This window comes from Teredinibacter franksiae (genome assembly GCF_014218805.1).
Taxonomy (GTDB): domain Bacteria; phylum Pseudomonadota; class Gammaproteobacteria; order Pseudomonadales; family Cellvibrionaceae; genus Teredinibacter; species Teredinibacter franksiae.
This window is the reverse complement of sequence record NZ_JACJUV010000001.1, coordinates 1,562,501-1,620,171: the sequence shown is the minus strand read 5'-3', so window position 1 is coordinate 1,620,171 and position 57,671 is coordinate 1,562,501. Positions and strand designations below refer to the sequence as shown.

46 protein-coding genes (1 of these 46 cut by a window edge) are annotated in these 57,671 nt (G+C 49.2%); 31 read left to right on the top strand and 15 right to left on the bottom strand.

What is annotated here, in order from left to right:
- Window positions 1-649, bottom strand: partial view of a hypothetical protein gene (locus H5336_RS06535; protein ID WP_185232545.1) — the 5' portion only. 29 nt of this gene lie to the left of the window's left edge; the window shows 649 of its 678 coding nt (coding positions 1-649); the start codon lies at window positions 647-649; its stop codon lies off the left edge, out of view.
- A gap of 527 nt (window positions 650-1,176) precedes the next feature.
- Here H5336_RS06535 and rpsF point away from each other — a divergent pair.
- From rpsF to H5336_RS06475, 12 genes are all read left to right on the top strand, one after another.
- A complete protein-coding gene (gene rpsF, locus H5336_RS06530) occupies window positions 1,177-1,662 on the top strand; it encodes a 30S ribosomal protein S6 (protein ID WP_185232543.1) in 486 nt (161 codons plus the stop codon).
- A gap of 2 nt (window positions 1,663-1,664) precedes the next feature.
- On the top strand, window positions 1,665-1,892 hold the full coding sequence (gene rpsR / locus H5336_RS06525) for a 30S ribosomal protein S18 (RefSeq protein WP_160968094.1): 228 nt from the start codon (window positions 1,665-1,667) through the stop codon (window positions 1,890-1,892).
- 29 nt (window positions 1,893-1,921) lie between these two features.
- Window positions 1,922-2,794, top strand: coding sequence for a hypothetical protein (locus H5336_RS06520; RefSeq protein WP_185232541.1), 873 nt, complete (start codon window positions 1,922-1,924; stop codon window positions 2,792-2,794).
- Window positions 2,795-2,826: 32 nt separating this feature from the next.
- Entirely contained in the window at window positions 2,827-3,276 is a 450-nt protein-coding gene (gene rplI / locus H5336_RS06515; protein WP_185232539.1) for a 50S ribosomal protein L9, read from the top strand.
- Between the two features lie 210 nt (window positions 3,277-3,486).
- Window positions 3,487-4,815, top strand: coding sequence for a replicative DNA helicase (gene dnaB / locus H5336_RS06510; RefSeq protein WP_376766539.1), 1,329 nt, complete (start codon window positions 3,487-3,489; stop codon window positions 4,813-4,815).
- 78 nt (window positions 4,816-4,893) lie between these two features.
- Window positions 4,894-5,757, top strand: coding sequence for a pantoate--beta-alanine ligase (gene panC / locus H5336_RS06505; RefSeq protein ID WP_185235662.1), 864 nt, complete (start codon window positions 4,894-4,896; stop codon window positions 5,755-5,757).
- Between the two features lie 10 nt (window positions 5,758-5,767).
- Window positions 5,768-6,148: an aspartate 1-decarboxylase gene (gene panD, locus H5336_RS06500; RefSeq protein ID WP_185232535.1), complete on the top strand. Its 381-nt coding sequence runs from the start codon at window positions 5,768-5,770 to the stop codon at window positions 6,146-6,148.
- A 473-nt stretch (window positions 6,149-6,621) separates the two neighbouring features.
- Window positions 6,622-8,553 carry an acetate--CoA ligase gene (gene acs / locus H5336_RS06495; protein ID WP_185232533.1) on the top strand — a complete coding sequence of 644 codons (1,932 nt, stop codon included), beginning with the start codon at window positions 6,622-6,624 and terminating at the stop codon, window positions 8,551-8,553.
- A 148-nt stretch (window positions 8,554-8,701) separates the two neighbouring features.
- Window positions 8,702-9,166, top strand: a complete 465-nt coding sequence (locus tag H5336_RS06490) for an FKBP-type peptidyl-prolyl cis-trans isomerase (RefSeq protein WP_185232531.1) — start codon at window positions 8,702-8,704, stop codon at window positions 9,164-9,166.
- Between the two features lie 38 nt (window positions 9,167-9,204).
- Window positions 9,205-10,572, top strand: a complete 1,368-nt coding sequence (gene ppnN / locus H5336_RS06485; protein WP_185232529.1) for a nucleotide 5'-monophosphate nucleosidase PpnN — start codon at window positions 9,205-9,207, stop codon at window positions 10,570-10,572.
- Window positions 10,573-10,580: 8 nt separating this feature from the next.
- Entirely contained in the window at window positions 10,581-11,156 is a 576-nt protein-coding gene (gene smrA / locus H5336_RS06480; RefSeq protein ID WP_185232527.1) for a DNA endonuclease SmrA, read from the top strand.
- An 8-nt stretch (window positions 11,157-11,164) separates the two neighbouring features.
- On the top strand, window positions 11,165-11,584 hold the full coding sequence (locus tag H5336_RS06475; protein WP_185232525.1) for an MAPEG family protein: 420 nt from the start codon (window positions 11,165-11,167) through the stop codon (window positions 11,582-11,584).
- Window positions 11,585-11,612: 28 nt separating this feature from the next.
- Here the strand turns inward: H5336_RS06475 and olsF are convergent, their stop codons facing one another.
- Window positions 11,613-13,325 (bottom strand): bifunctional ornithine lipid synthase OlsF, encoded by a 1,713-nt coding sequence (gene olsF, locus H5336_RS06470; protein ID WP_185232523.1) that lies wholly within the window; start codon window positions 13,323-13,325, stop codon window positions 11,613-11,615.
- 139 nt (window positions 13,326-13,464) lie between these two features.
- Between olsF and H5336_RS06465 the strand changes: the two genes are divergently transcribed.
- Window positions 13,465-14,079, top strand: coding sequence for a DUF924 family protein (locus tag H5336_RS06465; RefSeq protein WP_185232521.1), 615 nt, complete (start codon window positions 13,465-13,467; stop codon window positions 14,077-14,079).
- A gap of 267 nt (window positions 14,080-14,346) precedes the next feature.
- Here H5336_RS06465 and H5336_RS06460 read toward each other — a convergent pair whose 3' ends face one another.
- The gene (locus tag H5336_RS06460) at window positions 14,347-15,447 is read right to left on the bottom strand and encodes a hypothetical protein (protein ID WP_185232519.1); all 1,101 of its coding nucleotides are present in this window, start codon (window positions 15,445-15,447) and stop codon (window positions 14,347-14,349) included.
- Window positions 15,448-15,595: 148 nt separating this feature from the next.
- On the opposite strand from H5336_RS06460, the gene serB reads away from it, so the two are divergent.
- Complete coding sequence (gene serB, locus H5336_RS06455) at window positions 15,596-16,804, top strand: phosphoserine phosphatase SerB (RefSeq protein WP_185232516.1); 1,209 nt, start codon at window positions 15,596-15,598, stop codon at window positions 16,802-16,804.
- A 110-nt stretch (window positions 16,805-16,914) separates the two neighbouring features.
- Here serB and H5336_RS06450 read toward each other — a convergent pair whose 3' ends face one another.
- The 3 genes from H5336_RS06450 to epmB form a co-directional block, all read right to left on the bottom strand.
- Complete coding sequence (locus H5336_RS06450; protein ID WP_185232514.1) at window positions 16,915-19,002, bottom strand: GGDEF/EAL domain-containing response regulator; 2,088 nt, start codon at window positions 19,000-19,002, stop codon at window positions 16,915-16,917.
- A gap of 202 nt (window positions 19,003-19,204) precedes the next feature.
- A complete protein-coding gene (locus H5336_RS06445; protein WP_185232512.1) occupies window positions 19,205-20,929 on the bottom strand; it encodes a cyclic-di-GMP receptor FimW-related protein in 1,725 nt (574 codons plus the stop codon).
- A 91-nt stretch (window positions 20,930-21,020) separates the two neighbouring features.
- Complete coding sequence (epmB, locus tag H5336_RS06440) at window positions 21,021-22,031, bottom strand: EF-P beta-lysylation protein EpmB (RefSeq protein WP_185232510.1); 1,011 nt, start codon at window positions 22,029-22,031, stop codon at window positions 21,021-21,023.
- A 255-nt stretch (window positions 22,032-22,286) separates the two neighbouring features.
- Here epmB and H5336_RS06435 point away from each other — a divergent pair, with 255 nt between their 5' ends.
- From H5336_RS06435 to epmA, 3 genes are all read left to right on the top strand, one after another.
- Complete coding sequence (locus tag H5336_RS06435) at window positions 22,287-23,090, top strand: DUF2884 family protein (protein WP_185232508.1); 804 nt, start codon at window positions 22,287-22,289, stop codon at window positions 23,088-23,090.
- A gap of 184 nt (window positions 23,091-23,274) precedes the next feature.
- Complete coding sequence (efp, locus tag H5336_RS06430) at window positions 23,275-23,844, top strand: elongation factor P (protein WP_185232506.1); 570 nt, start codon at window positions 23,275-23,277, stop codon at window positions 23,842-23,844.
- Window positions 23,845-23,912: 68 nt separating this feature from the next.
- Window positions 23,913-24,851 carry an EF-P lysine aminoacylase EpmA gene (epmA, locus tag H5336_RS06425; RefSeq protein WP_185232504.1) on the top strand — a complete coding sequence of 313 codons (939 nt, stop codon included), beginning with the start codon at window positions 23,913-23,915 and terminating at the stop codon, window positions 24,849-24,851.
- A 22-nt stretch (window positions 24,852-24,873) separates the two neighbouring features.
- Here epmA and cysE read toward each other — a convergent pair whose 3' ends face one another.
- From cysE to H5336_RS06410, 3 genes are all read right to left on the bottom strand, one after another.
- The gene (cysE, locus tag H5336_RS06420) at window positions 24,874-25,686 is read right to left on the bottom strand and encodes a serine O-acetyltransferase (protein ID WP_185232502.1); all 813 of its coding nucleotides are present in this window, start codon (window positions 25,684-25,686) and stop codon (window positions 24,874-24,876) included.
- An 89-nt stretch (window positions 25,687-25,775) separates the two neighbouring features.
- Window positions 25,776-26,915, bottom strand: coding sequence for a glycosyltransferase family protein (locus H5336_RS06415; protein ID WP_185232500.1), 1,140 nt, complete (start codon window positions 26,913-26,915; stop codon window positions 25,776-25,778).
- Window positions 26,916-26,954: 39 nt separating this feature from the next.
- Window positions 26,955-29,657, bottom strand: a complete 2,703-nt coding sequence (locus H5336_RS06410; RefSeq protein WP_185232497.1) for a DUF2339 domain-containing protein — start codon at window positions 29,655-29,657, stop codon at window positions 26,955-26,957.
- Between the two features lie 217 nt (window positions 29,658-29,874).
- Here H5336_RS06410 and galB point away from each other — a divergent pair, with 217 nt between their 5' ends.
- Window positions 29,875-32,670, top strand: coding sequence for a beta-galactosidase GalB (gene galB / locus H5336_RS06405; protein WP_246439044.1), 2,796 nt, complete (start codon window positions 29,875-29,877; stop codon window positions 32,668-32,670).
- 78 nt (window positions 32,671-32,748) lie between these two features.
- Here galB and H5336_RS06400 read toward each other — a convergent pair whose 3' ends face one another.
- Window positions 32,749-33,459, bottom strand: coding sequence for a GntR family transcriptional regulator (locus tag H5336_RS06400; RefSeq protein ID WP_185232495.1), 711 nt, complete (start codon window positions 33,457-33,459; stop codon window positions 32,749-32,751).
- Window positions 33,460-33,646: 187 nt separating this feature from the next.
- Between H5336_RS06400 and H5336_RS06395 the strand changes: the two genes are divergently transcribed.
- Window positions 33,647-35,809, top strand: coding sequence for a YgiQ family radical SAM protein (locus H5336_RS06395; protein WP_185235660.1), 2,163 nt, complete (start codon window positions 33,647-33,649; stop codon window positions 35,807-35,809).
- Between the two features lie 353 nt (window positions 35,810-36,162).
- On the opposite strand, the gene H5336_RS06390 is transcribed toward H5336_RS06395, so the two are convergent.
- Both H5336_RS06390 and H5336_RS06385 read right to left on the bottom strand, forming a co-directional pair.
- Window positions 36,163-38,100, bottom strand: coding sequence for a sialate O-acetylesterase (locus tag H5336_RS06390; protein WP_185232493.1), 1,938 nt, complete (start codon window positions 38,098-38,100; stop codon window positions 36,163-36,165).
- A complete protein-coding gene (locus H5336_RS06385; RefSeq protein WP_246439043.1) occupies window positions 38,097-39,137 on the bottom strand; it encodes an endo-1,4-beta-xylanase in 1,041 nt (346 codons plus the stop codon). Before H5336_RS06385 ends, H5336_RS06390 begins: the two co-directional genes overlap by 4 nt.
- Window positions 39,138-39,147: 10 nt before the next feature.
- Between H5336_RS06385 and H5336_RS22930 the strand changes: the two genes are divergently transcribed.
- Together H5336_RS22930 and H5336_RS06380 are read left to right on the top strand one after the other, a co-directional pair.
- Window positions 39,148-39,363 (top strand): hypothetical protein, encoded by a 216-nt coding sequence (locus H5336_RS22930; RefSeq protein WP_246439042.1) that lies wholly within the window; start codon window positions 39,148-39,150, stop codon window positions 39,361-39,363.
- Window positions 39,364-39,498: 135 nt separating this feature from the next.
- Window positions 39,499-40,149 carry an SOS response-associated peptidase gene (locus H5336_RS06380; protein ID WP_185232491.1) on the top strand — a complete coding sequence of 217 codons (651 nt, stop codon included), beginning with the start codon at window positions 39,499-39,501 and terminating at the stop codon, window positions 40,147-40,149.
- On the opposite strand, the gene H5336_RS06375 is transcribed toward H5336_RS06380, so the two are convergent.
- Together H5336_RS06375 and H5336_RS06370 are read right to left on the bottom strand one after the other, a co-directional pair.
- On the bottom strand, window positions 40,137-41,261 hold the full coding sequence (locus tag H5336_RS06375; RefSeq protein ID WP_185232489.1) for an anhydro-N-acetylmuramic acid kinase: 1,125 nt from the start codon (window positions 41,259-41,261) through the stop codon (window positions 40,137-40,139). The two genes, H5336_RS06380 and H5336_RS06375, sit on opposite strands and share 13 nt — an antisense overlap.
- A 138-nt stretch (window positions 41,262-41,399) precedes the next feature.
- Window positions 41,400-42,797 (bottom strand): OapA family protein, encoded by a 1,398-nt coding sequence (locus tag H5336_RS06370; protein ID WP_185232487.1) that lies wholly within the window; start codon window positions 42,795-42,797, stop codon window positions 41,400-41,402.
- A gap of 266 nt (window positions 42,798-43,063) precedes the next feature.
- On the opposite strand from H5336_RS06370, the gene tyrS reads away from it, so the two are divergent.
- Window positions 43,064-44,368 carry a tyrosine--tRNA ligase gene (gene tyrS / locus H5336_RS06365; protein ID WP_185232485.1) on the top strand — a complete coding sequence of 435 codons (1,305 nt, stop codon included), beginning with the start codon at window positions 43,064-43,066 and terminating at the stop codon, window positions 44,366-44,368.
- A gap of 5 nt (window positions 44,369-44,373) precedes the next feature.
- Here the strand turns inward: tyrS and H5336_RS06360 are convergent, their stop codons facing one another.
- The gene (locus H5336_RS06360; RefSeq protein ID WP_185232483.1) at window positions 44,374-45,702 is read right to left on the bottom strand and encodes a GGDEF domain-containing protein; all 1,329 of its coding nucleotides are present in this window, start codon (window positions 45,700-45,702) and stop codon (window positions 44,374-44,376) included.
- Window positions 45,703-46,703: 1,001 nt separating this feature from the next.
- Between H5336_RS06360 and H5336_RS06355 the strand changes: the two genes are divergently transcribed.
- From H5336_RS06355 to H5336_RS06315, 9 genes are all read left to right on the top strand, one after another.
- Entirely contained in the window at window positions 46,704-47,240 is a 537-nt protein-coding gene (locus H5336_RS06355; RefSeq protein WP_313557702.1) for a GspH/FimT family protein, read from the top strand.
- On the top strand, window positions 47,237-47,725 hold the full coding sequence (pilV, locus tag H5336_RS06350; protein WP_185232479.1) for a type IV pilus modification protein PilV: 489 nt from the start codon (window positions 47,237-47,239) through the stop codon (window positions 47,723-47,725). The genes H5336_RS06355 and pilV overlap by 4 nt, the downstream gene beginning before the upstream one ends.
- 12 nt (window positions 47,726-47,737) lie before the next feature.
- On the top strand, window positions 47,738-48,826 hold the full coding sequence (locus tag H5336_RS06345; RefSeq protein WP_185235658.1) for a PilW family protein: 1,089 nt from the start codon (window positions 47,738-47,740) through the stop codon (window positions 48,824-48,826).
- A gap of 31 nt (window positions 48,827-48,857) precedes the next feature.
- The gene (locus H5336_RS06340; protein WP_185232477.1) at window positions 48,858-49,466 is read left to right on the top strand and encodes a pilus assembly PilX family protein; all 609 of its coding nucleotides are present in this window, start codon (window positions 48,858-48,860) and stop codon (window positions 49,464-49,466) included.
- Between the two features lie 19 nt (window positions 49,467-49,485).
- Window positions 49,486-50,205, top strand: coding sequence for a hypothetical protein (locus tag H5336_RS06335; protein WP_185232475.1), 720 nt, complete (start codon window positions 49,486-49,488; stop codon window positions 50,203-50,205).
- A gap of 141 nt (window positions 50,206-50,346) precedes the next feature.
- A complete protein-coding gene (locus tag H5336_RS23600; RefSeq protein WP_185232473.1) occupies window positions 50,347-53,415 on the top strand; it encodes a pilus assembly protein in 3,069 nt (1,022 codons plus the stop codon).
- 51 nt (window positions 53,416-53,466) lie between these two features.
- Window positions 53,467-54,462 (top strand): pilus assembly protein, encoded by a 996-nt coding sequence (locus tag H5336_RS06325; RefSeq protein WP_185232471.1) that lies wholly within the window; start codon window positions 53,467-53,469, stop codon window positions 54,460-54,462.
- Between the two features lie 18 nt (window positions 54,463-54,480).
- A complete protein-coding gene (locus tag H5336_RS23375) occupies window positions 54,481-54,897 on the top strand; it encodes a type IV pilin protein (protein WP_185232469.1) in 417 nt (138 codons plus the stop codon).
- Between the two features lie 880 nt (window positions 54,898-55,777).
- Window positions 55,778-57,484, top strand: coding sequence for a sodium:solute symporter family transporter (locus H5336_RS06315; protein WP_185232467.1), 1,707 nt, complete (start codon window positions 55,778-55,780; stop codon window positions 57,482-57,484).
- Window positions 57,485-57,671 lie beyond the last annotated feature (187 nt).

Genomic DNA, 57,671 nt, shown 5'->3' with positions numbered 1-57,671 from the left:
TATCGCGTATAGCGTTATCCTTATTTTCGTCTGCTGAGATCGATTTTAAAACGGCAAGAACGGCTTGGTGATTTTTGGCGTTTTGACTTATCGACCAAGTAGCAGAAGAGTGAAGTAGTTCAAGCGCTTTGCTTTTTTCGGAAATCTTTACGTGCTGCCAAAACTTGGTATCTAAATTGATCGCGTCTGCTTTTAGTGCCAATACGTTGGTGATGTGTTCGACCGGCAGCGCTTTACCCGTGGCATAAAACTCACTCCACAGTAGGTCGAGATCATTTGGGTCGTTTGCCGCCGGGGTAGAAAAATGTTTGCCCTTACGGACTATTCTATCGACAAATTCTTTTGCGTTTCCGCTTCGCCTGGTATTGCTGGCTTTAAGCTGCTGTTGAATTTGCGGTTGTGTGCTAATGGCCGCGGCGAAAAAGTGCACCATAGGGTCTAGCCGTTCAATTCGTTGCATGGAATTTTCATTTGCGGCAAAAGTGTTAATCGCGGCGGTCAGCCTTTCGGGCTGGGGTGAAAGGTAGTAGGTGGATATCCACCTCGAAAGTTCTTTGCCGTTGCGAAAGGCTAATGTTGAATCTTGATTTGCGAGCAGGCTGCTGGTAAGAAAACACAGCAGTACAGCTAGAATGTAGCAACGTTGCATAGAGCGGCCCTTGGGGCCGGTGGAGCGCTAGGTGAGGAGTGATTAGCCGCCCAGTTTCATGGGGTGGGTATAGTCTGGGCGGTTTGCCAGCGGTTCATGGGGTTGTATTGGTCGTCATGAAGGTTGAGTGTGCTTACAGCGAATGGCTATTCCGAGAAGCCCCAAAGCTAAAAGCGCGAGCGGAATGGGTTTTGATATGCTCACCGGTGCAGTGAGTGTGCATTTGCTATGCCGCATTAAAAAGGCTTGCTTTTCAATGAGATAGAGAGGGCTTCTGGGTCTCTAAATAAAAAACAATCAGCGGTGGCTGATGGCACCAAGGGATAATTCAAGCAGTAATAAGCCCGAGGCCTCTTAAGTTTCGGCGTGTCTAGTAAAGTCTATTTACCTTGTAAATGGACTTGGTCTTATGTAAAATCCGCCGCCCCAAACCCGCTTGAGAGTACGGAAAATCGACACTCAGGCGATACTCCTTGTTTTACCAGCAGTATGGCTGCTGGGAAGCTACTAACCCGTAAGGAGCAAGAATGCGTCATTACGAAATTGTGTTTCTGGTCCACCCTGACCAGAGTGAACAGGTGCCCGGCATGATCGAGCGCTACACGGCAACCGTTAAAGACAGCGGTGGCAGTGTGCATCGGCTCGAAGATTGGGGTCGCCGTCAATTGGCTTACTCCATCAACAAAATTCACAAAGCTCACTATGTTTTGATGAATGTTGAATGTACCGATGCTGCCCTAGAAGAGCTCACCACCAACTTCCGTTACAACGATGCTGTATTGCGTAATATGGTTATCCGTTGCGACGAAGCTGTAACTGAAGAATCTCCTATCCAGAAAGCTGAAAAAGAGAATCGCGAGCGCAAGAACCGCGCGGAACGTCGTGCAGCTGAAGCGACTGTCGTACCTGAAACTACCGAGAAGGTAGAAGAAGCTCCGGCGGCTACTGAAACCGTTGCTGAAGAGGTAGCTGAAAAAGCTGCTGATGCAGAAACTAAGGGAGAGGAGAACTAATCATGGCTCGTTTTTTCCGTCGCCGTAAATTTTGCCGTTTCACCGCCGAAGGCGTGAAGCAAATCGACTATAAAGACCTGGATACTTTAAAGGCTTACGTTTCCGAAACAGGAAAAATTGTTCCCAGCCGAATTACGGGAACAAAAGCTAAGTATCAGCGTCAGCTGGCCACTGCTGTTAAGCGTGCCCGCTACTTGGCTTTGTTGCCATACACTGATTCACACGAGTAATCGAATAAACTGATCGGGCTGCACAACCTATGATGCGCAGGCTTGCTGAATTTGTAATGCGCGGGCGCATTCAAGCCATTGTGATAGCTTCGCTGGGGGTACTGTCCCCGCTATTTATCCTTCTTACATTGCCAACGATTGGTTTGGTAACGTTGAGAAAGGGCTGGCAACAAGGGGCCATTGTAACTTTGGGCCCTGTTGCAACTGGCGCTGCGTTAGCGGCCTTGTTGGGTGTTGATGCGCTTGCCTTATATGTGAATCTGGGTGCGATTTTTGTTGTTAGTTTAATCGCCCTAGTGTTAAGGCAAACCGGCTCTTGGCCAGCTGCATTGGCCGCACTTGTGGCTCTTTGTATTTTAGCGGTGCTGGTGCCCTCGGTTATAGGGTTTGATCCTAGTGTAATTGTGCAAGAGCAGTTAAAGCTTGTGCTTGAGGCGCAACCGCAAGAGGGTCGGGAAGAGCTAGAGAAGCTTTTTAGCGGTATGACAGAACAAATGGTTGGCGGTGCAATGGCTTTGCCTATCGCATTTTGCGCGCTATTTGGAATGCTAATCGCGCGTTGGTGGCAAGCGATGTTGTTTAACCCGGGAGGCTTTAAAGAAGAGCTGCAGGGTTTGCGTTTGCCGCCGGTGTTGGCATCAGCCTGTGTGGTTGCATTTGCCTTTTGTGAATGGCGCGGCGAAAGCTATGTTGTATGGCAAGGGCTGGTGGTATTGCCGCTTCTGGTAGCAGGGCTAGGGCTTTTCCATTGGATAGCAAACAAAAAAAATTGGGGCGTTGGGCCATTGGTGATTGTTTATATCACCTTGTTGTTCCCGCCGATTTGGTTTGCTGTGATTGTACTGGGCCTGACCGACGTTTGGATCGATTACAGAAAAAGGTTTAATTTGATGCAGCAGTGAATGTTGTTGCAAAAAAACTAGAGGAAAACGAGATGGAAGTTATTCTGCTCGAAAAAGTAGGTAAATTAGGTACCGTTGGTGACAAGGTAAAGGTTAAGGCTGGCTACGGTCGTAACTACTTGGTACCACACGGCAAGGCAATTTCTGCCAGTGTTAAAAACGTTGCTGATTTTGAGGCGCGTCGCGCCGAATTAGAAGCCGCTGCTTCAGACCGCAAGACCGCTGCCGAAGGCCGTGCCAAGCTGTTAGAAGAACAAGGCAGCATTACTATCACTGCAAAAGCGGGTGATGAAGGTAAGCTGTTTGGTTCGATTGGTGCGCGTGATATAGCCGACGCTATAACCGCCGCAGGCGTTGAGGTTAGCAAGTCTGAAGTGAAGCTGCCGCAGGGCGCCCTACGTGAAGTAGGTGAGTTCGACGTGGATATTCAGTTGTACGTAGACGTGACATTCGTTCTTAAGCTGGTTGTTACTTCCGAGTAATACTTTGCTGGCCGTAGGGCCGGTAAAAGGATAGAGTACAAGCGTAGTTCGAGGCCGAATATGTTCGGTGCTCGGCTGCGCTTTTTTTCGCTTCTAACTTACTGTTTTTTCTACTTTTATCTTGCTTAGAATATGTCTGAAATGGAAGCCCGGCCCAATGCCGATCTGACCGCCTTTTCTGCTGCTGCGCAAGCACAGGAAGGCTCTTCAATGCCGCACTCGGTTGAAGCCGAGCAGTCGGTGCTGGGTGGCCTGATGCAAGATGCCGGTCACTTTGACGCCGTTACGGAAGTGCTGTCCGAGCAGGATTTTTTCAAAGCGGCACACTGTAATATTTTTCGCGCTATGGTGGTGCTGGTTGAAAAAGAGCAGCCCATCGATGTTATTACCCTTTCCGAATTCCTATCGCAAACCGACGAGCTAGAAAGCTCCGGCGGCTTTGAATACCTGACTGATCTCGCAACCAATGTTCCCAGTAGTGCCAACGTGGTGGCGTATGCACGCATTGTTCGCGAGCGCTCCACTCTGCGGCAATTGATCTCTGCGGCTACGGAGATCAGCCGAGCTAGCTATAACCCGGCGGGGCTTGCGTCCGATGATTTACTGCAGCTCGCTGAGCGTAAAGTGTTGGAGATTTCAGAAGAGCGGCCAAAGGATGGTGGCTTTGTTGATATAAACCCACTGCTGAAGAAAACCGCCGACAAAATTGATGAGCTTTTTCATTCTGATAGTGACATCACCGGCCTTACTTCCGGTTTGGCCGAGCTAGACGAGAAAACGTCTGGCTGGCAAAACGGTGAGCTTATTATTCTGGCCGCGCGCCCCTCAATGGGTAAAACCGCACTGGCGCTGAACTTTGTAGAGTCGGCGATTTTTAGCCAAAATAAGCCAGTATTGGTATTCAGCCTAGAAATGCCCTCAGATTCACTGGTAATGCGTATGCTCTCTTCGGTAGGCCGAATTGATCAAGGCAACCTGCGTAATGGTAAATTAACGGATGAGGACTGGCCTAAATTGCAGGCTGCATTTGGGCGAATGAAAGACAAAAAACTGTTTATCGATGACACGGCTGGGTTGAGCCCCAACGAAGTTCGCGCTCGTACTCGGCGCATTGTTCGCGAACACGGTGAGCCTGGCTTGATTATGATCGATTACCTGCAGTTAATGCAGGTTGCGGGCTTTACTGAGGGGCGAACCCAGGAGATTTCTGAGATTTCTCGCTCGCTTAAAGCGTTAGCTAAAGAGTACGACTGCCCGGTAATTGCGCTGTCGCAGCTTAATCGCGGTGTCGAGCAGCGCCCTAACAAGCGGCCAATGAACTCGGATTTGAGGGAATCGGGCGCCATTGAGCAGGATGCGGACGTTATCTTGTTTATTTATCGCGACGAGTACTACAACGAAGAGAGTAACGATAAAGGTTTGGCCGAACTGATTATCGGCAAGCAGCGTAACGGTGAGATTGGTACTTGCCGCGCGGCGTTTCTTGGGAAATTTACCCGTTTTGATAACCTCGCCCCGGAGTACTTCTCCCAAGGCTAGGGAATTTGTACATGGTTGTTGCCAGCAGACGGCAGCGTTATCATCGCGGCCCCTCTAACTGACGCTACACTTTTTCATATGGAAATCTTTCATCACATTTCGAGCGTGAGAAAAACCTTGGGCGAGGCCCGTATGGCGGGTAAAACCGTAGGTTTTGTGCCTACCATGGGGAATTTGCACGAAGCGCATCTGGCGCTGGTAAAGCAGGCTCAGGGTATGTGCGATTTGGTCGTTGTTAGCATCTTCGTTAATCGGCTGCAGTTTGGTTTGAATGAAGATTGGGATAAGTATCCGCGTACATTAGAGGCAGACAGCCAAAAATTGCGAGAAATGGGCTGTAATTACCTGTTTTGTCCGGAGGAGGGTGAGGTTTATCCCAACGGCATGGATGAGCAAACGCGGGTAATTGTACCCTCTATGGCCAATGTACTCTGTGGCGCTAGCCGTCCGGGGCACTTTGAAGGGGTGACCACCGTGGTCACTAAGCTATTTAACATCGTGCAACCGGATATCGCGGTATTCGGTGTTAAGGACTATCAGCAACTCGCTATAATACGGCGCATGGTGGAAGACTTATGTATTCCAGTAAACGTCGTCGCCGGGGATATTGTAAGAGAGCCTGATGGGCTAGCTATGAGTTCCCGTAACGGTTTTATTACCCCGCAGGAGCGTCCCAGAGCCAATCAGCTTAACCAGTCATTGTGTTGGGTTAAACAGCAGGTTCTGAGCGGTGAGCGCGACTTCCTTAAGTTGGAAGCTGCAGCAAAAACACAAATAATACAGGCGGGCTTTAAGCCGGACTACCTGATTGTTTGCAACAGTAGGACACTAGAGTCTGCCGCTAGTGACGATTGTGAAATAACGGTACTTGGGGCTATGTATACCCAGGGCGCAAGATTGATCGATAACGTTTCCCTCAAGCTGGGAAGCGCGCAAGAATAGAGGTAAGAGCATGCAAATTACGTTGTTGAAAGGTAAGTTGCACATGGCCTGCGTAACTCAGGCGGAACTTTGGTATGACGGTTCCTGCGCTATTGATGCTGATTTGGTCAAGTTGGCTGGCCTGCATGAGTTTGAGCGTATTGATATCTATAATGTGGATAACGGCGAGCGTTTTTCTACTTATGTAATACTGGCGGAAGCCGGTTCTAAAACCATCTCTATGAATGGCGCAGCAGCCCGCCGCGTGCAGGTGGGAGACCGAATAATAATAGCGGCCTATGGTCAAATGGATGAGTCAGAAGCGGAGCACTACAAACCGAAGCTGGTATACCTGAATCAGGATAATACCGTTGAGCGCACGGCTAACACGATCCCTGTTCAAATCACTTAATCGCATAGTGTAGGGATAACGTCGAGAAGGCTTTCGTCGAGCAAAAGCTTAAATGTATACGCCATCGGTTAGCATACCCAAGACCGAGGTGGATAGCGTGGGTTTTTCTGGGTTCCCTTGAGCATTCGACGCTTATTTTCAGCGTTTTGGTTTCCCTTTCTTTAGGGCACCTCTATCAATTGCTTTTGGTCTTGCTCGTGGCTCACGCAGTGATGGGGTTTTAGGTCGCAATAGGCCTTGTTTATTTGAATTCGTTGGCAGTTTCTGGGCCTTTAGGATAAAAATTGTCCCACCTCAACCAAAGTCGAATTCCCCTGTGGTGTTTGTGTTTGCTAGTCTGTATCCACGTTATGATTCTTTCACAAAATGCTTTGTGACCGTGTATCGATGCAAAGCATGTTTGTGGTTTTCTGCTGCCAGGCAAGGAACCTGTATATCAGTGGTTCCTCCATTTAATTTATTGGAGTTGAAACATGTCAGATAATGTCTATCCCGTACCCGAGGCAATCGCCGCTTCTGCACATATTACCAAAGAAAATTACCATGAGATGTATGCGCAGTCTGTTGACGACCCGGAAACCTTTTGGGGACAGCAGGCAGAAACGTTTCTCAGTTGGGACAAAAAATGGACCAGTGTGCGTGAGTTTGACTTCCATAAAGGTCAAGCCACTTGGTTCAAGGACGGTAAGCTAAATGTAAGCGCTAACTGCATTGATCGCCATCTGAGCACTCGGGGCGATCAGGTCGCTATTATTTGGGAGGGGGACGACCCCAGTAATGACCTCAAAATTACCTATAAAGAACTGCACGAGAAGGTTTGCCGGTTAGCCAATATTCTTAAAAAGCGCGGTGTGAAAAAAGGCGACCGTGTGTGTATCTACTTGCCGATGATCCCCGAAGCCGCTTATTCCATGCTCGCTTGTGCACGTATTGGCGCGGTTCACTCCATAGTCTTTGGCGGTTTCTCGCCAGAGGCGCTGAAAGATAGAATACAGAATTCCGATTGTAAGGTTGTGATTACCTCCGACGAGGGTGTGCGGGGGGGGCGCGCAGTGCCGCTTAAAGCCAACGCCGATACCGCTGTGGCTCAATGCCCTAGTGTTGATACGGTATTAGTGGTCAAGCGCACAGGCGGTGACGTTGCATGGAACAAAGAACGGGATGTTTGGTATCACGAAATGGAGCAGGAGGTATCGGCGGACTGTCCTGCAGAGCCAATGGATGCGGAAGACCCTTTGTTTATTTTGTATACCTCCGGCTCTACCGGTAAACCCAAGGGAGTATTGCATACTAGCGGTGGTTACTTGCTGCAGGTGGCTATGACCCATAAGTATGTATTCGATTATCAGGAAGGCGAAGTCTATTGGTGCACGGCGGATGTTGGATGGGTAACGGGGCATTCTTATATTGTCTACGGACCCCTGGCAAACGGCGCCACTACCTTGATGTTTGAAGGTGTACCAACCTACCCTACGGCGGCAAGGTGTTGGGAAGTGTGTGATAAGCATAATGTTGCCAGCTTCTATACGGCACCAACCGCTATTCGTGCGCTCATGGGACAGGGAAATGACTTTGTAACGAGCACTTCGCGCGCATCATTACGTATTTTAGGAACCGTCGGCGAGCCCATTAACCCAGAGGCCTGGGAGTGGTACTACAACGTAGTGGGTGAAGCGCGTTGTCCTATAGTTGATACCTGGTGGCAAACCGAAACAGGTGCGCACATGCTTACGCCGCTACCGGGTGCGATAGCGCTTAAGCCGGGTTCTGCAACACTGCCCTTCTTCGGGGTGGAGCCGGCGCTGCTCGATGCCGAAGGCAAAGAGATAGACGGTGTTGGCGAGGGGAGCTTAGTGATCAAGTCTTCGTGGCCAAGCCAGATTCGTACGGTATACGGCGATCATGACCGCCTTATCCAAACCTACTTTTCGACCTTCCCCGGTTACTATTTTACCGGTGATGGAGCACGACGAGATAGCGATGGCTATTACTGGATTACGGGCCGTGTCGATGACGTAATCAACGTGTCGGGTCATCGCATGGGCACGGCTGAGGTCGAGAGCGCACTTGTTCTGCACGATCTAGTGGCCGAAGCTGCAGTGGTTGGCTATCCGCATGATATTAAGGGCCAGGGTATCTATGCCTACGTCACGTTGATGAGTGGCGAAGAACCCAGTGACCAGCTGAAGAAAGAGCTTGTGGGTCTGTGTGTAAAAGAGATTGGTCCAATTGCTAAACCCGATATTATCCAGTGGGCGCCGGGGCTGCCGAAGACCCGCTCAGGTAAGATTATGCGCCGAATTTTACGTAAAATCGCCGCTAATGAGGTAGACGCGCTGGGTGATACTTCCACCTTGGCAGATCCAACCGTTGTTGATGAACTGATTGGTAATCGGGAAGCTTAGTCGTTCCTCTCTAGTGTTTCGTGGAAGCCCCGGCGTTGAGCCGGGGTTTTTTTTTGCGGCTTCATATTTAGGCGCGATGCGTTCTCGCCGGAGCATGTTAAACTGCTGTTTTCTTTAATCGAGCGCGTTCTGCGTAACAGGAGCCCCTTTGAAAATTCAAAATAACTGTGTGGTATCGATTCATTACACCCTAACAGGTGAGGACGGTGAGGTTATCGACTCCTCTGATGGCGGTGAGCCGCTGACCTATTTGGCTGGTGCCGGTAACATTATTCCGGGATTGGAGCGTGAGCTGGAAGGCTGTGTTGAGGGTGATAAAAAGCAAGTGGTTGTTCAGCCCGCCGATGGTTATGGCGAGTTTGCAGAGGAGCTGATTCAAACACTCCCGCGTGAAGCCTTCTCCGGCATTGAAAAAATAGACGTGGGTATGGAGTTTCAAGCGCAATCCCCCGAGGGCGATGCACAGTATGTAGTGGTAAAAGAAGTGGCTGATGATGGCATTACCATTGACGGTAATCACGAACTAGCTGGGCAGGTATTAAAGTTTGACGTAGCCGTTGAGTCTGTTCGTGAGGCAACCGAAGAAGAGATTGATCACGGGCATGTCCATTAATCAATTCCACCGAAAGTAGAAATAAAGTGAGTGCTCGCATGTCCGAAGAAAAAAATTCGGTATTAGTTTCACCTGATAATACCCTTAATGTACTGTCGCAACAGGAGGTTGCGGGTCTTATTGATCGCAGTAACGTCGATGTTTACGAAACTTTTCGTCGCTGTGCATTGGCGGCATTAAATACGGGTTCGGAAACGGATAATACCAAGGAGGTGCTGGATACCTTCTCGGACTTTTCCGTGGATGTTGTTCAGCAAGAGCGAGGTATAAAGCTGCGTATCGAAAATGCGCCGGCTAATGCGTTTGTTGATGGTGAAATGATTCAGGGTATTAAAGAGCACTTGTTTTCGGCGTTGCGCGATATTATTTACGTTAATAACGAGCTGCTGGAAAATTGCGATACCGATTTTTCTTCTTCGGAAGGCATCACCAATGGTGTTTTCCACATACTGAGAAACTCCGAGTTACTGCATACCAATACTCCCCCCAATATAATTGTTTGCTGGGGCGGCCACGCCATTGGTGAAGAAGAATACGATTACGCAAAGGAAGTGGGTTACCAGCTAGGCCTGCGCGGTATGGATATTTGTACGGGCTGTGGTCCGGGCGCCATGAAAGGGCCTATGAAGGGAGCAACCTTTGGGCATGCGAAGCAACGCTTAACGGGTCGGTATATTGGCATTACTGAACCGGGTATTATTGCCGCAGAGGCGCCGAACCCCATAGTTAATGAGCTGGTGATCATGCCAGACATAGAAAAACGTTTGGAAGCCTTTGTGCGTACTGGTCACGGTATAGTGGTATTTCCTGGCGGCGTAGGTACGGCAGAAGAAATTTTGTATATCCTCGGTATTCTGCTTCACCCGGAAAATAAGCGCTTGCCGTTTCCGCTGATTTTTTCTGGACCGGACTCATCTGCTGATTATTTTAATCAAATCGATAATTTCATTGGCGCAGCGTTGGGTAGCGAAGCGCAGCAGCGCTACGACATAGTGTTGGGTGACCCTGTTGAAGTTGCGCGAAAAATGCGTTTGGGCATGGCTGAGGTAACAGCTTATCGCCAGCTTACTCACGACGCCTACTACTTTAATTGGGTCATAAAAATAGAGCAGGATTTCCAAGAACCCTTTCGGCCAACCCACGAGGCTATGGCAGCGTTAAAATTACATAAGCAGCAGCCAGTAAATGAATTGGCCTCCAATTTACGGCGGGCATTTTCCGGTATTGTTGACGGCAATGTAAAAGAGCATGGTATTAAAGCCGTTGCGGAAAAAGGCCCCTATGAAATTCATGGGGATGCCGAGATTATTGCGCCACTTGATGCATTACTTCGTTCCTTTGTTAGTCAAAAGCGAATGAAAATTCCAACCACTCATTATATTCCCTGCTATCGAATAGTTCAGTAAGTGGCGATATGACAGACGATAACGATTTCGGTAGCCTGCTAGGCGACGATGTGCAGCCCATAACAACGCCAAAGCGGGTCAGCTTAGACGCCTTAAAAGATGGCGATGTCGATAAGGAAAAGCGACGGCTGGCGGCACAATCGTTGTCTGAACCTAAACAAGACCCGCTTTCCGTACCCGTTGAGCGCGTTGACCCGCTTGCTGTGCTCAGCTATCAGCGCCCTGGTGTTCAGCATGGCGTATTTAAAAATCTTCGTTTGGGCAAGTACGCACTCGACGCTCGCCTAGATTTGCACCGGCTGACGGTAGAGCTGGCACGTAAAAGTGTTTTTCAGTTTATTCAAGATTGCCGTGAAACCGATGTGCGTTGTGCGCTTGTTACCCATGGCAAGGGCGAGGGAAGAGAAACTCCCGCGTTACTAAAAAGCTGTGTCGCGCATTGGTTACCGCAATTTGACGAAGTTCTGGCGTTTCATACAGCGCAAAAACGCCACGGCAGTTATGGGGCTACTTACGTGCTACTCAAAAAAAGTGATAAAAATAAGTTGGAAACAAAAGAACGGCACGCACGCCATCAAAAATAGGAATTGATATGCTTTATCCCATGTTTGCGTTAGTCGCTTTTGTGTTTTTATTTATTGTATGCCAATTTATTTTACGGCTTAAATCCGTACGTACTCGTACGGTAAGCTTAAGTTACTACCGTGTTTTTCAATGTAAAGACGCTGAAATTCCTACCCAAATTCTTGCCGGCGGCCGCCATTTATCCAATATGTTTGAAACTCCTGTGCTGTTTTATGTGGTTTCGGTATTGGCCATTGTTCTGCAGGTGGAAACGCTTTGGATGATTACCTTGGGTTGGGTTTATGTTGGTGCGAGAATTGTGCACGCTTACATTCACGCGGTGTACAACAATGTTATACACCGCATGCTGATTTTTTGGCTGGGAATAATAGTGCTATTACTGATGTGGATCACACTGGTGATTTCCGCGAGCGCTACTGCGGTTTAATTGGAGGCTCTTTATGTGCTGATTGGTGTTAAAAACCAATATAGCGTTTGCGTTTATTCATTTTGAGCTTGGTAATATCGGCCATGCAAAGGCCATCTAGGCAGTCGCCAAAGCTTGGGTCGCGGCTGAATACAATGGATTGAAATCCGCCGGGTTCAAATAATGCGGTATATTGTTTGAATAGTACTGGTAGCCTGTGTCCTTTTTGTACAAAGTACTGCTGCATAAAATCAAAAGCATCGTCTGCGTTGTGTTCACCGAAATGATTTGCTAGTTGCTCCATTCTTTCAGTCGAGAGCAGGTAGGGGTGATTAGCCTTGGCTAAATGTTCCGGGCAGGCATAGTAGCGGTGGTAAAAGTAGACCAGCATATCCATCAGTTCTCGGGGATACTCTGCGCTCATGCTAACAGGCCCTATTAGATATCGAATTTGAGGGTTGTGGGCCAGATAGGCGCCCAAGCCCTGCCATAAATAATCGAGACAGGCCTTCCCCCAGTATTGTGGTGCAACAAAGCTTCTCCCTAGTTCTACGCCTTCGTTAAAATATTTTTCCATTGCCGGTTCGAATCGATATAGGCTGCTGGTATAGAGGCCCTGTATGCCTCGCCGGGCGAGAATAGATTGGCCTTCCCCAAGCCTATAAGAACCAGCAATTTCCTGATTTTTGACGTTCCACAAAACCAAATGCTTATAGTGGCGGTCGTAGTTGTCTGTATCTCGTTTTTGGCCTGTGCCTTCTCCAACTTCACGAAAGGTCAGTTCGCGCAGCCTACCAACTTCTCTCAATACCGCTGAATCACGATGATAATCAAGTAAATAGATTTCATTGTTATCCCGCGTGGCGCCGATTTTTTTTGCTTGCTGTAGTTCTTTGTGTAGTTTTTCAATGGGTTCGGCGCGAGCAATTTTTTTCTGGGTTGAGAATGTGTTTGTGTTTGAATGGCCGATATTATAAAGGTGTTTTTTAATACGCTTGACCAGTGTGCGATCAAGAAGCTGGTCTGTTTTTAGAGACTCCGAAGGAATTAGATCTCCAACACTAAAGTGAATGCTGCTGGAACGTTTGTTAAACATCTCGTGGGCGAGCAAGGCCGTGCCGAGGGGTTTGAAAATGGCCGAGGCACCGTAAAAAAGCAGCGAATTTTTCGCGTGGATATGAACAGGCAGTATGGGAGACTGTGATTTTCGAGCAAAATGTAAAAAACCTGGCCGCCACTGGGTATCCCTTACGCCCGTTGGCCGCACTCTGGATACCTCGCCTGCTGGAAATACAATGATGGCTTGGTCTTGCTTTAGTGCATGAATAACACGTTTGTAGCTGCGTCTAGCGCCGCCGCCGGTCATGTTATCTAAGGGGATAAACAGCTCATGCAGGGCTTCGAAATTCATCAGCATATCGTTGGCAACAATTTTAACGTCGTCGCGCACTTCACTTACTAGTTTTAACATGGCCAGCCCGTCGAGGGAGCCAATGGGATGGTTGGCAATGATAACAACACCGCCTGATGCCGGAATACGGCTTTTGTCTTTTGAACTTATAGTGTAGTTAAAGTTAAAAAATTCAAATACTCGATCGACAAAATTAAAGCCTTTATCCTGCGTGTGGCTTCGGAGAAAATCATTAATTTCATTTTCATAAATCAGTTTTTTTAGCAGTGTTAACGTGGGTTTACGTAGCAGCGCAGGCCGGTTGGCGAACGTTGGGAATTTATTGGTTATAGCTTTTTCAACATTAATCATCGTAAGCTGGTTTCCGCTGAAACTTTTTTGAGTGCCGCTGGTAACGCCTTTCTTGGCCTAGAATTGCTTTTGTGGTCGGAAGGTTAAGCGCTCGAGATGACTTTAATATGACAGGCAGTTGAAGATTGGGTGTTTGAGTATGGCTTATACAGATATCAATAGCTTTTGGTTCCAGGGGTGTGAAACGAATCCAGAAATGTTGCCTCAAGCCGCCAAAAGGTGGTTTAGCGGTGGGGAGCAGTTGGATGCAATGATCCGGGAGCGTTTTGCACATTTATTTGAACCCTTGGCGGCAAAAATGGAGCAATCATCGGAGTTGATATCTGCGTTCGGAGCGGCAGAGTCGCTAGCGATGATTGTGCTCTTTGACCAGTTTAGTCGTAATTGTTTCCGTAAGTCTGCGAAAGCTTTTTCTTTTGATGCGCTAGCGCTACAGATGTTGGACTCTATGGAGGCGCGGGGGCTGCAGGAATCGTTGCACCCAATACAGAGGGTGTTCCTTTATATGCCATTGCAGCACGCTGAGTCACTGAGCCGTCAAACTCAAGGGGTGGCGGCGTTTGAGCAGCTCTCAAACTTGGCCGAAGCCCCGTATAGAAAAATTGTTGAGGGTTCCTTTAATTATGCAATAGAACACAAAGCTATTGTTGAGCGGTTTGGGCGATTTCCCCATCGGAATGATGTTTTAGGTAGAGCATCTACCGAAGCAGAGGTGGAGTACCTAAACAGTGGCGGTAAACGCTATGGGCAGTAGGCGTAATGGTTGAGTTACCACCGGTAAAATTAGGGTACTGAAGTTTTCAAGACAAGACTAAAGGGCACCTTTATTGATTGATTATGGCTGCGCGTGAATCACACGCAAAACCCTTAAGGGAGCAGCCATTACTAGCGTTATTGTTGCTTTGAACGGCTGCTGCTTTGAAAGGTAGCGAACCTTCCGCTACGCAGTTCGTCTTACACTAAGGGTTACCATACTGCGCAAAGGCTAGCATTCGTTATCAGCGGTGCCCTAAAATTTTAGCTAATACAGTCGTGCCAATTGTGAACGCTGTTTTTCTAGCAGTGACTGAAAAGGTTGTTCAAAGCTGGAGACCACTTTGCGACCATTCATGGCGCCAACATCCAAAAATTGCAGGCGGCGGCGAATAAGATCGTCACTGGCGGCGTGCGACTCCAGTACCAACCCTGCGATGGGCAGGTTGGCGGGCGCTAGGTCGAGATGATTGGCGGACACAAACGCTGCGAGGTCTAGCGGTATATTGTTGGTGATGCTGGCGAGTTCGACAATAAGCCAAGCGCTGCAGGCGGCGCGAAATAGCGCTTCGTTTGTTGCATCATTAGCATAAAAGGTGAGTCGGAATTGGTCGTTCTCTAGTTGGTATTCCGCACCGTTGTACAGCGCTAATACGTCGCTGATGGTTTCTTCTACTTCCCCCAGCGTTTTTCGAAAACTCTCTCCGTTAAGTTGTTGCTTTAAAACGCCTAGATTTTTGATATGAATGATTCCATATACCTTGGGTAGTTCTTCATGCGCCAGCTCTTGCTCTGTGTTGTTCTGTTTATCTTGGTCCTGGGGCGAAGTAGACGCGTTGCGCTGAAATTCGAATGAGCCAATTCTGTGAAGTTCCCAGCCGAGCAGCAGTAGCAGTGCGAGAATGGTGAGAAGGGCAAAGAGCGCAAGCGCACCGCTGATGGCGGGGGTTTTGTCTAGCGTAACCGATACGTAACCCGCAATACTATCGTGCAGTACAATGGCTGCGGTGAAAGTTTGAGGTATTTCATCCAGGGCTCGTGAGTCCCCGGCTTGTACGAGTAGATTGTTTTCCACGTCGTGAATTGTGGCTAGGCGAGTGCCAGGGTTTACCATCACGTCACGGAGAATGACCTGAAGCCGAATCAGGTCATGGTTAAACGTAGCATCAATAGCCTGGTTTGCCGCCATGGATGCGAGCGCGTCACCGTAATTCTGGTTGTGGTTGGCATTGAGTTGTTGAAGTCGAGGGAGGCAGATCATGCTTACCAGCGCCACACCGCTGATAAACCCAAACAGGCAACCCGCGAGTGGGGATAGGCCATGGAAGCGGATTTTCAAACTACAGACCTCACTCTCAAGCATGAACATAAACGAATACCTTAGAGGCATTTTTCTTGGAGAGCAATGAAAAAATCTCCAAAAATCAAAGCGTTAGTGTTTCTTAGTGGTGGCGATCATTTTTTGTGTTGATCCGATATAATGCCGCCGAAATTGGCAGTTAAAAAAGGCAAGTTAGGTGCGAGAACTCATTCTGATTAATATCTCTGGCCACGATCGACCTGGGGTTACCTCTGAGGTCACACGTATACTGATGGAGGGCAATGGTAATGTGCTCGATATCGGTCAGGCCGTAATTCACGATCACCTGTCGCTTGGCATGTTGGTTGAAATCCCCGATGGTAGCGACTCTTCACCGGTGGTGAAAAACATACTCTATCGTATGCACGAGATGTCCATGCAGGTGCGCTTTCAGCCCATTGCGGGAGACAGCTACGAGGATTGGATTACGCATCAGGGTAAAGACCGGCATATTGTTACGCTTCTCGCCCGCCATATAACCGCCAGTCAGATTGCATCGTTGACAAAAATTATGGCTAGGCATGGGTTGAACATCGACAACATCAGCCGTCTTTCTGGGCGGGTTCCGCTCGACCATACGGATAGCCATTCTATTGCCTGTGTTGAGTTTTCAGCGCGTGGTAAAGGCGATATTGGCCAGCTACGAGCAGATTTTGCTGAGCTGGCCAGTGAGATGGATGTGGATATCGCGTTCCAAGAGGACAGCATGTTCCGCCGTACTCGCCGTTTGGTGTGTTTTGACATGGATTCGACGCTTATTGAAGCGGAAGTGATTGATGAGTTGGCTAAGGCGGCTGGCGTTGGTGAGCAGGTGTCTGCGATTACCGAAGCGGCTATGCGCGGAGAGTTGGATTTTAACGAGAGCTTTGAACAGCGTATGGCTTTGCTCAAAGGCCTGGATGAATCTGTGCTTGCGGGCATAGCTCAACAGCTACCCATTACCGAAGGTGCTGAGCGACTCATTTCAACATTAAAGAAGCTGGGCTACAAAACGGCAATTCTCTCCGGTGGGTTCAATTATTTTGGTTTGTATCTGAAAGAGAAGCTGGGTATCGATTACGTTTATGCCAATGAATTGGAAGTTGTTGATGGCAAAGTTACCGGTAATGTTAAGGGTGAGATTGTCAACGGTGCTCGCAAAGCGCAATTGTTGAAAGACTTGGCTGAGCAGGAAGGCATTTCGTTAAAACAGGTAGTAGCCGTAGGTGACGGCGCTAATGATTTGCCCATGTTAAGTATTGCAGGCCTCGGGATTGCCTTTAGAGCAAAGCCGCTGGTTCGCGCCGAAGCCAAGCAGTCGATATCCACCTTGGGGCTTGATGCCATTCTTTATATGATGGGCTTTCGTGATAGGGAAATAGGTTGAGTCGATTTCGTCGAGTATTCGGGAGTACGTTCAGCGCTGCAGCGAAGCACTCCAGATTCAGGTTGGGCGAAGCCCGTCCCAGAAGCGCAGTGCTCCGCCCGCAGGGTAAATTAGCTTTCCGTATCGAAGTCGTAGTCCATGGAATCCGTTGGGCCTTGAAGGTAATAGCCCTGAATATAATGCACGCCGGATTGCCAGAGTTTGGACAGCACGCTCGCGTTTTCTACAAAAGGCACGATGGTGATTTTGTCTTCTTGATGTAGTTGGCTCACCAGTTCATTGAGGGTGTTGGCCGCTTCTTCGTTATTGGTTTGCAATTCCTGGGTAAAGGAACCATCGACCTTTACGTGGGAGCACTTGAAGTGCTTCAGCGCGGTCATGGGGTTAAGGGCACAGCCAAATCTAGAAATGCTGAGGCCGCAGCCAATTTTGGTTATCTGACCCGCAAACGTAGAAGCTACGTTAAGGTGATCGTTGACATCGATTTCACCGAGCTGAAACACTATGGTGTCGGGCGGTAGGTCGGCTGCTTTGAAGGCAACCCCTAGCCATGGGGGCAGTGTTGAGTCGAGCATAGACTCTCTACTTAAGTTCAGCATCAAGTGGGTTTGGTTACCCCTTTTTCTGTGTTCGGAAAGAATTTTGATCGATTCCAAAATAACCCAGCGGTCAATTTTTGTGGTGGCGCCAATTTTGGATGCTGTACTTAGGAAGTCATTAGGTGATATTTCCTTGCCCTCTTCATCGACCATACGCAGTAACACTTCGTAGTGCTCTTTGTCGGAGCCGCGTAAGCTGAGAATGGGTTGGTACAGCAATTTGAAGCGGCCGGTGTCCAGTGCCCGCTGCACCATGTTGGAAATATCTTGCTTCTGTTCTTCTTTGCTTTCTGGCTCGTAAATGCGTACGGACTCTTCCGATGTTTCGGTCTGAACCATGCCCAGAGCTTTGAGTGCCTGTTCAATCGGTATTTCAGCGTTGGCCGTTGTTTCGTTTATGAGTGAAACGCCGATGTGGTAGGTAAACTGAAGGGTAGAGCCATCGACATCTACAATATTTTCGTTCAGCCGTTTACACAGGTCGTTGGCTCGCTTGAGCGCAGTCTCGGGGTCAATCTTGGGCACCAGCAGCATGAACGAATCTTCACCATAGCGGCAGAGAGTATCGTTTTTCTTTACTTGAGCTTTGGTGTAGTTAGCAATAGTGCCTAATACGATGTCGCCGGAGGCAACTCCCAGTTTGGATTTGACGATGTCGGTAAAGTTAGTGATGCCGATATTCAGCAGTGCAGAGTTATGTATATTCGAAGCGGCGTTCTCTACCGCGGTATGCAGGGAGTCGAGCAGGTAACTTTTATTGAATAGGCCGGTTGCTAGGTCTTGGCTTTTAATTTGCTCCAGCTGCGCTTCAAGCTCCCCGCTATCGGTGTTGTTAGTGCGAATTAAGAATTGTATACACAGCTCTTCTTCGTAACTGGACTTGCGTACGTCGACTTTCAGTGGCCGCTCGGCTTCGTCTGCGGTAACTGCGTAAAACTCCAGTTTGGTGGTGTTGATGTCGCTACCTTTGAGGGTGAACTCTTTGAGGAAGCGTTTTACATTGTCTTGATCTTGAGCGCGAATGACGTCGATTACGGGCATGCACTCAAGGTCGTCTCGACTTTCGTGGCCGAGCAGCTCAGTAAAGGAATCATTCGTATATAGGAACATGCCGTCCTGAATAAAGGCGATGGCATCGCGTGAGCTGTCAAGTAGCTGTTGATTACGGCGCTCAATCTCTTTATGACGGCGCTCGGCAAATCGGCGTAAATCGCGCTCCTCTCGGTTTTGAAATTCTCGTTGAATGACAAATAAAAGGTGCTGATCTTCGTCTAACCGCACAACATCGACGGCGCCGATTTTTAGGCCCTCTACGATTGGTTGAGAACCCTCTTCTTCTGATAGCAAAATAAGGGGAACATCTTTGCTTAGGCGGCGAATTTGGCGAACAGCGTCTATGGGTTTCAAATTACTGGCCTTATCAAGGCCAATCATCATGTCCCAGACTTTTTCCTGTAATAGTTTGGTTAGCGCTTCAATGTTGTCGACATGCTGAGCTCGAACCGGGCGGCCGGCGTTATGAAGCATGCTGATAAGTCGTTCAGCCTCGGAGCGAGAATCGTGCAGGATGAGCAGTCTAATGGTTTTGGTTTGCGACATGTTGTCCAGTATAGCTGTAGGCGCGAGCAATTATGAGTGTGCTCTGCGAATCAATCAGGCGAATAAATGAGCAGTTCAGTGGTGCGCGGGCACGCGTTTATAACTGAAATACCCAAGACATAAGGGTGAAAGTATACAAGAACTGTAAGTATAGCCCCTGTGACCCTACCGGCAAAATTCGGAGGTTTACCGCGTATAAATGTTAGTCCCAGTCATTATCGAACTTTTGGTTGCTTTCACGGCGTTTTTCAGGGCTCTTGACCGGGTCCATTGGTTGATACGAGAATTGTTGAATACTGCCCGTGGTGAACAAGGATTTATTTAATTTGGCTTTATATTCAGTGTCACCATCGTATACCTTAATTTTGTCCGCTTCTTTAAACGGAACGCTGGCGGTGAGTATGGATGGCGGCGTTTTGCCATTTTTAGATGCAGGAATATAAAAAGCTCGCATAAAGTCCGAATAGCCGCCCATGTCATACAGTAGTGCTGCACCAAAGGGTTTGGGCTGGCTGGCGAGGTTTTGAATGCCGAGTTGAGTGCTGCCCTTAAAGTGACGAATCCAGCGGACGACGCCGATACTCCAGCTGTGTCGCCCGGACTCTTTGATGCCAATGAGCTCGCCCGATTGTAGCTTGGCTGGGACCACCCCTTTGAGCAGCATACAAAACCCACCGGCGCTAACGTTTTGGATACTGGCACTATAGGTGGGAATTGATTCGGCCTTCGTTTCTTCGATTTCGTCGTCGAACCCGAAGCTAGCGGTGAGTGCGCCTAGAGGGTCATTTGCCATGTCGGAGCTTGGGGCGTTTTGCCCGGAAAAAGCGTCAAAACCTTGCTTGCCGCACACGTAAAAGTGAGTGTTGACCAAACCGATGCAGATGTCGGCGGAGCCTTGCACGTCACGACGCTCTTGCTGGCGTTGCTTGATACCGCTCCAGCAATTTAACAAGTGATCTATGAGGGCGTCCGGAAAGCCAACGGCAACAGTCAGAGCGCCATTAATGCTTTTTTCTTCCGGATTGTCGTAGTTTGCCGATAGCTTGGAGAGCAGGCTGACCAAAACTTTAAAGTTCACCTGAAGCACACGGTCATTACTGCTGCCCTCAAAACGGGATTTGTATAAAGGCGGCGTGTCTGTAGCAAGGTTTACGAGGTAAAAAAGGTCTTTATCTTGGTGGCCACTGGTGTGTAGGCGAATATATTGTGCCCAAGTTTCGAAGGCTTCAAATACGAGGGTTACGTTTTTCTGGCTCACCTGATTTAACTTGGCTGTTGCTAGCATCAGCGCACGGGCGTAGGCCGTTTGGATGTTGGTCGCACGAACGGTTTTCAGTAGGTTGTCGGCAACCGGTTTGGCCAGTAAGTCGAAATAATCGGCGATTTGGAAGAGCGCGTGCAAGTGCCGCCAAAAACCTGCCGGTGGCTGCGTGTAAAGTTGGTAGTTGCGCATCAACACGAGGGTAATACCGGTAATAGCTCGGTGTAGCGAAGTTGTGAGGTCGGCAACGGTTGAGGGGCGGAAGCGTTTCACTTGGCATAGCTCGTGAACACACTGACAATAGCCGTCTATCATCGCTTTTTGAATTGCCTGAGTGATAATGACCATGCGCTGAGTAGAATCGGATGTGTTCAAGTGCAGGTTGACAATATCGCGGGTCAAATTATCAATGACATGCTGGGCTGCCGGGCGGACAGCTTCGAGCATGGCTAGGCGAGATTCAGTGTCGGTTTTAAGACGGCTGATTTCCGGGAGAGACTGATAGAGTACTGCGCCGGTTTCCGATGCTTTGGTGGCGTGAAGATCTTCCACCCACTCTTTTATTTTGGCGGGTTTTTTACTCGCACAAAAGGACAGCTTTTGCAGTGTGGGCTCCTTACACTGCAGTGCGTCGACGAAATCGGATAGATTGTAAGTTGAACTCATTGGTATTGGATTTGCTCCATTCCCTTTTATATAAATACCAGTATAGCGTTTTTAATTGGCGCGGAAAGCTGCAAAGGCGTCTCTGGAAGACTTAGACGACTGGCATTTTACTTCCAGCACCGGCTTCTTCCCTGACCAGCCTGGGTACCAGATAGCCTGGTAACTGATTCAATAGTTCCCGGTATAACGCTTTAGCATGGGTCTCTGGCACCTCAAAATGTGCAGTACCAGACACTCTATCCAGCAGGTGCAGATAGTAAGGCAGTACGCCACAGCTAAACAACCGTTTACTTAAATCGGCGAGCGTTTTTGAGTTGTCGTTGACGGATTTCAAGAGCACCGACTGGTTGAGCAGGGTGACATCAGCGTTTTTCAGCTGTACCAGCATCCGCTGAACATGCACATCAATTTCCTGCGGGTGGTTGCAGTGGATAACCATAACCACGTCTTTGTTACTTGCGCTGAATATGTTCACCAGTTTGTCGGTTATACGTGAAGGAATGACAATGGGTAAGCGAGTATGCAGACGAATCCGGGTGAGGTGCGGTATTTGCCCTAACTGCTCAAACAACCACTCAACTTTTTTATCACTGGCCGCCAAGGGGTCGCCACCACTGAGGATGGCTTCTTCGATGTTTTGATGATGGCTAATATAGCCAATCGCCTGCAGCCAGTCTTCTTGGGATGGCGTGTTTTGCTGGTAGTCAAAATGGCGGCGGAAGCAATAGCGACAGTTCACCGCACATTGCGACGCGGCAATCAGCAGCACCCGGCCGAAATATTTGTGAATGATACCCGGCAGAGGGTTGCTGTCGGCTTCGCCCAGAGGGTCATCAATAAAGCCTTCGGTGCTTTCTTGCTCGATGCCAAGCGGCAGCACTTGTTTTAACAGCGGGTCGTTGATGTCGCCCTGGGCCATTCTGGCCAAAAAGGGGCGTGGTATACGTAACGGGAAGAGTGCGTGAGCAGCTTTTATTGGCGCCAGCAGTGATTCTGGCAAGTTAAGGGCCCGTATTAATTCTTCCGGTTCGATCAGCAGGTTGGCGGTTTCTTCTTGCCAACTTTTTAATGCCGTGTGATGAATTCGTGCCGGTTCAAACATAAGTGAACTAATACAGCTAGTGCGTGGGCGGCGATTATACACGGCAAAGGGGTTGCTATCGCGTGTTTAGCGTGAGCGAGCGTTACGGTTAGTCATTTACGCCATTGCTTGGTGGTTATCGCTACCTTTGTGGTAGTCCAAAGGCCGAAGCGAAGGTGTTTAGTTTGCCTAATCTGTTGAATATTAAAGGTATTGTTGGCTTGGCATTGAATCTGCTATCGCAGGTGTATCGCTTAATACAACAAGGAATCGGTAATGAAATCTCTGCTTGGTATCGTGCTTATCGGCATCATATTGTCTGCATCGACAACATTTGCACACTCAGCCAATAACAATTTCTCTCAAAACTGTGAGAGTGAGCAGCGGCGTCAGTTTAGCCGCGGGTTGGAGTTAACGCCCGACGAACTCCGGATTTATGAGGAGGGTAACCTCAAAGCTTCCATAAACCTCGTGGGCGAATTACGTATTGATGGTGCGTTAATGGAGTTGGATGGACAGGCTCGCCAGGCTGCGATCGACTATCAAAACGCCATTCGTGAGCTGATGCCCAAGGTGCACGGTATTGCCGACGAAGCTATTGGCATTGCCGAAGTGGTGACGTCGCAGGTATTGGTAGAGGTCTTGGAACTGAGTGATGAGGATGTAGCTGAATTGCGGTTGGTGCTGCAACAATCACGCGATAACCTAAGGGCGTATTTTGAGTCGAACTCCATTCGCCTAGGGGGAGCCTCCGCTGACGATGGTTGGGGTGATTCTCTTTTTGATCAGGACTTTGCTGAGGACCTAGAAGCTGCCATCGAAAAAATCGTGTATAAGGCCAAGTTTCGTATTATAGGTAAGCTTATGAGCGAACTATTCTCATCGGAGGAGGGCGCCGAGGCTTTTGCTCAGCGCATGGAAACCATGGGCGGCGAAATTGAAAAATCCATGGAGGGCTTTTCCGCTGTGATGGAGGGTAGAGCTACTGAGCTGTGCAGCGATTTGAATCGAATAAGCGATTTAGAGGAAAAAATCGTAGCTGCTGTTCCGGCGTTCGGGCATTACATTTTGTTGGACTGAACACATTTTCGTCATCCATTATCCTCCAGCTAATCGCTCCTGTATAATGCGCCTCACTTTGGCAAGGGTGGTTGTGCAATAGTTGGCCGGTGAGTTTCTTAAACCACCGTCCTCGCTCGGCAACAACCTTTAGAAAACAGTAACTTAAGACAGTTTTCCGGAACTGAGACAGGCGAGAGTATTAATGGCTAACTATTCAACCAACGAATTCAAATCGGGCTTAAAAGTCATGCTAGACGGAGACCCATGCTCCATCGTTGAAAATGAATTCGTTAAGCCTGGTAAAGGCCAGGCGTTCAACCGCGTTAGATTAAAGAACCTGAGGTCTGGCCGTGTTTGGGAGCGCACGTTTAAATCCGGTGAATCGCTCGAGGGCGCCGACGTAATGGACCACGAATTACAGTACCTCTATAACGACGGTGAGTTTTGGCACTTTATGGACCCTCAATCATTTGAGCAGCACCAAGGCGATGCCACCGTGGTTGGCGACGCCTACAAATGGCTAAACGAGCAAGATGTGGTAATTGTAACCCTGTATAACGGCTCCCCGTTGAGTGTTACACCACCCAACCATGTGGAGCTGGAAATTGTTGAAACGGACCCTGGGCTGAAGGGTGATACCGCACAGGGCGGCACCAAGCCAGCAACCTTGTCTACTGGCGCGGTGGTTAAAGTACCGCTGTTTTTGTCTCAAGGTGAAATCATTCGGGTAGATACGCGTACCGGTGAATATATTGGGCGTGCAAATAAGTAAGTTGTTTTCATTGTTTTCGATAAAGGCCGGCATTGCGTCGGCCTTTTCTTTGTGTGGTGGGCACGTCTATGGGTAAGTGTGTATGGCAGCCAACGGCAAGCATTCCTACGTTGCAGGCCCGGGCGCTTGCGCTTGCGCATATCCGCGCTTTTTTTAGTGAGCGCGGAGTGATGGAGGTGGAAACGCCGCAACTTGCTGCTACAACCGTAACGGACCCTCAACTAGACAGCCTTTCGCTGGTGGCGGGGGCGGGCTTTCTACAAACATCGCCCGAGTACTTTATGAAGCGTTTATTGTCGGCGGGGAGTGGTCCGATATTTTCTATGGCGAAAGCCTTTAGAGCCGACGAGCAGGGTAAGCATCACAGCCCTGAATTCACCATGCTGGAATGGTACCGTCCGGGGTTTGACGAGCGCCAGTTAGCTGAGGAAGTGGTGAATCTAGTGGGTTCGCTGGCACCTGCTAGTCGTGTTCAGCGTAACAGTTATGCTGAATTATTCCAGCAAGCCTGCGGGCTTAATCCTCATCAGGCAACGGTCGTTGAGCTTCGGCAATTGGCCGGGGATGCGTTGGATATTCATTGGCTGGACGAAAATAAAAGCCTTTGGTTAGATTTATTATTTACCCATTTGGTTGAGCCCACCTTTAGCGACTGTGTTCACGTAGTCTTTGATTACCCCGAGTGCCAAAGTGCATTGGCAAAAGTTGAGCAAAATGCGCAAGGGGAGTGGATAGCTCGTCGGTTTGAGGTCTATTGGAAAGGCCTGGAATTGGCAAATGGTTATTGGGAGTTAACCGATGCAAATGAACAGCGAAGAAGATTTGACGCCGATGTGGCCGCGAGAAAAACGATGAATAAACGCCACATCGAGCCAGACCAAGGGTTGTTAGCGGCGCTCGACGCAGGAATGCCCGCTTGTGCAGGCGTGGCCTTGGGGGTGGACCGGTTGCTTATGTGTCTGCTCGAGTTAACGTCTATTGAGCAGGTTCAAAGCTTCAGAGGCTAAAATCAGTTATTAGCGGTGCCCTTTAGTCGCAATCACAGTTAATTTGGTGGTTCATATCCAATGCGGGTGAATCAGTGGCAGGCTTACCTACGACTTCAGCAGGAACACCAACGACAGTGGTATGCGCTGCCACAGGTTTAAGCACAACACTACCAGCACCAATTTTTGCGCCTTGGCCAATTTCAATATTACCCAAAATTTTTGCTCCGGCACTGATCAGTACGCCGTGGCGGATTTTAGGGTGACGGTCGCCCGCTTGTTTACCTGTTCCGCCCAATGTTACCGCTTGCATGATGGAAACGTCGTCCTCTACCACTGTAGTTTCACCAATGACAATGCCGGTGGCATGGTCGAGCATAATGCCCTTGCCTATTGTTGCCGCGGGATGAATATCAACCCCAAAAGTGAGCGCAATATGGCTTTGCAGAAAATAAGCGAGGGATTTTCGACCACTCTTCCACAGGCAGTGGGCTACGCGATAGGCTTGCAAGGCGTGAAAGCCTTTAAAGTACAAAAAAGGCAAAAAGTAGGAGTCACAGGCGGAGTCGCGGTCGAACACCGCTTTAATATCGGCACGAACGGCTTCACCAATGCAGTTGTCACGTTGGGTGGATTGCTCAATAATTTCGCGGATTTGCAGGCTGGAAATTGCCGAACTGCCAAGCTTATTTGCCAAGTGAAAACTTAAAGCGCTCTCAAGTGTGTCGTGGTTCAATATGGCGGCGTGGAAAAAGCTTGCCAGCGCTGGTTCGTTCTTCGCTTCGCGATCGGTTTCTTTGCGAATGGTTTGCCAAACCGCATCTGTGGTTTTGGAAACCGATGTATTAGCCTGCATGGTGACTCTCCGGATTTGTTCTGGGCTGCATTATTGAGGTAAATGTGGCAGATTTCCAGTGTACGCGTTATCAGGTTTGTATTGGGTGGTTACTGGCCCAGAAAAAACTTCAAATTTTTGTATACCCACGGCACACACAGGTTGTGGGGTAACACTCGCCAAGCATAAATATAGGTGAGCGGTATTAGTGGTAAAACGGCAAGCCGGCTTGTGGTTTGCGTAAGGATCTTGTCATAGGCCACAACAATAGCAAATGGAGCCAAAGGAATTAGATAGCGGGCAAGGTCCTGGTGGAAAATAAATAGACTGAATACATACATTACCAGCATCTGGCAAAACAGCGCTTTATTGATATTGTAAAGAGATAGAGTGCCTAAGCCAAAAATAGCGTACATAGCCAGGTAGAATTCGGCGGAGTGGTCTTTGCCATGACTGCCGTAGCTGAGAAAAATTTGTAGCGGCATGGATCGGATCAGTTTATTGCTACTGGATAGATTAACGTTGAAATACGCAAAAAAATCACCGTAGTGAAAATGATAAAAGGTGAAGGTGAGAAAAAGCGGAATCGCGATTAAGGCGAGCAACGGAATAACTTTCCATTTTCGTTCAATTATTAGGCTTATGAAATAGCCCGCTCCCATGAGAATACCGGTAATACGTGTAATGCCGGCAAACCCGCCCATTAGAAAAGCTGCAATATAATTCCCGCGAAAATAAAACAGCAGTGAAGCGCACATAAAAAAGATAAACGGCGCTTCTGTAGCGCCGACGTTGTGGTAAATAACGTAACGCGCGGGAATAAACAATGAGATAAAGGCGGACCAAGCGGGCGCTTTTACCCAGCCATTTTCTTTTATAAGTTGATAAAACGTTAGGGTTGCTGCCCAGGTGAAGATGAAGGTGGTAAACAGCATCGCCGTGTTGTAACCCAAAAAGGAAAAAGCGCGAATAGCCAGTGGGTAGAGGGGGAGATGTGCTGCGTAGTACTCGGCTTTAACGTAAGGGCTGAGGGGGTGATCTACCGGTACTTGGTACAACACCTTAGCGAGGTAAGCATAGTTGGGGCCGTCCCAGTAACGGAAAATTGTATCCAGCTCGCCATCCAGCAGGTAGGGTGTTAGAAAGATCAGTTGGCTGGCGATAACCGCGAAGGTGAGCAGAAGGTAGGGCGTATAGGCAGAGAAGCGTTGATCCAACTGCTGAATTGAACGGTATAGTTTCATGGACAAAGGTATTTCCTGGTAATACGCCTGCTGTTGCATAGTGGTTTAATTGGCGGATGTGTTATCCGAAGTTACCTGTGCCGATAGCTCTGGTTGTATGTTTTTTCGAATGAGCTGGTGAATATAGGCCAGCCCAAGCAGGCTGAGGCCCAAGCCCATGAAGGATGCCACACGCCATAAGCTTGTGAGTCCAGCCATATCAAACAAAAAGATTTTCCCCACAACGCACATCAGTAATAACATCGCCGCTTTATATAAAAGTTCTTTTTCGAAGCGGATACCGATAATAGTGCCTGCCACCGCTAGCAGTAACCACGCCATCGAGTAGGTGTAGTGCTCGCCATCGCTTGCGGACTGATTAATATTCAGCTGACCTTGCCACAAGTGGCGAATTTCGATTGAGACAAAGTACAGCAGCAAGCCACCTGTAATAGCACCTGCTAGCTTCCGATATTTGGCGGCCAATAAAAAATAGGCGAGGGCGGCTAAAATAATGGGCGCTCCGTAAGCTAACAGTAAGCTGTTAAAAATGGGCACACTGGAAATATCGGTTGTTTCCCACAGCGGGTTTTTTGCCAGCAGCAAAATCAGTACGTAATTTGCCAGTGCGGCCATTAAAAGCAGGTGGGCGCATATTTGGTAAAACCGATGCAAGCTGCGAGAGACTTTTGCTCGGTAGAGGTACACGTTACCCAGTAAACCCCAGGTGGCAGTGTTGATGGCGGCCTCCAAGAACGTGTAGGTTTCGCGGAAAATGTCACCATCGTAGAGCTGGTATCGTGTTTCAAAAATCAGTGTGAGTGCCAGCAGGTGTAAGCTTGCACCCTGAAGCCATTCGCGTAAATGCGCTTTATTACCCGCGAAATAGGTGGCGACCCACACCGACAATGCCGATCCGCCGCACACCCAAAGGCTCCAATGTATGTCTTGCGGGTAGCTGAGCAACCAGGGGTTGAGCGTCAGCCGTAGAATTACAACGGCAAGTGTAATTTTTATGGCGTACACAAGTGCTGGTAGTTGATAGCGGTTGTGTAGCCAGCTTAAGGTAATAACCTGAAAAGCCAGCGCCAAAGTTAAGGTGGCCTCGCGTAACACCATGATTACGGCTAAGGAATAGGCGAGATGCGCAGAAATGATTAACACGGCAATCAGTTGCGGTGGTGGCGAGAGCGATTGCTGGCGGTTGAGCAAGTGCATATATCCTGCGCCTAGTAACAGGGTGGCTGCAGCCCATTCCCAGTAGGTCTCCATGGCCGTAATCGTAATGTAGGCGATGGAAAGCGCAACAACCGGGGCGAGGCACGCCAGCGATGACCAATAGCCCTTGTGTCGGCTTAATGCCATATTCCACAGCGCTCCGGGTGTAAATACACCCACGATAACAGCCAGTGCCATTGCGAGAATCGTGGTTTCAACTGTGTCCAGAGTTTGTATCTGAACACCTTCACTCGGCAGCAGCCCCGAAACAAGTAGAGCGGCGCAAATGGCAAAAAAAGTAGGCCAGGCAACCAGATTGAATGTTGGTTGGTGCCGGCAGAGCCAGAGTAAGCCGGCCGGCAGCGGTGCTAGGCAAAATAGTAGTGGGATTTCCAGAGGCTCGACTATAACGGAAAAGCTGAAGGCTGCGACTATGGTGATTAAAGCAAAAAACAAACGCTGTTCTTCGCTGGTATTTTCTGTTTGAAGGTGGTCGAGCAGGTTGGGTTCTTTGTTGTCGCTTGGCTTAGAGGCTAATAGCCAATTGCCGGTGGGGATGGCTAAAACCCCGTAGGCAATAGCGGTAAGGTAAATCAGCCGTGTGCCGGTTTCCACGGAGGTACTGAGTGACAGCAGCCACCAGCCCAGAGCCCCGGCAAGTGTGCCGAACCATAACCAAGGTTTGTACACATAGCGCATGAGTGCCAGTGCCGAAGCGGTGATGACCGCACTGTACATAAGGGCACCGAGCATGTTGTTACTACCGGTATTAACTAATAGTGGCACGAGGTAGGCGCCTAGAATACCAATACCCGCGAGCACAGGGCCATGCAGCAGGGATAGCCCCATGGTCGACAGAGATATCACAATCAGCAACCCGAATACCAAGCCAACGGGCCAAAGCTGGTAGAGGTGCAAGGCCGCCAGAAGGGCCGCGTAAAGAATAATACTGGCACCGCCGGCTAGCGCAGCAAAAACATCGTTGTGCTGCTGGGCTTTAGCTCTTAACCACAGGGCTAAAATATGGAAGGAGAGGCCGACTATTAAGGCTAGGCTAATACGAGCGAGGGGACCGAGCACACCGGCATCAATAGAGTATTTCACCAGAAATATTCCCGATAACCCCACACTGGCACCGCCCAGCCACACCATCCAGTTGGTTTTTAGGTGTTCCATCCAGCGGTTGGGTTGCGGAGGAGGTTTAACGGCGGGCTTTTCTGTCTGTAGGCGCGAATAGGTGGGCCTAGGATGGTTGTATTGTGTTGAGCTTGCCGCTGCACTGTCTTCATGCTCCGATGGCGATGGCGATGTCGTGAGTTGTGGGTCGGAATCGGCGTTTGCGGCTGGTGGGTTACTGGCAGGCCATGCTGTCTTAGGCGCGGTGTTTGATGCTTTAGGGGTTGAGGAAAGGGTTATGTGTTCGAGCTGCTTACGCAAAGCTATTAACTGACTTTGTAGTTCACGCTGGCGGAAAAAGGCTATCCAACCGAGAACCGAACCCAGTACAACCGCCCCCAAAAACAGTACCGCTATGACAACCGCCCCGTCCATCACGCATTTCCTTTGTCTGTGTGTGCGAAAGTGTAACGCATCTTCCTTGTGGGCCGATATGGTAAGGCTATGAGTGTACGCAATAAAACGCAGACGGAATCCGTTATGATTACATCACAATAAGTTGTAAACGCTCTGCGTAAAGGCCCGCTAACGCAAGGCCTGCAAAATACTGCGCCATGAGTGATCATAATTCTAAAAAAGTTAAGGCATATCAATGATTAGGAAAATGACTTTTTCGCTAATGGCACTAGCCATAGCGCTGGTTCTTCCAGGCTGTGATAAATCAACTAAAACCGGTGAGGAGTACAGCAGTAGTTCGGCGGCGGAGAGCATGTTAAGGGAGCGGGTTAAATTTAACGATGATTGGCGCTTCTTTAAATACGAGGCAGGCGATACAGTCGACAAACTTATCTACGATGTAAGGCCTTCCGCCGAAGAGCACCAAGACGATAAAGCCGCAGATGCCATGCCAACAGAAGCCGTAGCGCTGCAGGCTAATCAAGCGGCTCTTAAACCTTATGTCCTGCCAACCGCTAACCGCTTTATCGCAAGCCCCGAAGACCGCCACATTCGCCCCCAAGGAAACCCGGGTAGTGAATTTCCCTTTGTAAAACAGCTATTTGATGACAGTGATTGGCAGGCCGTTACTCTGCCTCACGACTGGGCAATCGAAGGTCCTTTCTACGAAGGTTGGGAGGCGCCGGTTGGGGGTGGAATGGGGCGATTACCGAGCCCTGGGGTTGGTTGGTACCGCAAAAGCTTCGATGTGCCCATCAGCGATGCTGGCAAGTCGGTATTTCTCGATATCGACGGCGCTATGTCTTACTCCATTGTCTGGCTAAATGGCAAATTGGTGGGCGGTTGGCCCTATGGTTATGCCTCCTACCGCTTGAACTTAACGCCTTATCTTAAGGCCGGTGAGTCTAATCAGTTAGCTATACGGTTAGACAACCCGCCAGCGTCTTCACGTTGGTACCCAGGGGGGGGGCTTTATCGAAATGTGTGGTTGACCAAAACCAACGCTGTTCATGTGGGCCAGTGGGGCACACAGGTCACAACGCCACAGGTTAGCAAAGAGAAAGCGACGATCGACTTCAGCGTTACTATCGAGAACGACCTGAAAGAGTCCGTAGCGATTACAGCTAAAACAAGTTTATACGCACTCGATGAAGCGGGAAGTAAAGCCGGTACGGTTGTCGCTAGCTTTGCTCCGCTATCGGCTACTGTAGCACCGAGCCAGAGCGAAGTATTATCGGCTTCCCTGTCTTTGGATAAGCCCCGTTTATGGGGGCCTTTGCCAACGCAAACACCGAACCGGTATCTTGCCGTTACCACCTTGGAGCAGGACGGAAAGGCTATCGATCAATACGAAACGCGTTTTGGCATTCGAGCATTAAAATTTGATGGCACAAAGGGGGTGTTGGTTAATGGTGAGCCCATTTATATTCAGGGGGCAAACCAGCATCACGACCTTGGTGCACTGGGGGCGGCCTTTAATGTTCGAGCAGCGGAACGTCAGCTAGAAATTCTGCGCGAAATGGGCACCAATGCTATCCGCATGGCTCACAATCCACCCGCGCGGGAGCTGTTAGAGCTGACTGATCGCATGGGGTTTTTAGTGGTAGATGAAATTTTTGATGTGTGGGAACGTAAAAAAACACCCCTCGATTTTCATTTAATTTTCCCCGAGTGGTCCGAACCGGATACGCGCGCGTTTATTCGTCGTGATCGCAATCATCCTTCGGTCATTATGTGGAGTATCGGCAATGAAGTCGGTGAACAATATACCGGTGATGCCGGCGCAGTCGTTGCGCAACGACTGCAGAGTATTGTTAAGGAGGAGGATCCCACGCGGCCAACAGCAGCCTCGATGAATTTTGCCAAACCGGACATGCCGTTATCGGGGGTGACGGACACCATTAGCCTGAATTACCAGGGCGAGGGAATTCGCAACGCGCCCGCCTATGCACACTTGCAAGGTATACGCACGTCGCCGCTGTACCCCGCGTTTCACCAGAAATTCCCAGAAAAACTAATTTTAAGTAGTGAGAATGCTGCCGCGGTGAGTTCGCGAGGTGAATATTTCTTCCCTGTTGCCGAGGGTATTAGCGCGCCGATTGCCGATGGCGCCGGTGGTGACCCCAACAGTGCGCACGTGAGCGCCTACGAACTTTACACCGCGCCGTTTGGCTCTTCTGCAGACAAAGTTTTGGGCTCGCTGGCCCTGCACCCTTATGTTGGTGGTGGTTTTGTTTGGAGTGGTTGGGATTACCTTGGTGAACCCACACCCTACTATTCTGCGCGCAGCTCCTATTTTGGCGTAATTGATTTGGCCGGCTTTAAAAAAGACCGTTTCTATCTTTATCAGGCGCACTGGCGCCCCGAGCTGCCAATGGCCCATATTCTGCCTCACTGGAACTGGCCTGATCGTGTTGGAAAAGTCACGCCTGTGCATGTATTCACCTCGGGTGATGAAGCAGAACTGTTTCTGAATGGTGAGTCGTTAGGGCGGAAGAAAAAGGCCGAGTACACCTATCGTTTGCGTTGGGACAATGTAATTTATCAACCTGGAAAGCTTGACGTTGTGGCCTATAAAGATGGACAGCCATGGGCGCAAAAATCGGTAGAAACCACAGACAAGGCGCAAACCTTAACGGTGGTACCTGACCGCTCAGAGATTCGTACTGATGGTGAAGACTTAGCGTTTGTGACCGTGCGTGTTGTTGATGAGAAAGGGCGTACCATTCCTAACGCCAAGCACACGCTTACTTTTACCCTTGAAGGGCCGGGTGAAATTGTGGCCACCGATAACGGTGACCCAACGGATTTGGTTTCGTTTACATCTCACGAACGCAAGGCATTTAATGGGCTTGCTTTGGTCATTATTAAGGCGCATTCCAGTAGTGCCCACGCTGGCAGTGCCGAAGCCAAAAATAAGGGAAGGCTTAAACTAACAGTAATGTCGCCCGATTTAAAAGGCAGTAGCGCTGAAATATCGTTGAAGCCATAGTGGTTAGTGAAAAGCTTTTAAAATAAAACGCCCACCGTTTTGGTGGGCGATAATAACGACCGAAAAAGTACTCAACGGCTATTCAAAATATTCAGGGTACTTTTCCGGCGCTATTCTTAATATATTAAATACATCACGCATATGGGCTTCCATTGCAGCTTTAGCGTCGTCTTCAGAGCCAGATTTAATGCCGGCGAGAATGGCTTTGTGCTGATTAATAATATGCGTGTACTGGCCGGTTAGTTCAACCAGACTCAAATTTCGTACTCGGTCCATACGCGACTTCTCAGCTTCCAACTCTTTCGCAACGCGAACGAATCCGGTGGAAAGCGCGAGGGCGCGATGGAATTTGTCATCCAGATGCTGAAAGGCGATGGGGTCTTCGCGTTCTGCTGCTTGCTCCTGTTGTTGAATAATGTTTTCACATTCCAGCAAAACCTGGTCATCGGGGTTTTTTGTTAGATGGTTGGTTGCAGCTACTTCAAGCGCTTCTCGGAGGAATCTTGCTTCGAGCATGAGTTGCATACTGAGCTTGGTTACAAAAGTTCCTCGCTGTGGCCGAATTTCTACAAAGCCTAAATCGGAGAGCCTCTGCAGCGCGGCGCGCACGGGGGTGCGGCTCACGCCAAATTTTTTGGCCAATTGATTTTCAGGGATTTTTGCACCGGGCACGAGTACCATGCCAACAATTTCGTCGCGAATATACTCAAATAATTGATCCGGAGTAGACCGGTCGAAGGCAATGGGTTGCGATTTTTCTACGGGAGAGTCTGGGCTGCTTATAGTCATTATGTATATTTGTTAGGTTAGGGCTTAGTTATATTTTTTGTATTGTTGTTCGCTGATTATACAGAAGAAAATGAAATTTCCAGAACCCGTTACCAAGGCCATCATCTGAGGCCGGCCAATATTCCCAATTGGCGTGGACAGATTAAGCCAGTAGACTGGGCGGCCATTGCCTATGTTTACTTACCTTATGCCTCAAATAACTGCTCCTAATCTACAGCAATATCCGCCCTACTGGGCCGAATGTTTTGGTATTGCGCCCTTTCTACCCATGAGTCGTCAGGAAATGGATGAGCTGGGCTGGGATAGCTGCGACATCATTCTGGTTACCGGTGACGCTTATGTCGATCACCCTAGTTTTGGTATGGCGGTGATGGGGCGCTTACTGGAAAGCCATGGGTTTCGCGTGGGCATTATTGCCCAGCCCGACTGGCGTAGCGCAGAGCCATTTAAAATACTGGGTAAACCTAACCTATTTTTTGGTGTTACCGCCGGCAATATGGATTCGCTAATCAATCGCTACACGGCTGACCTAAAGGTGCGTAACGACGATGCCTATACGCCCGGAGGTGCATCTGGTGACCGTCCCGACCGTGCGGTGACCGTATATAGTCAGCGCTGTAAAGAAGCCTGGAAGGACGTGCCGCTGGTGATCGGCGGGATCGAAGCCAGCTTGAGAAGAATTGCTCAGTACGATTATTGGAGTGATAAGGTTCGTCGCTCGGTGTTAATCGACTCCACCGCCGATATTTTGCTCTACGGAAATGCCGAGCGGGCTATTGTCGATCTCAGTCATCGCCTTGCGCAAGGCGAGGCAATCGAATCTATTAACGATCTTCGCGGTACTACCGTTGTTCGCGCTCATGTCCCGGAGGGGTTCACCGAGCTGGATTCTTCGCGTATCGACTGGCCCGGTCGCTTAGATGCTATGCCCGACCCCTACGAATATAAACCTGCGGGGTGCTCTACTGAGGACGAAGCGTCTGATGACGGGACTCAGGTCGTGCGGGTCGTGCCTATGCCCCTGCGCCGAAAAGAACAAAGCCTAAACTCCGCGTTAACCTGCATTCGCCTGCCGTCGTTTGAAAAAGTGAGTAAGGATGGGGTGCTTTATGCTCATGCTTCCAGAGTACTGCATCAGGAAGCTAACCCCCATAATGCACGTGCGTTGGTGCAAAAACACGGCAAGCGCGAGATTTGGGTGAACCCGCCGCCTATTCCGCTAACCACAGAAGAAATGGATGTGGTGTTCGGTTTACCCTACGCACGGGTACCACATCCGCGTTATGGCAAACAAAAAATCCCTGCATACGACATGATTAAAACCTCGATTAATATTATGCGCGGGTGTTTTGGCGGTTGTACATTTTGTTCTATTACCGAACACGAAGGGCGCATTATTCAAAGCCGGTCGGAAGCCTCTATTCTGCAGGAAATTGAAGACATTAAAGAAAAGGTGCCAGGCTTTACCGGCACCATTTCTGATTTGGGCGGGCCTACCTCCAATATGTATACGCTTAATTGCAAAGACCCGGATATTCAGGCGTCGTGTCGCAAGTTAAGTTGCGTTTACCCCGTTATTTGTAAAAACCTCAACACGGACCACAGCCCAACAACGGCACTTTATCGCAAAGCTCGAAAGGTAAAGGGCGTTCATACGGTGGCGATAGCCTCTGGTTTACGTTATGACCTAGCGGTGGAAGACCCCGAGTATGTAAAAGAATTGGTCACTCACCACGTGGGCGGTTATCTGAAAATTGCCCCTGAACACAGCGAGCAGGGCACGCTGGAAAAAATGATGAAGCCGGGCATGGGCACGTATGACCGGTTCGAGAAAATGTTCAATAAGTTCTCGGCAGAAGCGGGTAAAAAACAATATTTGATTCCTTACTTTATTGCCGCACATCCAGGTTGTGAAGATGAGGATATGATGAATCTCGCTCTCTGGTTGAAAAAACACACTTTTGAAGTGGATCAGGTGCAAACGTTTTACCCTTCGCCTATGTCTTTAGCGACTGCTATGTACTATTCAGGCAGAAATCCGTTAAAACATCTTACCTATAAATCGGAAAAACTATTTACACCTAAAAACGATCAGCAACGAAAAGTGCACAAGGCATTTCTGCGGTATCACGACCCGGATAACTGGCCTCATTTACGAAAACAGTTACGCGAGATGGGGCGTAAAGATTTAATTGGTGATTCGCCGCAACACCTTGTGCCGAGCGAAGAGCGGGAATTGCGTTTGCGTTCCAGTGAGCGAAGGAAGGGCAACTCTGTGACAAAGCCAGCGAGGAGCGCACGAGGGGATAAACGTAATCATGCGTTACCCCGTCGGCCGAAAAAGCGGTAGCGATTAATTAATCGTTTGTCGGTGATTTGGTTGCGCAGTGCTAACATGGGGATCGGAAGGGCGAATAATTGATCAGGTTTTTTTCAGATGTCGCCATTTCTGTCGTGGTTTAGGTGAGCGAGTTGTGGAGCCTGTCGACGGTACTCCGTATTCTTTTTCATCTCTCGTCGTGGGAGATACCATTTCTATCCATCCTTACCTGCGGTTAGAAAGGCTGCAGCTTTGTGCTTGGCTAGAAGTCGCGATAGGCATCTCCAGAACGGTCTAACGTATGGCTATTGTTGTAGGTGCAATTTGATGTTCGTAAACCGGTTAGCCGTACTTTTTTCTAATTATTGAGACACTGTATACGGTTATAGTTCTGCCGCAAAAGCCGAGGCAGGTAGGCCTTCTTTGTTGTAAAGGTTCGCTGGCTCGGGGCTGTTGGCCCATGCGTAACGCACAAACTTGGGTTTTGAAATATCTTTGTGCCACACAATAACCTTGTTGCGCGTTATTTTTGTTTCGGCCCAAACGTACTGGCCATCGTCTCCGGCTATGGCAAAGCCCTTAAGCTCTCCGCCTTTGGATCGTAATCCTCCGCCAACATGATTAAAGCGAAGGATTAATGTGTTTTTCTTGGCTTCCATAGAATTAAATAACGGACCGGAATAAACTACATTTTTTTTACCATAGGCCAGAGCCTGGGCCGAAAGTGCTAAGCGCTCACCAACGGATTTTTTATCTAATGGGTGTAGGTCGTTCCATTCGCCAACATCGGTTGTAACCGTCATTGCGGTGTTGGTGAGTTCGAGTGCTTTCATTTGCGCAAAGCGGGTTTCTGCCCAGCCTCCTTCAGAAGGCTCCACTTGTTTTGCGCCGTAGTTGGCTAACTGAACAAACAGGAAGGGGAAATCACCTTGATTCCATTTTTTCCGCCACAACTGAATCAGTTCGGGAAACATCTCTTCGTATTCGGCTGGGTTACCGGTGTTGGATTCACCCTGATACCAAATGACGCCTTTAATCTTCATGTTAAATAATGGCGCAAGCATGGTGTTATAGCATCCTAACGGCTGGCTGTAGGGTACATATTGTTGCTCCGGTGCGGGCTCGGTTGTGGTACCTATTTGGTATTGCCAGTCGCCGGTTAAATCGATTGTGTGATCGCCCACTTGGAGGTGATAAGGTTTTTCCACTGTCCACTCAGCACCATAGCCATTTACCTGCAGGCGAACGGTTAGGGTGTTTTGCCCTTCTCTTAAAATATTTGGTTTTACAGAGTAAATACGTGGCGGGTATCGGTAGTAGGTTTTGCCCACTTCCACACCGTTGATGTAAGCGGTGTCGGCATCCACTAGGGTGCCCAGTCGCAAGGTTCCCGCTTTATTGGCTGTATTTGCTGGTAGTTCGATGGTTTTGCGCAACCAGATGGTGCCAACAAAAGGCTGAAGGCCCTGGTCGGCAAATAAGTTGGGTAACTGCAGCCTTGGCCAAGCGGCCGTGTCGAGATTTTCAGCGAACCAAGGCGAGTCTGTTTTTAGCCCGAGGTCGTTGTCGTTGAGTTGCTGGTACCAGGCATCGCTGGCTTTTTTGTCGGCGGCTATGAGCGCCTGTAAATAGGTGTCGTTTTTAAATGCACTGACTTTATTTAATCGTTTGGGGTATTTTTTCAGTGCTTCTTCACTCAACCAGCACTCCGCAGGCGAGCCGCCAAAATTGGATGAAAGAATGCCAATGGGCACATTTTCTTCCTGCATGATTTTGCGGCCGAAGTAATAAGCCACCGCTGAATGTTGGCCCACGGTGGTAGGTGTTGTTGGCTGCCATTGACCGCTTGTAAAGTCTTTCTCTGGGCCTTTAAAGCCCATAGTACGGGGTACCGTAAATTGACGCAGGTTAGGGTGGTTGGCTTCGGCAATGGCATTCGGAAACATTTCCGCCGTGCGTTGCATGGTGGTTTGCATATTGGATTGCCCAGAAGCCACCCATACATCGCCAAACATCACATTGTTGAGTGTGATGCTGTTCTTACCTGTTACTTTAAGGGTGTGAGGGCCGCCTGCGGGCATTGCGGCCAGTGTTATCGACCAATCGTTATGTTGCGTTACGGCTGAGCCCTGTAATGTACCGTTGAGGAAAACGGAAACGTTTTCCCCTTCGTCTGCCCAGCCCCAAAGGGTGGTTTCGGTATTGCGTTGTAATACTAGGTTGTCACTGAGCAGTTTGGGTAGCTTGACCTCGGCGCTAACGTGGGCTGCGTTAAGCAGGCCCACAATTAGCGCGGTTTTAAGTAAGGGGTGTATTTTCATTCTTCAGATAATGCTTCCGCCACCCCGTAAAAGGCAGGTTTGGGTTCGTAGGGGCCATTGGCATCGCCGGTAAATAAAAGTGGCCAGTCATCACTGCCAGCCCTTTCGCTTAAATTGAGCAGCCAGCTGTCGCCATCCCACAAGCCCCAAACCGTAATGCCGCCGCGCAGGTTGGCGGGTACGGTGGTTAGGTACGTTTCCACAATGGCTTTATATCGGGCTTTTTGGCGTGTGGCAGCCGCTTCTGAGAAGCTAGTGTATTGGGGAAAGCTTGCTGCACCCCAGGGATTATTGACTGGTACTTCCAGTTCGGTGATTTTAACTTTCAGCCCTCGGTCGACAATGGCTTGGAAAGCGGCCGCTATATCATCGGTACTGGGCCAATCGATCTGTACATGCATTTGAAAGCCTACGCCATCGATGGCAATGTCATTGTCGAGCAGGTCGTCCACAAGGATAAGCAGGCAAGCGAACTTGTCGTCATCGCCGCCTTCGGTGGAAAAATCGTTGTAGTAAAGGTCGGCACCTGAGTCGGCAGCTTTGGCAGCGGTAAAGGCATTAGCAAGGTAATCTTTGCCCAGCTTTTGGTAGAAAAGTGAGTTGCGGTAGCAGTTGCCTTCACCAACACCTACACCATCACCTTGTTGGTGAAGCGCTTCGTTGACCACATCCCAGCTGTCGACTTTGCCTCTAAAATGGTCGGCGATGGTGGTGACGTGACTGTCGAGCAAGGTTTCAAAACCGTTCGCATCCCCAATGTAATTTTTCATAAAATCGGGAACCTGGTAGTCGGAGTGCCAGATAAAGGTGTGACCGTGAATACTCAGACCGTTGGTTTCGGCCCAGCTCACCAGTTCATCGGCTTCGGTCCAGTCGTAGGTGTTTTCTTGTGGGTGTAGGTAGCGCATTTTCATAATGTTGCCAGCCGTTAGCTGACTGAAATGATGGGCAATCGTCTCTTGCTTGGCCTGAATGTCGAGCATACTGCGGTTTTCATCTCCGGCACTTACCGCCATACCAATGGGAAAATCTGCCAAACTGTAGAGGTTGGCAACGCTGGCAGATGAGTTGTTGCTGGATGAGGAGCTGGAGCTACTTGACAATGAACTGGAGCTGCTGGAAGAGCTACTGCTCGATGATGAACTGGAGCTGCTGGATGAGCTACTGCTCGACGACGAACTGCTGGAAGGTGAGCTGGCAGTGCCCTGCCATTCGTTGCCCCCCCGCCACAGGCGATCAGAGCCGCAGATGATAGTGAGATAGCAGTGATAAAACCGATTTTTCTTAGCAGAATAAAACTAGACTTAACCATTTACAGATACCGCAGTTGTTTGTAATAGAGCGTAGTTATAGTCAATAAGAACATATGTTGAGCCAGAGGACAAGCAGGGAGGACAAATGTGTGGTCGATTTGCCAATCATTTAAGCGATATGCGCCGCTGGGTCTCACTGTTGAAAGACTGGCCCGCGGATGTTCCTACGGGCTATAACGTGTCGCCAACCCAGGTGGTACCTGTGCTCAGTAGCCAAGGCGTTTCTGCCATGCGCTGGGGGCTGGTACCCGCCTGGTCGAAAGCGGCATCACTAAAGTATGTCACGTTTAATGCGCGGCTAGAAACCGTCGCCGATAAGCGGGCTTTTCGAGATGCCTGGAAGCAGAAGCGGCGTTGTGCGGTGCCCATACGGGGTTACTATGAGTGGAAAACAGCCCCAGGCGGCAAGCAGCCTTATTTTGTGTGTGATGCACAAGAGCGGGGGCCGCTGGTTATGGCTGGCCTGTGGGAGGAGCGTGAAGGTGGGTTGTCGTTTACGGTTCTAACTGAGCCTGCAAATGGCAGGATGGTGGCATTACACCACCGCATGCCCGTTATGCTAACGCCGGATACGGCGCATGATTGGCTGGCGGGTGAGGGGGCGCTGGAACCTGCCGAACAAGAGGCTTGTAGGGTCGATATGAAATGGTACCCGGTGGGCCGTGAGGTCGGTAACGCCGGTAATCAGGGCGAACACTTAATTATTCCGCTGCCAGAGCCCGATCAGGCGAAATAAACGCCCCCTAGTGTAAGGGCTTGGGAGGCACCGGTTACCGCGGGCATGTTGCCCGGCTTTCTGTCCAAAGTTCGCATCGCTAGCCAAGCGAACGCAACGGCTTCTACCCAGTCGGGGTGAAGGTTAAGCGTTTCGGTGGTATTGACGACAAAATTAGGCATGTGCGCAACGAGGCGGCTAAATAGATGTTTGTTGTGGGCACCACCACCACAGATAAATACCTGTGTGCCCGGCTGGCATAGGCCATTGAGTGTATTGCCAATACTGGCGGCGGTGAGTTCGGTTATGGTTGCCTGCACATCCTGCGGAGTGAAGGGGGTGATGGTTTGTTCTATGGCAGAATTTACCCAGGAGATATCGAAATCCTCCCGCCCGGTGCTTTTCGGTGCAGGCATTTTGAAAAAAGAGTGACTGAGCAGCTTCACCAGCAACTCCTGGTTTACTGTTCCCTCTGCGGCCCAGGCGCCGTCTTTGTCGTAGTTGTGTGAACCAAAGGTGCTGATCCAGGCGTCCATTAATACATTGCCGGGACCGCTATCGAAGCCAATGGGGTCGCCCTCGCATGGCAGGTAGGTCACATTGGACATACCACCTATGTTCAAAATACAGCGTGTTTCACTGTCAGAGCGAAACATTTCGGTATGAAAGGTGGGGGCTAGTGGAGCTCCCTGGCCACCGGCGGCCATATCGCGGCGGCGGAAGTCGGCAACGGTTGTGATGCCGGTGAGCTGAGCAATGGTATTGGGGTCGCCGATTTGCAGTGTGAATTGATCGGGGCGGCCGGCGCTGCTTGGTCGGTGGCGTATTGTTTGGCCGTGGCTGCCGATGGCGGTGATCTCGTTAGCGTTGCAATCGGCGTTTTTCAGTAGCTGGTTAACGGCATTGGCGAAGCGTTGGCCAAGTTCTTTATCGAGCGCACCCATGCGGTCGATTTCGTTATTACCGGGCCTAGTTAAGTCCAGAATTTTTTTGCGCGTGCGTTCGTCGTAGGGAATTGCCAGCGTAGCCAGTAATTCCAGCGAGTCGTCGTTAAAGCGCACCAGAGCGGCGTCGATAGAATCAAGACTGGTGCCCGACATCAGGCCGATAAAAAGGCGGTTAGCCTCAGACATGGAAAGCCTCAGTAACGTCAAATAATGTGACGTGAGAACGGGGGGTTATGGTGGAGCGATATTTCAGCGTAATTTATACACCAGTTACAGCCGTAGAACGTATACGCGCTGCGCAATCTGCAGGTGCCCTGTATAGAATTATAATTTTTTCGTTCCGCTAATTGTATCTTTGCTCGCGATGTTTGTGGTGTTGATTTGTGGGTCTAGCTCCGCGAGCAGAGGCTGTGTTTGCTGGTAGAAACGTTGAAGCTCGGCCTTGGATACAGACTGCGCTTTAGGAAGCTTGATGGTAACCGGGTTTCGTACCGCACCGTTAACGTAAAACTCGTAGTGAAGATGTGGGCCAGTAGCCAAGCCAGTTGAGCCTACATAGGCAATAACCTGCCCTTGTTTCACGCGCACGCCTTTGCGAATACCGCGACGAAATTTACTGATATGTGCGTACAGTGTTTTGTAGGTTTGGCCGTGTTGAACAATGACTACATTGCCGTAGCCACCCTTTTTACCCGCATAAACCACCTTACCATCGCCAGCGGAGCGAATGGGCGTACCGTGGCCTGCTGCATAGTCGGTGCCTTTGTGGGCACGAATCTTGTTGAGCACCGGGTGTTTACGGCGCAGGTTAAAGTGGGAGGAGATACGTGCAAAGTCGATAGGTGAGCGCAAAAATTCTTTGCGCATGGTGTCGCCGCTGGGGGTGTAATATTGGGTATTGCCGCTGGTGTCTTCGTAGCGTACAGCGCGGAAGGTTTTGCCTCTATTGGTGAACTGAGCGGCGACGATATTGCCATCGCCAATTTTGTCTCCATCTAGAAACAATTCTTCGTAAACCACTTTAAAGCTATCGCCTTGGCGAATGTCGAGCATGAAATCGATATCCCAGCCAAATATACCGGCCAGCTCCATAACCAGTTTGTCGTCCATGCGGGCATCTTTACCGGCGAGAAAAAGAGAGTCCGTAATGGTTGCTTGGCGGCTGGTAAGAATTGCATCTGGCTCTCGGTTGTTTTCGTCGTAGCTAAAGCCGTTGGCTGTACGTGAGTACGAAAAACTGTTGAGCCGGTCTTTTATGTAGGTGAGTTTTTGCAGTACACCGTCGGTATTAATGGTGAAGGTAAGGCTGTGTCCAGGGTAGAGCGAAGCCAGTTTTTTACCTTGCTCGGCGCTTAGCAGCTCCATCATATGGCGATCGGTTAAGCCTGCGCGCTTGAAAATAAGCGAAAGGTTGTCGCCAGATTTAACTTTTTCGCTTTTTACGGTGATATTGGGTTCGGCTATTGGTTGTTCAAACGCTTGGGTTGCCAGTGGGGCCGCTATATCTGTGCTGATATGTTCGGCTAGAGCGGGAATGGGTATTTCCAGCTGGTGGCGCCTCGCTTCGGTTTCTTTACTCGGCAGCATCATAAAAATGCCCAGCGCAAGAGATAGACTTACAGCAGCGATTATATGTAATCGAGGAATATGGCTCAGCACAGAGGCCAGCTTGGGCTGCTGCTTGCTTTTTCTACTTTTTCTTTTTAAATCAATAGGTTGCATTCTATATCTAATTTGCTGGTGCTTTAAGTTAGCTAACTACCAAATTTATAACAGAAAAGTAGTCAAATTTCACCCGTAGAATTGTTTGAATCCGTGCGATATAGCAAACCGGTCTCGATGTTACTGTATTCATGCCGGTGTGTAAGTGATCACTATTTTGATATAGCGTCAGGTTGTTATAAGACAGCATAAAAACCGGTTTGTTTTGGCCACTAATTTAGGTATTGTTTGCGCCTCTTTTGAACAGGCTTTTTTGGGAAATGCACATGAGCGCGGTAGACAATAACCTCCTTAACGATCTTCAGGCACGGGGGCTCGTTGCCCAGATGACTGGCGACGACCAGCTATACACCTGGTTACAGGAGTCGCGCACGCTCTATTGTGGCTTTGACCCGACGGCCGATAGCCTGCATATCGGCAGCCTAGTACCGTTGCTGACCCTGCGGCGCTTTCAGCAGGCAGGGCACAAGCCTCTAGCTTTAGTGGGGGGCGCAACGGGTTTAATCGGCGACCCAAGTTTTAAAGCGCAAGAGCGAAAACTGAATACGCCCGATATTGTCGCCGGTTGGGTAGAGAAACTAAAAGCGCAGGTTTCGTGCCTTATCGAGTTCGATTGTGGTGATACCTCGGCCGATGTGGTGAATAATCTAGACTGGATCGGTAATGTTAACGTGCTCGATTTTTTACGGGATGTTGGCAAGCATTTCTCTATCAATAATATGATTCAGAAAGAGTCGGTTAAGCAGCGCATTGACCGCGAAGGTGAGGGAATATCTTTCACCGAATTTACCTATATGATTTTGCAGTCTTACGATTTTGCCGAGCTCTACAAACAACACAATTGTACGCTGCAAATCGGTGGTTCCGACCAGTGGGGGAATATTACTGGGGGTACGGACCTTACCCGTCGCATGTATGGTGGTCAGGTGTTTGGATTGACGCTGCCATTGGTCACTAAATCCGATGGCGCTAAGTTTGGTAAAACTGAATCGGGCACTATTTGGCTCGATCCTACCAAAACATCACCCTACGCCTTCTATCAGTTCTGGTTGAATACCGCCGATGCCGATGCCTACAAGTTCCTGCGTTATTTTACCTTCCTACCGATAACCGAAATTGATCGCATTGAAGCCGAAGATAAAGAAGCCCAGGGCCGTCCACAAGCCCAGAGCATTCTGGCAAAGGAAGTCACCAGCCTGATACATGGCGAAGACGGTTTGCTGGCGGCAAAGCGTATTACCCAAGCCATGTTTAGTGGAGACCTAGCCGACTTGAGTGAAAACGATTTGGAGCAGTTGGCATTAGATGGTTTGCCCAGCAGCAAGCTCGACATTACTGAGCTAAGTGATAAGCCGTTTACGACACTGCTGACCGACTGCGGTATGGTTAAAGCGGGTCGAGAAGTAAAGGATGCCTTGGGTCGTAATGCCGTTGTGGTTAATGGTGAAGCGAAAGGCGCCGAAGACAACATGAAAGCGGCAGAGTCTTTTGCAAAAGGCAATGCATTATACGGTCGTTTCTTTTTGGTTAAATTGGGTAAGAAAAAGAACCATTTATTCGAGCTGGTCTAAAAAGACTATTCTATCGGGGTCGTTGGTTCGGCCGCTTCTCGCACACAGTTTCGGCCAGCGTTCTTGGCATCGCTTAGAGCGTGGTCGACTCTTCTAAAAACATCCTCAAACGGTTCCCCGCCTGTCGCCTCGCCAGTGCCAGCACTGATGGTTAGTGTGAGCGCTGAATTATCCAGGAAGGTTTGGCCGCTGAGGCTGCGGCGAATTTTTTCGGCTAGTAGCGTAACACCATGAGCGTCTGAACTTGGACATATCAATAAGAAGTCATCCTCACTCCAGCGACAAATGTTATCTTGAGGGCGGGCATACGTCCGTATTGTGTCGACCAATGTTTCTAATATTGGGTTGATGTCAGTGGAATTTGTTTTGTTTTTCAGTGTTTCGAAATAGTCGACATTTAATAAGATCAACCCAGTCCCGGGCCAAAAATTTCGTTCCATAAGCTGGGAGACAACTTTTTGGCAGTTGCGTCTATTTATTGTTCCCTTAACGCTTTCTACGGCACTGGGCTCACTAAATATAGTCATTACTTTTTCAAGGCGCGAGAGTGAAGAATTCGCTTTTCCGTGCCCCCCCTCTCTTAGGTCACTGGCTTTCTGATAACGTAAAAATTGGCGAATGATATGCAACGTAAGCAGCATCAGCCATGTGGCCAGTACGCTCAGGTACCAGTTTTCACGTGAAATCAAGGCGCCTTCAAGGGTTACACTTTCAATTAATACATCGTGATTACCGGCAATAATGGGGTACGGGAAGTCGATTCCAAAGTGGACAATATTATTAAACTCCGGGTAGGCGAGCTCCGCGGGCACATCTTTATCGCGAATCCACCAGTCGGCTAGGGTGAACTGCTGAATCGGCACGATGAGTTGCTGGGTGTTCAATTCGCGTGCGGGAATAATGGAGCGCATGTATTTGGTGGTGTTGGGGTCGCCCGCGTCGGAGTATTCCTGAACGAAATTACGGAAATATATACGCACAAGGCTTGATTCGCCGGTGTATTGAATTTTCAGCCGCAGCGTATCGTAGCCACTAAAGTCCAAGCCTTTGTTTGCACCATTACCAATTTGCACGTTTGCACCGCAGTATTTATAGGCTGCGGGCGTGTCATCGAAGGTACATCGGAAGCCATGCCGGGAGGCGCTTAACCAAATGCCGTGGCTGGTGCCGTCATTGTTCGAATCCATATAAAGGTCAGCAATGGACTGGTCGTGAATGATTCTGTGCTTTTTTGTGGGGAGGAAATCATAAGCATACACCGCGACTAGCGACGTCAACAGAGCGAAATATACCTGAAGCGCATTGATTCGAATCGATGTGAAGTCTGCTGTCATAGCCTGTGTCGAGCTGCCAATTTTTGTGTTAATTAAAGTATTGTAAAAAGCTAATACGACCTCTCTAACCTGTTCCTAGTCAAGCTTTGATGGTGCGCGTGGATGTCGTTGGATAGTGAAAGTATAGCGGAATGCTAGAAAAGCTCAGATTAACTCGCGCCTAAGGTAGATCTGTTATGCGTTCCTCGCCAAAAGCTCAGGGTGCTACATGTTTATGAGCGCTTGTTTCGGTGGCTTTTGTTGGGCAGAGTTTCTGTGTGGGTCTAAGTGAAAATCCATGGCTTTGGCTATCTGCGTCGCTGCGTCTTTATGAGCTAATGGGTAATCTGCCTCGCGCCGCTCTGACGTCCATCGACCTAGGCGGGCGGGCTGCCTGCATTGAGGAGATAGGGTTCCGCATCAAAAAATACGTCCTCAGGCCGCGACTGCAAATAAGGCGGGTAAGGGTCATACTTTTGGGCTCAAAGCTGATACGTTCTTGGTGCATTCGGGGCTGCAGGGCCATCGCTATGGCTGGTGGGCTGGTCTAAGTTAGGCTGATACAGCTGTAAGATCGGCGTTTTATCGGTATGGCGCGCCATTGGCGCCATTACTCGATATTTTTGGCTCTTTTGTTTGTGTTTTTGCTGTTTTTTCTCCCGTGAAAATAGTAAATGCTTAATTTTCTTTTTCTCTTTATGGTTCTAAAGTATTGCTTCCCGGGCCATTATTTAGTGCTTAATTGCAGTCCGCTTATCAATGTTTGGCGCCCTTTATCGCATAGGTGTCGAGTTCTTTATCTCTCAATAATATATTGGTGTCTAGTTTATACACTGTTACAGGGATGCACAGGTTCATAAGGCCGTTGTTCTGGCCAGCTTAAATATGACAACAGGTACACCCCGCCTATGAAAATCGGTTATCCCCGACAGAGTTATGGCATGACCATGCTCGACCTAGTGGTTACGATGGCCATAGCCGCTATCTTGGTGGCTGTTGCCGTACCATCGTTTGATAGCTAAATCCGCCAAAACGCCGTCTTCTCCGACAGAAAACTTATTAACTCCACACTAATGAGCGCCCGCTATGAAGCGGTTGCGCGCAATAAAACAGTGTCGCTGTGTCCCAGTGCTGACGGCGAGAGCTGCAGTAATGATTGGTCTGATGGTTGGATAGTGTTCCTTGATGATGGTGAGGGTAGCGGGACTGCGCGTGATGGCGTGCACAATGGCGATGAACTAATTGTTGGCGCATCGATTTACGAAGGCGATGGCCACTTTTCTGTTGTCGATGTAAGCGAAAATTCCGCGTTAACCTACCTCAGCTTTAACGAATTTGGCCGCCCTGCCGTTGGCGGCCGCCAAGTCAGCCGTCCTATTCTGATTCAAATTTGTGATTCAAATAATGACGACATTTTTGCTCGAGGGCTAATGCTTATTGGTACAGGGCGAGTCATTCAAACCATCGACGCCAACGGCGATGGTATTCATGAGAGCCGCTTTGCTGATTCGCTCAATACTCTTTCTTCTACCGCTAACCTAAGTTGCGCAGCGTCATGATTTATCCACTTTACAAACGCCAACAGAGCACCCGAAGACAAAACCAAGGGTCCTCCCTTATCGAAACTCTTGTAGCGCTAATTGTATTGGGTGCGGGGTTGCTGGGTGTGCTTTCTATGCAGGTGCAATCTGTTTCGTATATGAAGAATGCATCGCTGGCTTCTCAGGCGTCCTATTTAGCCACGGATATTTGCGAAGGTATGTTGTCGACACCGAGCGCGTTGAATACCTACTTTATTAACTACTCCGATGCCACACCTTCACGGCCAAGCTGTACTTCGGCGAACGCCAACTGCGCACCCACAACTATGGCGCAGTGGATTTTACATAATTGGCGCAACAATGTTGCGAGCCTACTACCGGGAGGTCGCGGTGAAATAGGCCGTGTGGGTGAGCAGGTGATTATACGCATTGAGTATGAGGTGGGCAGCAACGAGGACGGCAGCCGCAGAACCCAAGAATATCAACTGATAACCGACGTTTAGGTAGGGTAGAGCATGCTGAGTTCAATAGTAAAGGTTCACCCAAAAGGCTTTTCGCTGGTGGAATTGTTGGTATCACTGGCGATAGCCGGTGTAATTATGACCGGCGTGGTTAAGATTGCTTTCAACGCCAAGCGCTCCTCATATGATGGCGAACAGTTGTCGTTTGTACAAGATAATGCGCGATTTGTGCTTGATGAAATGAAGCGGGATTTACGTATGGCAGGCTATACCGGTTGTGCCAGTACCGATTCTGCACTGCAGGCCAATGTTGTGAGTAATAGCATGGGTGGTTTTATTGATCTTGGAATAAAGCTGGATGGCTTTGAGTATAACGATCCGCGTATTTCGGAGGTTTATGCTGCGGATATGTTGGAAAATACCGACTCCTTTCTCGTACGCTACGCTGACGCCTCCCGGGAGATGACTGTACGTTCACATAATGTGTCTGCCGGTGAATTAAGTGTCTGGCAGGAGGTCGACTTTGCTAGGGGCGATACCATGCTGGTAACCGATTCCAGTTGCCGTGAAATTGGTTTGTTTCAGATTACTAAAGACAGCGAGAACACAACAGAGGTTTCCCACGCCGCTGAGGGCGCGCTCAACTGTTCACGGGTCGTACGAGCAACCATGAGCAACGTTGATTGTAGCATTTGCGCTATCGATCAGTGCGGGGCTAATTCTGAAGTGCCCTACACCTCAGGTTCCTCCATTGCACCCTATAAAATAAACGCCTATTACATCGGTGAATCAGCCGTTATTCCTAGGCTACCTGCTCTGAAACGACTTGCGCTTTCGTCTGCGGATGGCTCAGCTGCCACCGAGATTGAAGAGGTCGCCGTGGGCGTTGAGGATATGCAGTTGGTTTACGGTATTGATAGCGATGCCGATGGCGAGGCCAACCGATATGTTGCCTCTAGTGCAGTGGTTGATTGGGGTGAGGTTGTTGGTATGCGCATGACGTTAGTGTTCCGGTCCGACCGTGAGGTATACAGTCAGGACCAAGACGTTTCCATCACGCTAAACGGTGAGACCTACCAGCTTTCCTCCGATAAATCTATGCGGCAAGTTATTACCACGGCCGTACGGGTGCGGAACAATTGATGATGAAAAAAAAATCGCTACATACCCAAGTATGAGGCAAGCGCAGTCGGGTGCCGTACTCATGGTTGCGCTGGTTATTTTGGTGGTGATTAGCATGCTGGGGGTGGCCAACATGCAAACCTCCACAACAGAATTAAAAATGGCCACCAGTCATAGAGATCGCGATGTCGCTTTTGCTGCTGCTGAAGCTGGGTTAACGGTTGCCGAGGAGTGGCTGGAAATAAATAAGCCCGCACGCGAACAGTTGTGGAATAGTTGTGGTACAGGCACTACCTGTTTTGAATCTAGCTGCAGTGGGGGGCTGTGTTTCGACGGTTCATTTACCTCTGCGTCTACCGAGTTTGATTGCCGCGTAGCCAATGGTTCGAATACCGTTCAGCGAGTCTTTTTTTGGAAAGATAGTGCGTTGAATGTGTGGGATGACACAGCCAAACATCGTGCGGTTACCATCGATGGAATTAATGAAAATGTTAAATATATTGTAGAGTTCCTATGTTTTGTCTCGCCGGATGAATCGATTGTGTTCGACTCATCACAACCTACAACAGGTGAACCACTCTACAGGATTACAGCGGTAGCAGAAGGTAATGGCGATCGCGCCAACGTTATGTTGCAGTCAACTTATCTGGTTGTGGAATAAAGGCTGGAAGGAATAATTAATGAAAATAGTATCGATTAGAAAAATTCTGATTACGCTTGCAGCAGCCCTGTTGAGTACGGCAAGTTATGCTGATATGGAAGAATTTATTTCTGTTCCTCCACTGCTGGGTAGCACGGAAGACGCCTTGGTTATGTTGGTGATGTCCAATGACAACCAGCTGTGGCACAAAGCCTATACCGATTATTCAGACTTAGACGGCGACGGCACTCTCGATACCACCTATAACGATGGCTTTGAGTACTACGGATATTTTGATAGTGAGTTTTGCTATAGCTATAGCTCAGGTATTTTCGTGCCCAACGGAAAGGTAGTGCGAGCCTTATCGGAAAGCACCGCAACTCTGTCTGCCCCCGATCATAAATGCACTAGCGCCACGGGTAAGTGGAGCGGTAATTTTATGAACTGGTTAACCATGACTCGCGTTGACGTTATTCGTAAAGTTTTGTACGGAGGTTACCGTTTAACAGACACACCCACAAAAACTGTTTTACAGCGCGCACTGCTGCCGGACGATAACCATTCATTTGTTAAGGTCGTGCGCGATGCGGCGATAGATGGACAATTAAGCGATTACACGCCTATAAGCGGAGAAGACGTAGTCAGTTTTTGTAACGTGACCGACCCGGACAATACCAGTAACGGAAGCATGACTAGCGAGCTTGATGTTGCTAATAACCCGCCGAGACTAAAAATTGCACCCGGAGACTACTTTACCTAGAGTGGCAGTGAACGCGAGCTTTGCCTGTATGAAGATGAAGCCAGCCATAACGACGCCAATCCGTTTATTCCGGAGCGGCCTAGTGCGTCTTCTATAAGTGGTGTCAGTGAGGTTGAATTTAAGGTGCGAGTGGAAACGTGTGTGGTCAATCAGGACCGTGACAATTGTCGTGAATATACGGGCTCAGGTAACAATACCTATTACAAACCCTACGGCTTACTGCAAACCTATGGCGAGAATGGCGGCCTAAAATTTGGATTGATGACCGGTAGCTATGCTAAAAACGATGCTGGAGGTGTACTGCGTAAGAATGTTTCTTACATGGGGGGAAGCGAAGCAACGGCGGACGATAAAGAGGTAAACATTTCAACAGGGCAGTTTATTAATCAGAGTACTGCTGACACCGGTATTATTAACACCCTTAACCGGTTGAGAATTGCAGGCTGGGATTATGAAACCAATTTCTATGAGGATTGTAATACTTGGGGAATTCCCATTTACGATTTTCTTAATTCTTCGAGCAGCAATAGACAGTGCCGTGACTGGGGTAACCCGTTGGCGGAAATGTACCTGGAAGCGCTTCGTTATTTTTCTGGAAAAACCTCGCCGTCGACGGCTTTTGACGCAAACGACTCGTCGATAATTTCCGGCTTGGGCCAGGTAAGTTGGTCGGATCCGTTAAGCAGTGACTCCGCCTGTGCGAATTGCGCCATCATATTACTGTCCACAGGGTTAAACAGTTTCGATGGTGATGACTTAGGCTCTGCTAGCGACCTTCCGGGAATGTCGGGTGCGGCCAGTATCGATGCATTTACCGATGCTGTGGGTGTAGCAGAAGGTATCGCTGGTGGTGAGTACATGGTGGGCAATGCTTCCAGTGGCGGTTCGGCCGATACCTGTGATACTAAAACCATTACAAATTTTTCCGATGTAGAAGGAATTTGCCCAGAAATTCCGTCACTTCAGGGAACCTACGGTTTGGCAGGGCTCTCCTATTACGCCGGCCTGATAGATTTACGTACATTTACAGGTGAGCAAACGGTTAATACCTACACGGTAGCGCTGGCAGAATCGTTGCCCAGTTTAGAAATTAACGCGAGTAATGGTGAAAGCGTTTCTATCGCACCCTACTGTATTGCAAAACATGATCACGCAGAGAACAACAGCTATGGTTCGTATTGGGGAGATTGCAGCCTAGTAGACTTAACCGTAAGAACGCTTACTGACGACTACGGTGTTTTGTATATTTCTTGGGAAGATTCATTGTGGGGTAGTGACTTCGATATGGATGCTTATGCTGTAATTGAATATTGTACCGCAACCGGCACAGTGGGTGAGGTAAAGAGTCGCTGTCCCAATTTTACCAACGACGAACGAAATAACCACGAGCGTCCTGAATGGAATGCTGCAACCAGTGGTTCGGTGCAGTTCAGGTTAGCGGTAGTAGGCGAGGCCACCGGTGTAGACATGGAGTTCGGCTATGTTATGAATGGCAGTGACGCAGATGGCACATACTCGGATCTAGAGCTAGATGATGGAACGAACAATTTCAACTCTGTTGCGCTGGCGGGTACTGCAACCAACAAAACCATTTGGGCGCCTACTGCCCGAGCATTTAAAGCGGTGGCTGGCACCGCAGGCAAACTTGAAAACCCGCTTTGGTATGCAGCCAAGTACGGCAACTTTAACGATGTGAACGGCAACGATATTCCCGACCTTACCTCCGAGTGGGACAACAAAGATTTGGAAGGTAACCAAGCCTCGGACGGTATACCTGACGCCTACTTCCCAGTGCGCAATCCCAGCAACCTAGAGAAAAGCCTTAGCCGCATTTTGAGTGATGTAACAGTTCGAGTTTCGTCCGGAACCGCAGCGTCGGTTGTTGCTAGCACTGGTGCAGGTGAGGGCTCGGTATATCAAGCGCTGTATAACCCGCTTTACCAAATCAGCACAGAAACGGGTAATCCGGAAGTGAGCTGGGTGGGCACCTTGCATTCGCTCTTTATTGATCGTTACGGCAACTTACGTGAAGATGTGGTTGTTGGTGGTGAGAGCGCCGGACAATTAAACATTAACGACCCCATTGTTGAAATTTACTATGATGATTCCATCGGTAAAACCATGGTTCAGCGCTATGTGGTAAACGCGGATGGCAGCAAAGGCGTCGCCAGTGGTGATGCCGTTGAAATTTCTCAGCTCGACCCGATTTGGAGCGCGCGGGAGCAACTGGCTGGGCTCAGTAATTACACCAGTAACCGCCTGTATACGGCTTCGGCCGCCGATGGCCGTTATATCTTTACCGGTATTGATGACCCCGGAAATCGCGATGGCAATATTACTCTCGCTGAAGCTGTGGCTTTTGATGCAAGTACATTGGTGAGTGGCGCTAACGATAATGCGCTGTTGTTGGATTATGGCGATAACAGTGAGGAACTGACTAATCTGGTTAATTACATCCGCGGCGATGAAAGTATTGATGGTTTTCGTAGCCGTTCAATTGAGTACGATGGTGATACCGCCAATGGTGATGACCCTTGGCTACTGGGGGATATCGTTAACTCGTCGCCAGTGGCATTAACCCGGCCGAATAAAGCCTATGAGGTAACCTACGGTGATTCGACCTACCTTGAGTTTCGCAATGATACCGATCGTCGCCGCCAGTTAGTATTTGTGGGCGCAAACGACGGTATGCTTCATGCCTTTAATTCAGGCTTCTATGATTCGAGTACGCGTAGTTATTTGACAAGCGCCAATAGTGAAACCGCGCATCCGTTGGGCAGTGAAGTTTGGGCCTATATCCCTTATAACTTGTTGCCCCATTTGCAATATTTAACGCGTTCAGATTATGGTCATGTGTATTACATGGATGGCCAGCCTCAGGTGTTTGATGTCAACGGAATATGGGATTCCGCAAGCTCAATTCGTCACCCGGCTGGTTGGGGTAACATTTTGGTTGCAGGAATGCGCTTTGGTGGTGGTGAAACGACACTGGACCCCGACGGCGACGATTCGACTAGCAACGACATTACTCTGCGCTCGGGCTTCACTATTTTGGATGTGACAGACCCCGAATCCGCCCCCGAAATTGTGGCGGAAATTACCCACCCAGACCTTGGTTATTCAGTTTCCATTCCCACGTTGGTGAAATTCCGTGCTCGAAACACCATCTCCGGCTCGTATGAAAACCCCTCTTTGAATGAATGGTTTTAAATCTTTGGCTCTGGCCCGGCGGGTAACGATGATAATGGCCGTAGGAATGCATTGGATAAAGCCGAGAGTGAGAAGAGCGCAAAAATTTTCGCTTACAACCTGAAAACGGGTAGTCTGCAGACCTTCGATACAGGGGTAACGAATGCCTTTGTTGGAGGTATTGAAGCGGGAGATTGGAATAATGATTTCAGTGACGACGCCATTTATTTTGGCGTGGTCAGTGGTACCGAGGCGGCACCGGCTGGACAATTGATGCGTGGCGCTTTAACGCAAACTAATGGGGTTTTATCGGTGAGTTTTGCTCGTGTAATTGATGTTACTGATCAGCCCTCTAGCGCACAGCCAACGGTGATTCATGATCGTTCTAACAATTTCTGGGTTTACGGTGGCACAGGCCGCTATTACACATCGGGCGACAACAGTAGCACTGCGGGGCAAAGTTACTACGGTGTGAAAGATCCATACGCTAATAGTAACGCAATGATTGCGCTCGAGGTGTCGACGGATTCTTTGGTGGATACCACTGGGATTAATGTTTTTACTGATGGCAGCATCCTTCGTGGTGGCAATGCACCGGTGGCTCTGAATACGGGTGAGTCGGTCACGAATTTTTCTGGCGTAATGTCTGCCGTAGCAGGGCAATCGGGCTGGATGTTTGATCTACCCTATACGCGGGAGCGAAGCACGACAAAGTCCGTTCTCTCTAATGAGTCTCTGGTATTCACCACCTACCAACCTACCGGAGAAACCTGTGATGCCGAAGGCAGTGGTTTTCTATATGCTCCCCACTTTCTTGCCGGTATCCCCGGAGAGTTCGCGCCCCTTGGTACTGATTCCTCGGTAGTAAATAATGGTGCCGAGCTGGTTTTACGCGCGTCCTCTTTGGGCACGGGTAACCCGTCCACGCCAACGATATATCAGGACTCTCAAGGTAACAGCCGAGCGATTATTCAGACTTCAACCGGTGAAATTGGCAATATAGAAGTTGATGGACGACAGATTACTGGCCGACGTCAATCCTGGCGTGAAATTCCAATTAATTGGTAGTTTAGAGGTGTAATACAAATGCTAGACCAGAATAAAAAACATGTCGGCTTCTCGCTAATTGAGTTGATGATCGTCGTGGCGATTCTTAGTATTTTGGCCGCGATTGCCTGGCCGAGTTACCGTTCTTCGGTGTTAAAAAGCCACCGAGCGGATGGTCGTGAGGCTGTATTGTCTGCAGCCGCTCAGCAGGAGCAGATATATATGCAGCGTAATTTGTATACCGCCGATATCGCTGAGTTAGGTGGAGAGGATAGTGGTGAGGGGTATTACACCATGGCAGTAACGCGACCGAATGGGAATACCAGCTATTTGATAACCGCTACGGCTAGGGGCAGTCAAGCGGAAGATACCGGCTGTGCATCGTTCACCGTAAATCAGGCCGGGCTGCGCAAGGCGTATGACGCAAGTGACAGCAATGCGCCTGATTGCTGGTAATCATTCTTCCCTGAATCGTCTCCATCCTTAAGTTCACAGATAAAAAAAGGGTGGGCAAGTGCCCACCCTAACTGTCCTAACCTAATTAAGACCTTCGCTCGTTGGCCTAAACCTGAAACATGTGGGGCTTCAGGAGCCAGGAGAAAACTCGCAACAACCATAAGAAAAATTTGCGCCTAACCATTGGCAGGTTTTGGGGGCTGCAAAGGGAAAACTTCAAGCGCTTACTATTCTTGCAAGGCGTTAGCGAACCATCATTGTGGTGAACCTCCGGCTTATTGTCAATAGAACTATAAGGAATTGTATTCTTGTGTATCAGTTACGCCTCCAATTTGTGCTCCCTACGTGAATACTCTGGGTATTCTCAGGAATACAGCGCAATTATTGGTTTATATGTAAAAGTGTTTTTGTATATAGATATTTCTGCCGAAGTCCATAATTGTGTTCTTGCCGCGAGCAAGATAAGCTACGCACCAGCAAGGTAAGCGTTTACCTTGCTGGTGCGTCTCTTTGGCGGCGTGGTGGGGTGTCTGCCATACGTAGATGGATGTTGAGTGTGTCGGGTGCAGGGAATGTTCTCCAATAACATTATAAGCTGCTCAAGCGCCGCGCCCTCCGGTTGAGCTTAGAAAGCTTGTTGTTGGTCGGTAGCGGCCAGTGATTTTGAGTTGACGACACGGCTTAAGTGGGAGGGTAATACGTTTGGGGGGGGGGCAGACGTTAATGCGCGTCGTATTCGTTAAAGCACTCTGATAATCTCGCGAGCATTGAACTCAAATGTTCAAGTGGTCTAGTAGGCGTAAATTAAAGTTCATATCCGATGATGCGATAGGCTGCGTAACAACTATTAATAACGATTAAAAAAGTGGAGTAGTAAACCATGAACACCCTAGAAATCCTCTTGTTCGTCATTGCTGTGACGGGCGTCATTAGCTTTGGTATCTGGCAGGGGCGTAGTTCAACCGACGATTCTACTGGCGCCGCCAGCGGATATTTTCTGGCCGGCCGCCATCTAAGTTGGTATTTAGTGGGCTTTTCCCTCATCGCAGCGAATATTTCTACAGAGCAATTTGTGGGCATGTCGGGTAAGGCGGCCGATTGGCTAGGAATGGCGATTGCTTCATATGAGTGGTTCGCCGCGGTTACGCTCATATTTGTAGCATTTGTGTTTTTGCCTAAATTCCTCAAAACCGGTATCTACACCGTGCCGGAGTTTCTCGAATATCGATTTGACCCATTCTCCCGAACGGTTATGGCGATAGCGACACTGGTTATTCTGGTGGGCGTGCCTACAGCTTCAGTAATTTTCTCGGGCGCAAAGGTTATTTCAGGTTACTACCCGGATGTACCTGTTTTAGGAAACCTGACGGCGGCCTGCTGGTTGATTGCTGGGCTTTCGGCTGGCTATGTGTTTGTGGGCGGCTTGAAGGCATGTGCTTGGACAGACCTTATTTGGGGCGCATCGCTGATTGTGGGAGGGGCTATTGTGGCGTGGCTGGCGTTTGATGCGCTTGCGGTTGCCGATGCCGCACAGCTTGCACCAACAGCGACACTAAAAGATATTGACGTTAATCAGTTGAGGGAGGCCGGCGCATGGGAGCGATTTACCATGCTCAACGCTGGCACTGCTGCCGAAGGCGGTAAATTGCATATGGTGCGCCCCTTGGATGATGCTGAAATCCCTTGGTCTGCATTGATAGTAGGTTTGTGGATACCCAACTTTTTCTACTGGGGCTTTAATCAGTACATTGTTCAGCGGACGCTTGGTTCACGCTCATTGGCAGAAGGCCAAAAGGGTATAGTGTTTGCGGCCTTTTTGAAGCTGCTGGTTCCATTTATAGTAGTGATTCCCGGTATTCTCGCCTTTAATCTCTACTATGGGCAAATGGCAGTTACGTCAGGCGGTTATGATTACGACTCTGCCTTCCCTACCTTGCTGAGAAATTTAATTAAGCCCTACCCGTGGATCAGCTGGTTTGTATTGGCCGCAATCTTTGGTGCCATTGTAAGTTCGTTGGCTTCCATGCTGAACTCTGCCTCAACAATTGCGACTATGGATATTGTGCGCAAGTGGGTGAAAGGGGTTAAAGAGGAGAGCTTACCCTCGTGGGGTCGATTCTTTGTGGTCCTCTTTGTCATTATCGCAGCATTAATTGCGCCCTCCCTTGGGGCGCCAGGTTTCGGCGGTATTTTCACCTTTATTCAAGAGTTTCAGGGCTTTATCAGTCCGGGCGTGCTGGCAATTTTCTTCTTTGGCATGCTGGTACCTCGCGCACCACGGTTTTTAGGCTGGAGCGGCATTTTACTCAACGCCTTTTTATACGGGTTGTTCAAGTGGTGGTTGGACGACGTTGTTGTTGATGCTGGCCTTTGGTTTTCCGGAGAAATCTCCTTCCTGGACCGCATGGCAATTTGCTGCATACTGGTTTGTATCTATTGTACTGTGATGACTATACTCAAGCCCTTGTCTGAGCCGGTGATCATGCCGGTCAATGAAGATATGGATATGACATCCTCACCAGTGGTTAAAATGCTGGGTATCGGTGTTGTTGTGCTCACGGTCGTGTTGTACATTATTTTCTGGTGAGTGGTATATAGAGGCTGGGTGTTCCTGGTTGACCAGCCTCATTGGCATCTAGCTACGGCAAAAAGGCCCGGTTTTACCGGGCTTTTTTTTGGGCATAGTTTGGTGGTTTTTTAGCCGTTAAAAACAATTCTAATAAAAACCAATATAAGGCTTGCCAAGCTTTAACAGATGCGTATAATGCGCATCC

What these genes read in the sequence shown, in the direction of transcription:
- rpsF (WP_185232543.1), top strand. Translation starts at nt 1,177, where the DNA reads ATGCGTCATTACGAAATTGTGTTTCTGGTCCACCCTGACCAGAGTGAA.
- rpsR (WP_160968094.1), top strand. Translation starts at nt 1,665, where the DNA reads ATGGCTCGTTTTTTCCGTCGCCGTAAATTTTGCCGTTTCACCGCCGAA.
- H5336_RS06520 (WP_185232541.1), top strand. Translation starts at nt 1,922, where the DNA reads ATGATGCGCAGGCTTGCTGAATTTGTAATGCGCGGGCGCATTCAAGCC.
- rplI (WP_185232539.1), top strand. Translation starts at nt 2,827, where the DNA reads ATGGAAGTTATTCTGCTCGAAAAAGTAGGTAAATTAGGTACCGTTGGT.
- dnaB (WP_376766539.1), top strand. Translation starts at nt 3,487, where the DNA reads ATGCCGCACTCGGTTGAAGCCGAGCAGTCGGTGCTGGGTGGCCTGATG.
- panC (WP_185235662.1), top strand. Translation starts at nt 4,894, where the DNA reads ATGGAAATCTTTCATCACATTTCGAGCGTGAGAAAAACCTTGGGCGAG.
- panD (WP_185232535.1), top strand. Translation starts at nt 5,768, where the DNA reads ATGCAAATTACGTTGTTGAAAGGTAAGTTGCACATGGCCTGCGTAACT.
- acs (WP_185232533.1), top strand. Translation starts at nt 6,622, where the DNA reads ATGTCAGATAATGTCTATCCCGTACCCGAGGCAATCGCCGCTTCTGCA.
- ppnN (WP_185232529.1), top strand. Translation starts at nt 9,205, where the DNA reads ATGTCCGAAGAAAAAAATTCGGTATTAGTTTCACCTGATAATACCCTT.
- smrA (WP_185232527.1), top strand. Translation starts at nt 10,581, where the DNA reads ATGACAGACGATAACGATTTCGGTAGCCTGCTAGGCGACGATGTGCAG.
- H5336_RS06475 (WP_185232525.1), top strand. Translation starts at nt 11,165, where the DNA reads ATGCTTTATCCCATGTTTGCGTTAGTCGCTTTTGTGTTTTTATTTATT.
- olsF (WP_185232523.1), bottom strand. Translation starts at nt 13,325, where the DNA reads ATGATTAATGTTGAAAAAGCTATAACCAATAAATTCCCAACGTTCGCC.
- H5336_RS06465 (WP_185232521.1), top strand. Translation starts at nt 13,465, where the DNA reads ATGGCTTATACAGATATCAATAGCTTTTGGTTCCAGGGGTGTGAAACG.
- H5336_RS06460 (WP_185232519.1), bottom strand. Translation starts at nt 15,447, where the DNA reads ATGTTCATGCTTGAGAGTGAGGTCTGTAGTTTGAAAATCCGCTTCCAT.
- H5336_RS06450 (WP_185232514.1), bottom strand. Translation starts at nt 19,002, where the DNA reads ATGTCGCAAACCAAAACCATTAGACTGCTCATCCTGCACGATTCTCGC.
- H5336_RS06445 (WP_185232512.1), bottom strand. Translation starts at nt 20,929, where the DNA reads ATGAGTTCAACTTACAATCTATCCGATTTCGTCGACGCACTGCAGTGT.
- epmB (WP_185232510.1), bottom strand. Translation starts at nt 22,031, where the DNA reads ATGTTTGAACCGGCACGAATTCATCACACGGCATTAAAAAGTTGGCAA.
- H5336_RS06435 (WP_185232508.1), top strand. Translation starts at nt 22,287, where the DNA reads ATGAAATCTCTGCTTGGTATCGTGCTTATCGGCATCATATTGTCTGCA.
- efp (WP_185232506.1), top strand. Translation starts at nt 23,275, where the DNA reads ATGGCTAACTATTCAACCAACGAATTCAAATCGGGCTTAAAAGTCATG.
- epmA (WP_185232504.1), top strand. Translation starts at nt 23,913, where the DNA reads ATGGGTAAGTGTGTATGGCAGCCAACGGCAAGCATTCCTACGTTGCAG.
- cysE (WP_185232502.1), bottom strand. Translation starts at nt 25,686, where the DNA reads ATGCAGGCTAATACATCGGTTTCCAAAACCACAGATGCGGTTTGGCAA.
- H5336_RS06410 (WP_185232497.1), bottom strand. Translation starts at nt 29,657, where the DNA reads ATGGACGGGGCGGTTGTCATAGCGGTACTGTTTTTGGGGGCGGTTGTA.
- galB (WP_246439044.1), top strand. Translation starts at nt 29,875, where the DNA reads ATGATTAGGAAAATGACTTTTTCGCTAATGGCACTAGCCATAGCGCTG.
- H5336_RS06400 (WP_185232495.1), bottom strand. Translation starts at nt 33,459, where the DNA reads ATGACTATAAGCAGCCCAGACTCTCCCGTAGAAAAATCGCAACCCATT.
- H5336_RS06395 (WP_185235660.1), top strand. Translation starts at nt 33,647, where the DNA reads ATGCCTCAAATAACTGCTCCTAATCTACAGCAATATCCGCCCTACTGG.
- H5336_RS06390 (WP_185232493.1), bottom strand. Translation starts at nt 38,100, where the DNA reads ATGAAAATACACCCCTTACTTAAAACCGCGCTAATTGTGGGCCTGCTT.
- H5336_RS06380 (WP_185232491.1), top strand. Translation starts at nt 39,499, where the DNA reads ATGTGTGGTCGATTTGCCAATCATTTAAGCGATATGCGCCGCTGGGTC.
- H5336_RS06375 (WP_185232489.1), bottom strand. Translation starts at nt 41,261, where the DNA reads ATGTCTGAGGCTAACCGCCTTTTTATCGGCCTGATGTCGGGCACCAGT.
- H5336_RS06370 (WP_185232487.1), bottom strand. Translation starts at nt 42,797, where the DNA reads ATGCAACCTATTGATTTAAAAAGAAAAAGTAGAAAAAGCAAGCAGCAG.
- tyrS (WP_185232485.1), top strand. Translation starts at nt 43,064, where the DNA reads ATGAGCGCGGTAGACAATAACCTCCTTAACGATCTTCAGGCACGGGGG.
- H5336_RS06360 (WP_185232483.1), bottom strand. Translation starts at nt 45,702, where the DNA reads ATGACAGCAGACTTCACATCGATTCGAATCAATGCGCTTCAGGTATAT.
- pilV (WP_185232479.1), top strand. Translation starts at nt 47,237, where the DNA reads ATGATTTATCCACTTTACAAACGCCAACAGAGCACCCGAAGACAAAAC.
- H5336_RS06345 (WP_185235658.1), top strand. Translation starts at nt 47,738, where the DNA reads ATGCTGAGTTCAATAGTAAAGGTTCACCCAAAAGGCTTTTCGCTGGTG.
- H5336_RS06340 (WP_185232477.1), top strand. Translation starts at nt 48,858, where the DNA reads ATGAGGCAAGCGCAGTCGGGTGCCGTACTCATGGTTGCGCTGGTTATT.
- H5336_RS06335 (WP_185232475.1), top strand. Translation starts at nt 49,486, where the DNA reads ATGAAAATAGTATCGATTAGAAAAATTCTGATTACGCTTGCAGCAGCC.
- H5336_RS23375 (WP_185232469.1), top strand. Translation starts at nt 54,481, where the DNA reads ATGCTAGACCAGAATAAAAAACATGTCGGCTTCTCGCTAATTGAGTTG.
- H5336_RS06315 (WP_185232467.1), top strand. Translation starts at nt 55,778, where the DNA reads ATGAACACCCTAGAAATCCTCTTGTTCGTCATTGCTGTGACGGGCGTC.